The organism is Kitasatospora sp. NPDC052868, assembly GCF_044547105.1.
Lineage (GTDB): Bacteria > Actinomycetota > Actinomycetes > Streptomycetales > Streptomycetaceae > Kitasatospora.
Genome location: NZ_JBITZW010000006.1, coordinates 171633 through 229303, shown reverse-complemented (window position 1 = coordinate 229303; position 57671 = coordinate 171633). Strand labels below are relative to the sequence as shown.

Annotated in this window: 40 protein-coding genes and 1 pseudogene (2 of these 41 cut by a window edge); 16 read left to right on the top strand and 25 right to left on the bottom strand. The window is 73.2% G+C overall.

Annotated features, from left to right (window positions below):
- Together ACIGZJ_RS13270 and ACIGZJ_RS13265 are read right to left on the bottom strand one after the other, a co-directional pair.
- On the bottom strand, positions 1-841 hold the 5' portion of the coding sequence (locus tag ACIGZJ_RS13270; protein ID WP_396457284.1) for a glycosyltransferase family 2 protein. Its footprint begins 194 nt before the window's first position; 841 of the gene's 1035 nt are visible here — the first part of the coding sequence; its start codon is at positions 839-841; its stop codon lies beyond the left edge, outside the window.
- Positions 842-1055: 214 nt separating this feature from the next.
- A complete protein-coding gene (locus ACIGZJ_RS13265; protein ID WP_396457283.1) occupies positions 1056-4946 on the bottom strand; it encodes a ricin-type beta-trefoil lectin domain protein in 3891 nt (1296 codons plus the stop codon).
- A gap of 530 nt (positions 4947-5476) precedes the next feature.
- Here ACIGZJ_RS13265 and ACIGZJ_RS13260 point away from each other — a divergent pair.
- Complete coding sequence (locus ACIGZJ_RS13260; RefSeq protein WP_396457282.1) at positions 5477-13579, top strand: ricin-type beta-trefoil lectin domain protein; 8103 nt, start codon at positions 5477-5479, stop codon at positions 13577-13579.
- 91 nt (positions 13580-13670) lie between these two features.
- Positions 13671-14417, top strand: a complete 747-nt coding sequence (locus ACIGZJ_RS13255; RefSeq protein WP_396457281.1) for a hypothetical protein — start codon at positions 13671-13673, stop codon at positions 14415-14417.
- A 285-nt stretch (positions 14418-14702) separates the two neighbouring features.
- Here ACIGZJ_RS13255 and ACIGZJ_RS13250 read toward each other — a convergent pair whose 3' ends face one another.
- From ACIGZJ_RS13250 to ACIGZJ_RS13230, 5 genes are all read right to left on the bottom strand, one after another.
- Positions 14703-15056 carry a hypothetical protein gene (locus ACIGZJ_RS13250; protein WP_396457280.1) on the bottom strand — a complete coding sequence of 118 codons (354 nt, stop codon included), beginning with the start codon at positions 15054-15056 and terminating at the stop codon, positions 14703-14705.
- The gene (locus tag ACIGZJ_RS13245) at positions 15053-15523 is read right to left on the bottom strand and encodes a hypothetical protein (RefSeq protein ID WP_396457279.1); all 471 of its coding nucleotides are present in this window, start codon (positions 15521-15523) and stop codon (positions 15053-15055) included. The genes ACIGZJ_RS13250 and ACIGZJ_RS13245 overlap by 4 nt, the downstream gene beginning before the upstream one ends.
- A 279-nt stretch (positions 15524-15802) precedes the next feature.
- The gene (locus ACIGZJ_RS13240; protein WP_396457278.1) at positions 15803-16495 is read right to left on the bottom strand and encodes a transglycosylase SLT domain-containing protein; all 693 of its coding nucleotides are present in this window, start codon (positions 16493-16495) and stop codon (positions 15803-15805) included.
- Between the two features lie 566 nt (positions 16496-17061).
- Positions 17062-18039 (bottom strand): EI24 domain-containing protein, encoded by a 978-nt coding sequence (locus ACIGZJ_RS13235; RefSeq protein WP_396457277.1) that lies wholly within the window; start codon positions 18037-18039, stop codon positions 17062-17064.
- Between the two features lie 172 nt (positions 18040-18211).
- Entirely contained in the window at positions 18212-19702 is a 1491-nt protein-coding gene (locus tag ACIGZJ_RS13230; protein ID WP_396457276.1) for an amino acid permease, read from the bottom strand.
- 276 nt (positions 19703-19978) lie between these two features.
- On the opposite strand from ACIGZJ_RS13230, the gene ACIGZJ_RS13225 reads away from it, so the two are divergent.
- Positions 19979-21247, top strand: coding sequence for a metallophosphoesterase (locus ACIGZJ_RS13225; RefSeq protein ID WP_396457384.1), 1269 nt, complete (start codon positions 19979-19981; stop codon positions 21245-21247).
- Positions 21248-21348: 101 nt separating this feature from the next.
- Here the strand turns inward: ACIGZJ_RS13225 and ACIGZJ_RS13220 are convergent, their stop codons facing one another.
- Together ACIGZJ_RS13220 and ACIGZJ_RS13215 are read right to left on the bottom strand one after the other, a co-directional pair.
- Entirely contained in the window at positions 21349-23571 is a 2223-nt protein-coding gene (locus ACIGZJ_RS13220; RefSeq protein WP_396457275.1) for an MMPL family transporter, read from the bottom strand.
- 142 nt (positions 23572-23713) lie between these two features.
- Positions 23714-23938, bottom strand: a complete 225-nt coding sequence (locus ACIGZJ_RS13215; RefSeq protein ID WP_396457274.1) for a hypothetical protein — start codon at positions 23936-23938, stop codon at positions 23714-23716.
- A 129-nt stretch (positions 23939-24067) separates the two neighbouring features.
- On the opposite strand from ACIGZJ_RS13215, the gene ACIGZJ_RS13210 reads away from it, so the two are divergent.
- A complete protein-coding gene (locus tag ACIGZJ_RS13210; protein ID WP_396457273.1) occupies positions 24068-25105 on the top strand; it encodes a Ku protein in 1038 nt (345 codons plus the stop codon).
- Positions 25106-25149: 44 nt separating this feature from the next.
- Positions 25150-25431: a hypothetical protein gene (locus ACIGZJ_RS13205; RefSeq protein ID WP_392934550.1), complete on the top strand. Its 282-nt coding sequence runs from the start codon at positions 25150-25152 to the stop codon at positions 25429-25431.
- 42 nt (positions 25432-25473) lie between these two features.
- Here ACIGZJ_RS13205 and ACIGZJ_RS13200 read toward each other — a convergent pair whose 3' ends face one another.
- A complete protein-coding gene (locus tag ACIGZJ_RS13200; protein WP_396457272.1) occupies positions 25474-26880 on the bottom strand; it encodes an NADP-dependent succinic semialdehyde dehydrogenase in 1407 nt (468 codons plus the stop codon).
- A 121-nt stretch (positions 26881-27001) separates the two neighbouring features.
- Positions 27002-27283, bottom strand: coding sequence for a DUF6158 family protein (locus tag ACIGZJ_RS13195; RefSeq protein ID WP_392934554.1), 282 nt, complete (start codon positions 27281-27283; stop codon positions 27002-27004).
- A gap of 185 nt (positions 27284-27468) precedes the next feature.
- Between ACIGZJ_RS13195 and ACIGZJ_RS13190 the strand changes: the two genes are divergently transcribed.
- Positions 27469-28485 carry an adenosine deaminase gene (locus tag ACIGZJ_RS13190; protein ID WP_396457271.1) on the top strand — a complete coding sequence of 339 codons (1017 nt, stop codon included), beginning with the start codon at positions 27469-27471 and terminating at the stop codon, positions 28483-28485.
- Positions 28486-28560: 75 nt separating this feature from the next.
- On the opposite strand, the gene ACIGZJ_RS13185 is transcribed toward ACIGZJ_RS13190, so the two are convergent.
- From ACIGZJ_RS13185 to ACIGZJ_RS13170, 4 genes are all read right to left on the bottom strand, one after another.
- A complete protein-coding gene (locus ACIGZJ_RS13185; protein WP_396457270.1) occupies positions 28561-29163 on the bottom strand; it encodes a vitamin K epoxide reductase family protein in 603 nt (200 codons plus the stop codon).
- Positions 29160-29966: a DsbA family protein gene (locus ACIGZJ_RS13180; RefSeq protein ID WP_396457269.1), complete on the bottom strand. Its 807-nt coding sequence runs from the start codon at positions 29964-29966 to the stop codon at positions 29160-29162. The genes ACIGZJ_RS13185 and ACIGZJ_RS13180 overlap by 4 nt, the downstream gene beginning before the upstream one ends.
- A 74-nt stretch (positions 29967-30040) precedes the next feature.
- Positions 30041-30709 carry a hypothetical protein gene (locus ACIGZJ_RS13175; protein WP_396457268.1) on the bottom strand — a complete coding sequence of 223 codons (669 nt, stop codon included), beginning with the start codon at positions 30707-30709 and terminating at the stop codon, positions 30041-30043.
- A gap of 85 nt (positions 30710-30794) precedes the next feature.
- Positions 30795-31268 carry an SRPBCC family protein gene (locus ACIGZJ_RS13170; protein WP_396457267.1) on the bottom strand — a complete coding sequence of 158 codons (474 nt, stop codon included), beginning with the start codon at positions 31266-31268 and terminating at the stop codon, positions 30795-30797.
- Positions 31269-31431: 163 nt separating this feature from the next.
- Between ACIGZJ_RS13170 and ACIGZJ_RS13165 the strand changes: the two genes are divergently transcribed.
- On the top strand, positions 31432-32301 hold the full coding sequence (locus tag ACIGZJ_RS13165) for an Fpg/Nei family DNA glycosylase (RefSeq protein ID WP_396457266.1): 870 nt from the start codon (positions 31432-31434) through the stop codon (positions 32299-32301).
- Positions 32302-32358: 57 nt separating this feature from the next.
- Here the strand turns inward: ACIGZJ_RS13165 and ACIGZJ_RS13160 are convergent, their stop codons facing one another.
- Positions 32359-33213 carry an SAM-dependent methyltransferase gene (locus ACIGZJ_RS13160; protein WP_396457265.1) on the bottom strand — a complete coding sequence of 285 codons (855 nt, stop codon included), beginning with the start codon at positions 33211-33213 and terminating at the stop codon, positions 32359-32361.
- Positions 33214-33451: 238 nt separating this feature from the next.
- Between ACIGZJ_RS13160 and ACIGZJ_RS13155 the strand changes: the two genes are divergently transcribed.
- The 7 genes from ACIGZJ_RS13155 to ACIGZJ_RS13125 all read left to right on the top strand — a co-directional run bounded on the left by ACIGZJ_RS13155 (position 33452) and on the right by ACIGZJ_RS13125 (position 42882).
- A complete protein-coding gene (locus ACIGZJ_RS13155) occupies positions 33452-34294 on the top strand; it encodes a polysaccharide deacetylase family protein (protein ID WP_396457264.1) in 843 nt (280 codons plus the stop codon).
- Between the two features lie 191 nt (positions 34295-34485).
- Positions 34486-34821 carry a hypothetical protein gene (locus ACIGZJ_RS13150; protein ID WP_396457263.1) on the top strand — a complete coding sequence of 112 codons (336 nt, stop codon included), beginning with the start codon at positions 34486-34488 and terminating at the stop codon, positions 34819-34821.
- 205 nt (positions 34822-35026) lie between these two features.
- Entirely contained in the window at positions 35027-36736 is a 1710-nt protein-coding gene (locus tag ACIGZJ_RS13145) for a beta-N-acetylhexosaminidase (RefSeq protein ID WP_396457262.1), read from the top strand.
- Positions 36737-36900: 164 nt separating this feature from the next.
- Entirely contained in the window at positions 36901-37974 is a 1074-nt protein-coding gene (locus ACIGZJ_RS13140) for a class I SAM-dependent methyltransferase (RefSeq protein WP_396457261.1), read from the top strand.
- 90 nt (positions 37975-38064) lie between these two features.
- A complete protein-coding gene (locus tag ACIGZJ_RS13135) occupies positions 38065-40359 on the top strand; it encodes a BTAD domain-containing putative transcriptional regulator (protein WP_396457260.1) in 2295 nt (764 codons plus the stop codon).
- A complete protein-coding gene (locus tag ACIGZJ_RS13130; RefSeq protein WP_392934583.1) occupies positions 40356-41228 on the top strand; it encodes a sulfurtransferase in 873 nt (290 codons plus the stop codon). The genes ACIGZJ_RS13135 and ACIGZJ_RS13130 overlap by 4 nt, the downstream gene beginning before the upstream one ends.
- A 145-nt stretch (positions 41229-41373) precedes the next feature.
- Positions 41374-42882: a M1 family metallopeptidase gene (locus ACIGZJ_RS13125; protein ID WP_396457259.1), complete on the top strand. Its 1509-nt coding sequence runs from the start codon at positions 41374-41376 to the stop codon at positions 42880-42882.
- A 96-nt stretch (positions 42883-42978) separates the two neighbouring features.
- On the opposite strand, the gene ACIGZJ_RS13120 is transcribed toward ACIGZJ_RS13125, so the two are convergent.
- Positions 42979-44367, bottom strand: coding sequence for a condensation domain-containing protein (locus ACIGZJ_RS13120; protein ID WP_396457258.1), 1389 nt, complete (start codon positions 44365-44367; stop codon positions 42979-42981).
- 156 nt (positions 44368-44523) lie between these two features.
- The gene (locus tag ACIGZJ_RS13115; protein ID WP_396457257.1) at positions 44524-45456 is read right to left on the bottom strand and encodes an MBL fold metallo-hydrolase; all 933 of its coding nucleotides are present in this window, start codon (positions 45454-45456) and stop codon (positions 44524-44526) included.
- A gap of 283 nt (positions 45457-45739) precedes the next feature.
- Here ACIGZJ_RS13115 and ACIGZJ_RS13110 point away from each other — a divergent pair, with 283 nt between their 5' ends.
- Complete coding sequence (locus ACIGZJ_RS13110) at positions 45740-48520, top strand: M4 family metallopeptidase (protein WP_396457256.1); 2781 nt, start codon at positions 45740-45742, stop codon at positions 48518-48520.
- Positions 48521-48608: 88 nt separating this feature from the next.
- Here the strand turns inward: ACIGZJ_RS13110 and ACIGZJ_RS13105 are convergent, their stop codons facing one another.
- From ACIGZJ_RS13105 to ACIGZJ_RS13075, 7 genes and pseudogenes are all read right to left on the bottom strand, one after another.
- Positions 48609-49445: a class I SAM-dependent methyltransferase gene (locus ACIGZJ_RS13105; RefSeq protein WP_396457255.1), complete on the bottom strand. Its 837-nt coding sequence runs from the start codon at positions 49443-49445 to the stop codon at positions 48609-48611.
- Positions 49445-50164 (bottom strand): ABC transporter ATP-binding protein, encoded by a 720-nt coding sequence (locus tag ACIGZJ_RS13100; RefSeq protein ID WP_396457254.1) that lies wholly within the window; start codon positions 50162-50164, stop codon positions 49445-49447. Before ACIGZJ_RS13100 ends, ACIGZJ_RS13105 begins: the two co-directional genes overlap by 1 nt.
- Positions 50165-50169: 5 nt before the next feature.
- The gene (locus tag ACIGZJ_RS13095) at positions 50170-50913 is read right to left on the bottom strand and encodes an ABC transporter ATP-binding protein (protein ID WP_396457253.1); all 744 of its coding nucleotides are present in this window, start codon (positions 50911-50913) and stop codon (positions 50170-50172) included.
- Positions 50910-52801 (bottom strand): annotated as a pseudogene (locus tag ACIGZJ_RS13090) (branched-chain amino acid ABC transporter permease). The gene ACIGZJ_RS13095 and the pseudogene ACIGZJ_RS13090 overlap by 4 nt, the downstream one beginning before the upstream one ends.
- Positions 52802-52830: 29 nt before the next feature.
- Positions 52831-54042 carry an ABC transporter substrate-binding protein gene (locus ACIGZJ_RS13085; RefSeq protein WP_396457252.1) on the bottom strand — a complete coding sequence of 404 codons (1212 nt, stop codon included), beginning with the start codon at positions 54040-54042 and terminating at the stop codon, positions 52831-52833.
- A 44-nt stretch (positions 54043-54086) separates the two neighbouring features.
- Positions 54087-54500 (bottom strand): roadblock/LC7 domain-containing protein, encoded by a 414-nt coding sequence (locus tag ACIGZJ_RS13080; protein WP_396457251.1) that lies wholly within the window; start codon positions 54498-54500, stop codon positions 54087-54089.
- The gene (locus ACIGZJ_RS13075; protein WP_396457250.1) at positions 54497-56806 is read right to left on the bottom strand and encodes a nitrate- and nitrite sensing domain-containing protein; all 2310 of its coding nucleotides are present in this window, start codon (positions 56804-56806) and stop codon (positions 54497-54499) included. Before ACIGZJ_RS13075 ends, ACIGZJ_RS13080 begins: the two co-directional genes overlap by 4 nt.
- 634 nt (positions 56807-57440) lie before the next feature.
- Here ACIGZJ_RS13075 and ACIGZJ_RS13070 point away from each other — a divergent pair.
- Positions 57441-57671, top strand: partial view of a GNAT family N-acetyltransferase gene (locus tag ACIGZJ_RS13070; RefSeq protein ID WP_396457249.1) — the 5' end (the start) only. Its footprint extends 756 nt past the window's final position; the window shows 231 of its 987 coding nt (coding positions 1-231); its start codon is at positions 57441-57443; its stop codon lies beyond the right edge, outside the window.

The following is a 57671-nucleotide window of genomic DNA, read 5'->3' as shown; positions in this document are numbered from 1 at the left end:
GGCGCTCGGCGCGGGCCACGCACCCGGCGAGGTCGAAGACGAACAGGTAGTGCCGGATCATCCGGGTGAACAGGGCGTCGCGGGCGGCCGCCGAGCCGGGCCGCTCGGCGGCGAGCTCGTCCAGCAGGGCGAAGCTCCGCTCGTACTGGTCGAAGATGTCGAACCGGCTGCTGCCGGGCGAGCCGGCCGGGTGGACGGTCTCCCGGCGCCGCAGCTGGACGCAGGCGCGCGGCAGGACGGCGATCCGCCCGGCGGCCAGCAGTGACTCGTGGGCGAGCGGGATCTCCTCGTACCGGCCGTCGGGGAAGGCGAGCCCCGCGTCCTGCCAGAAGCCGCGGCGCAGCAGCTTGTCCCAGGCCAGCGCGGGGGCGCCGAACAGCTCGGGGTGGTCCAGCGGCCCGAACGCCTCCGGGCCGGCCTCGGCCAGCAGCGACTCCGCGCCGCCCGGCCAGTCGCGCCCGCCGTGCCGCCGGGTGTGCCCGAAGAGCAGGAGGTCCACCGGGCCGGTCCGGTCGAGCCGGTCGGCGAGCGACTGGAGGCCGTCCCGCGGGAGCAGGTGGTCGGCGTCCAGGAACAGCAGGTACTCGCCGCGGGCCCGGGCGGCGCCCGCGTTGCGGCTGACGCCGACGCCGACGGCCGCGTTGAGGTGCAGCACGCAGACCCGCGGGTGGCGGGCCGCGTAGGCGTCCAGGAGCTCGGCCGGGGTGTCGGGGGAGCGGTCCGCGACCACGATGACCTCGAAGTCGCGGAAGGACTGGGCGAGGAGGGAGTCCAGGCAGTCCGTCAGCTGTTTCTGCTGGTCGTAGGCGGGGAGTACGACGCTGATCAGGGGTGAGGGCATGAGGCCGGAGCGTAGGAGCGCCCGCTGGGGGTGGCAAAGCCCTGACGGTCTGTGATTGCGGTCAAGCCCGGCAAATCACCTCCGTGTACGCCATATCTTCACCCCGTGCACCAGTCGCGTGCACGTCAGACGGCCGGCGAGGGCGGGCGGGCCCGGGCGAGCCGCGGGCCCGCAGCACACGAAGCGCTGCGGGCCCGCGGGGGAGTGCGGTGGATCAGGCGGTGTTGACGGTGAGGTTCCAGAGCTGGTTCCGGTGGCCCTCCATGCAGTCCCAGATGCCGAGCGACCGGCCGTTGGCCGCGTCCCAGCCGGGGATCTCGAGGCAGCGGTTGGAGTTGGGGTTGTACAGGCTGCCGTCGCCGCGCAGGGTCCACTGCTGGCCCGGCTCGCCCAGGCAGTCCAGGATGGCGACGGACGCGCCGTTCCTGACCTCGTTGTCACGGACGCCGACGCAGTACTGGCCGGTGCGGAGCGTCCCGTCGGGGGCGAAGTTGAACTTCTGGCTCGCCCCGTTCCAGCAGCTGTAGAGCGCCAGGTCGTGTCCGAGCCACGGCCCGTAGTTGTCGAGGCACATGCCGCCATCGTAGGCGGAGCGGACGTGGTAGCCGGTGGGCCGGTTCGGCACACCGAGCGTGATCGGGGCGCCGAAGCGGGCCAGCCCGTTCTCGGCCGCCACACCCGGGACCTGGCTGAGCCGGCCGTCCGCGCCGGTGGCGTAGAGGTCGGGGAAGCCGTCGCCGTGGACGTCGCCCGGCGACTCCAGACCGGGGTACTCGGCACTGGTGAAGCCGGGGGTGAGCGCGGCCTGCGGGGTGAGCTGCTCGGCCGCGCCCGCGCCGTCCCACTTCTGGCTGACGTCGTCGGCGCAGTCCCAGATGATCAGCTGGTTGCCCGGGGTGTTCAGGCCCTCGGGGACGCCCAGGCAGCGCCCGGACACCGGGTTGCGCAGGGTGCCGGCGATGGTGCCGGCCTCCCACTTCTGGTTCCCGCCGCCGGTGCAGTCCCAGAGCACGACGTTGGAACCGTTCTCGGTTCCCTCGCCCTGGATGTCGAGGCACTTCCCGAGGACGTGCACCAGGCCGTCCGCGCCCAGCGTGAACTGCTGGTTGGGGCTGCCGGCGCCGCAGTTCCACAGGAAGGCCGTGGTGCCGTTCGAGGTCCAGCCGTGGTCGATGTCGGCGCACATGCCGACGCCGTCCGCGTTCTTGACGCCGGAGACCAGCGGGCGGTGGACCGGGGCGTGGAGGGTGCCGGTGGGCTTTCCCTCGGCGTCGAAGGCCAGCGGGTAGCTGAGGATCGCGCCGGTGACGTTGTCGCGGGCCCACAGGGTGGGGGTGCCGCCTACGGTACCGGGGGTGAGCAGGGTGACCTTGGACCAGTCGCCGTCACCGAGGGTGACGCCCGGTTCCAGGCGGCAGCCGCCGGTGTAGTTGCCGACGTAGAACCGCAGGAGGTTGTTCTCCACGGTGACCACGTTGGCCAGCTTGCGCGGGTTGCCGTAACTGCCGGGGGAGACCAGCTGGGTGACGTTGTTCCAGGTGCCGTCGATTCCGCTCGGGCAGGTGCCGGCCGCGCCGAGCGGCATGAAGTTCCCGAGGCTGAAGTGGCCCGGAGTGCCGGCGGGGACGGAGGAGGCGTCGTTGAGGTAGGCGTAGAGCTTGTGGGTGCCCTTGTTGTAGGCGATCAGGTCGTCGACGCTGCCCTCGGTGACGGAACCGCGGTGGGCGATGAGGTAGTTGTTCCAGCTGTCGTGCTCGGGGCTCTGGCTCTTGGCCGAGGACACGACGGGTGCGGCCGTGACGTCCGCGTTGCCGGGCAGCAGGGTGAGGTTGCCCTGGGAGTCGGGGGCCAGGAAGTCGGGCGTGCCGTCGTCGTTCACGTCACCCGGGGCGACCTTGTTGTCCGGGTTCCAGGGGGCGTAGAAGTCGTAGACCGCGGCCTCGGGCTGGGTGTTGCCCGCGCCGTCCACGGCCCGGACGTACAGCCGGTGGGTGCCCCACTGGTCGCGGGGGAGGTTGATCGGGATGTCCGCGACGGCGGTGCCGTCGGCGTCGGGGGCGGCCTCCTTGAAGTTGGCGCCGACCGGCGGGATGTTGTCGTCCAGCGAGTACTGGAAGCCGCGCACGCCGCTCTTGATGCACGAGCCGCGGGTGCAGCCGCCGGGGGTCGGGTCGTTGCTGCTGACCGAGATGCTGACGCCCTGGTCACCGGCGTGGGCGGTGGGCTTCAGGCCGCTGCCCAGCGGCGGGAAGGACTGCAGGGGGGTGAACTGCGCGAGGGACGGCGGGGTGAGGTCCACGTTGAAGTAGCAGTAGGCCGACCCGGGGCTGTCGAGCAGGCCGTCGGAGGCCCAGGCGTTCCAGCCGTACTGGTGGCCGTCGGAGACCCGGCCGCCGATGTTGGCCTGGCCCCAGCCCGAGGAGCCGATGGGTTCGCTGGCCCGCCAGGTGGCGTCGGAGGGGTTGCCGTGGCCGTCGTCGACCATGTTGTCCCAGGTGTGGAAACCGACCACCAGGTTGTTGCCGGACATCGGCGTCGAGGCATACGCGTTGAGCGTGATGTTCGAGGTGTCGCCCGCCAGGGTGGTCATGCCGATCCAGCCGGGCTCGCCTCCGCCGCAGGCCGTGCTACTCGGGTTCTGCGAGCCCGGGTTGGTGTACAACGCGTCGGGGGTGTTCGGGGCGATGTCGTACTTGGCCTGGATGTACGGGTTCTTGTTGAAGCGCATGAACCCGTAGTTGCCGGCGGAGCGGGACTCGTCGCCGAACAGGCCGAGCGTCCACTGCTGGATCCCGCCCTGGGCGACCTCCCGGATGGCACCGGTCACGGTGAAGTTCACCGGCTGCTGGTTGCAGTAGGCGCTCTTGGGCCGCTGGGTCTGGAGGTCCTGGTGGATCTGCGGCTGGTGGAGCCAGTCCGTTCCGGTGCCGATGGCGTCCTTCATCCACTTCAGGGTGACGGGCGCGGTGGCGTTGTTGCAGTCGTGGTTGGCGCCGTACGTCTCGTAGAAGTAGGCCGTGGCCTCGTCGATGTACATCCGGCTGTCCAGCGCCGAGGTGTTGAACTCGAAGTACGAGCGCTCCATGCCGAAGCAGTTGTCCTGGTACTGCTGGTAGCCGACGCCCTGCCCCTTGGGCTGCTCCTTGTCGAGCTGGGAGCCGGGCGAGGGGCAGCCCTCCATGACCTGGACGAAGTGGTTGGTGCCCATCGGCGCGGTGGGCGTGAACGTCGGGTCGATGTACAGGGGCCAGGCGGTGTCGTGGCCGGCGAGCAGCCCGGCGTCGGGGGTGAGCGTCAGCGCGCCGTCGTCGGCCTTCACACCGATCGGGCGGATCTTCGCGTTGTCCCCGGGACCGTCGGTGGAGGACAGCTGGGCACCGCCCGCGACGGGCTGTGCGGGCGCCTCGGCCTGCGCGGGCGCCTCGGCCGCGCCGGGGGCCGACTTGGCGGCGCGGCCCTCGGGCCTGCCCGCCGCGGGACCGGCGGTCGCCGAGTCCCACATCACCGGCGTCGGCGCGCTGAACACCGTGGTGCCGTCGGCCGCCCGGGCCGTCAGCGTGCCGGTCTGGTCGGCGGAGACGCTGAGGTCCTTCGCCGAGGTGGCCAGCCGCAGCGACGCGAGCTGCGGGTTGGCGGCGGCCTTGGCGTCCTTCACCACCAGGACCTCGCGCACCGCGCCCTGGTCGGTGACGTCGACCTGGAGGTCCACGCCCGGCAGCACCTCCGGGTACCGGGCGCCGGCCCCGTTCACGGTCGGCACGGGAAGCGCGACCGGGAAGGTGAGGGCCAGGCTGCGGCCGGCCTTGTCGGTCAGCGTGGCCAGCGGTCCGGTGCCGCCGCCGGAGAGCGCCACGCCCGACGGGGTGGCCTTGGGCGACCAGCTGCCGTCCTGGTTGCGGGCGAGGTCGGCGTCGACCGGCGTCCAGGCGTCGTTCTTCTTGACCCGGGCGGCCTGCAGATGGGTCGTCAGGGTCAGCTTGCCGTCCGGTTCGGCGACGGTCAGCGAGGACTCGGTGGTCAACTCGTCGACGGTGACGGGCTTTCCGGTGCTCTTGGCCTTGAGCCTGGCAGCCTGGACCGGGCCGCCCGGCGGCGGAGTCGGCAATGCCTCGGGCCGGGTGTTCTGCGCCGGTTTGACGGCGAATGGCCGGTCGTCGGCGAATGCCGGTCCGGCAGTTCCCAAAACAAGTCCACCAACAGCGGATATCAGTGCCAGACGGTGCGTCAGTCTACGTGTGCGGCTTTGCCGGACACGACGGGGTTCCCCCACGAATGGTCCCTTTCAGGGTGGTTCGACCGGCCCGGACCCGGTTGCGTGGCGAACGTCACACGGTGGGTCAGGAACCGGCCGCGGAGAGGCAGGTTCGAGCGGCTGAGCAGCGAAGGACCGGTATTGGGGCTCGCGCCGCACCGGTCGATCGCGGGCAGGCTATTGCGCGGTTCGTGCCCGTGACAATACGGTTCCGGCGACCACGCACGATCGCCCGGGAAATCACTGACTCCGAGGCGACGGGTATTCATAGGCTGTTATCAAACGGGGGGTTGACGGTGCGCGCGAGGCTGCGCTGGTTCGGTTCCGATCATCCGGAGCGCGGCTTTCGGCGAAGGGTGGTGACGGTCGCTGCCTTTACTGCGGTGCTGTCGCTCCTGGTGCCGATGGCGGGCGCCGAGGTCGTCGGCGGATACCACTACGACTACGACGAGAAGACCTGGCCCGCGGACCCGCTGCAGCAGCTGCCCAAGGTCCAGGGGCACAACGCGGACGGGACCGGCCGGGTCGAGGCCAAGCCTCAGGCGGGCGCGCGCGAGCTGACGGCCCGCAAGCCGAGCCCCGCGCAGTGGCCGGCCGAGGCCACCGCCACCGTCAACCTGGGCGGGACGGCCGCGAAGTCCGGGTCCGCGCCCGCCGGTAAGCCCGCGAGTGGGCAGGCCCCGGTGCGGGCCGGTGCCACACCTGTCCTGGTCGGCACCGCGGCGCCCGAGCAACTCGGCGCCCAGGCCCGCGACATCGTCGGCTCGGAGGCGCCGGTGAGCGCGCCGTCCTCGGTCGAGGTGAAGGTCGCCGACCGGGCCAAGGCCCAGTCGGCCGGCGTGGACGGCCTGCTCGTCGGGCTGTCGCGCGCGGACAGTCGTACCGAGGCCGGAAGCGTCGCGGTGTCCCTGGACTACGGCGCGATCGCCCAGGCCTACGGCGGCGGTTGGGCCTCCCGGCTGCGGCTGGTGGCCATGCCCTCCTGTGCCCTGACGACACCTCAGGTAGAGGCCTGCCGCCAGCAGGTGCCGGTGGAGTACCAGAACGACCCGGTCGGCCGGAAGCTGACCGGCACGGTCGCGATCCCGGCTGGGGGCGGATCGGGCGGCGCCGCCGCGGGTGCGAAGGCGTTCGCCGCCCCCGCGTCGGGCGTGCAGGCCGCGTCGTCGCTCGCGCTCGCGGCGGTGGCGGACGTCGGCGGCTCCCAGGGCTCCTACGGGGCCACCTCGCTCTCGGCCTCCGGAAGCTGGTCCCAGACGGCCTCGGGGGCCTTCACCTACAGCTACCCGGTGCCGCTGCCGCCCTCGCTGGCCGGTTCGGTGCCCTCGGTGGCGCTGAGCTACAACTCCCAGGCCATCGACGGCGAGACCTCGGCCCGCAACTCGCAGGCCTCGTGGATCGGTGACGGCTGGTCGTACAGCCCCGGCTTCATCGAGCGCTCCTACAAGGGCTGTGGAAACGCGGGCATCGACGGCTCCGCCGACCAGTGCTGGGCCGGCTGGAACGCCACGCTGTCGCTCGGCTCGCACTCGGGCGAGCTGATCCGCGACGCCAACGGCGTCTACCACCTGGAGTCGGACGACGGCACCAGGGTCGAGCGGCTGACCGGTGCCGTCAACGGCCTGTGGGAGGGCGAGTACTTCAAGGTCACCACGACCGACGGCACCGCCTACTACCTCGGCCTCAACCACGCGCCCGGCACCAGCTCCGACAACGCCACCAACAGCGCCTGGGCCGAGCCGGTCTACCACCCGAACAGCGGCGACCCGTGCTACACGGCGGCCAAGGGCAAGGCGTCGCAGTGCGACAAGCAGCCCGGCTACCGCTTCAACATCGACTTCGTGGTCGACCCACAGGGCAACCTGCAGCGCTACGACTGGGCGAACGAGACCAACTACTACAGCATGGGCTACGGCCAGGCGGCCAAGTCCGGCGGCTACGGCTCCCTGCAGCCGTACACCCGGGCCGGCCACCTGACGGGCATCTCCTACGGCTACCAGCTCTCCGACGCCACCGCGGGCCGGGAGCCCTCCTCCCGGGTCACCTTCGGCACCGCCGAGCGCTGCGTGGTCTCCGACGACCTCTGCAAGGCGTCGAACCTGAACACCTCGACGGCGGGCAGCTGGCAGGACACCCCCTACGACCTCAACTGCCAGGCGGGTTGGCCGACCAGCGGGACCGGGCCGAACGTCTGCAAGATCGCCTCGCCGACCTTCTGGTCCACCGTCCGGCTGAACCGGATCACCACCGAGATCCGCACCGCCGCCGGGTGGAAGAGCGTCGACCAGTACGACCTGAAGCACCTGTTCTCCGAGGCCGGTGCCACCATCGACCCCGTCACCGGCACCGAGGGCGACACCAGGAACGCCGGCTCCCTCCAGTCGGTGCTGTGGCTCTCCGAGATCAGCCACACCGGCCTGGACACCAGCGCCGGCGACCGCGAGCAGGCGGTCACCCTCGACCCGGTGAGCTTCAAGGGCATCGAGGTCGACAACCGCGTGGACGGCCTGACGCCCGCCGCGCCCCCGCTGTACCGGCCCCGGATCTCCGGCATCCAGACCGACACCGGCTCCTTCATCGCGGTCTCCTACCGCGACCAGGAGTGCTCCCGGAACAAGGGCACCATGCCGGCCTCGGCCGACACCAACACGATGGCCTGCTTCCCGGTGTACTGGACCACGCCCGGCGGCGGCGAGCCCATCGCGGACTGGTTCCACAAGACCCTGGTCGCCAAGGTCACCGTCTCCGACCTGACCAAGGCCGCCTCCCCCGCGCAGTCCACCTCGTACACCTACGGCGAGGAGGGCCTGGGCGCCGCCTGGCACCGCGACGACTCCGAGCTGACCGACGACCGGTTCCGCACCTGGAACGACTTCCGCGGCTACCGCACCGTCACCACCACCACCGGTGCTGCCCCGGACGCGATCACCCGGAGCACGTCCACCTACTTCCGGGGTATGAACGGGGACTACCTGGCCAACGGCACCACCAGGCGGCAGGTCTCCTGGAAGAACTCCGTCGACCAGGACGCGGTCGACGACAACCCCCTGCTGGCCGGCATGGCGCAGGAGACCACGACCTACACCAAGTCCGCGAACGGCACGGCCGTCGCGAAGGCCGTCCCCGACGTGCCGACCACCGTCGAGACGGCCTCGAAGGCCCGCACGGCCTGGGCCTCCAAGAAGACCACCCTCCCGCCCGACCCGCCCCGGACGCTGTCCACCCTGCCGCCCCTCACCGCGCAGCGGGTCAAGACGACAGGCAGCCGGGAACTGTCGCTGCTGTCCGACAGCCAGACCTGGCGGACGACCCGCACGAGCACGGACTACGACGACCTCGGGCGCCAGTCCAAGGTCCACGACAAGGGTGACGTCTCGGTGCCCGCCCAGGAGACCTGCACGACGGTCACCTACGCGGACCCGCCCACCGCCAACCCGATGATGCTGATCTACCCCAAGGAGAGCGTCAGCGTCGCCGGCCCGTGCGGCACGGCCGAGAGCGCCGACCGGACGATCGGCCACAAGCGGTACGTCTACGACGGCAACGGCGACGTCGCCAACCCGGGCGCGGTCGGCGTGCTCGGACAGAACGGCACCTCGCTGGGCCTGCTCACCGCCACCCAGTCCGTGAAGTCCTACGACGGCTCGGGCCAGCCGGTCTTCCAGACCCAGGGCGCGCAGAGCCACGACCAGTACGGCCGCGTCGTCCGCGACGTGGACGCCGCGGGAACCGTCACCACCACCGCCTACACCCCGGCCGCCGGCATCCTGGCCACCGAGCTGTCCTCGACCAACGCCCTGGGGTGGACGGGCAGGAGCGTCATCGCACCCGCCCGCGGCCTGGTCACCCGGGCCGTCGACGTCAACGGGCGGATCACCGACTCCGCCTACGACGCCCTCGGCCGCCGCACCAAGGTGTGGACGCCCGGACGCAACAAGGACGACGGCAAGAGCGCCGACCGGACCTTCGAGTACGCGGTGCACGGCAAGGGTGAGAAGCCGGACGTCTCCAGCATCACCACCAGGACGCTGCGCGAGAACGAGACCTACAGCACCTCGGTCGCGATCTACGACGGAATGCTGCAGGCCAGGCAGAACCAGTCCACGCCGGCCAACAACTCCGAGGGACGACTGGTCAGTTCGGTCCGGTACGACAGCCACGGCTGGCCGGTCATCACCATCCCCACCTGGTCGGACCCGACCACCGCCCCCGGCTCCACCCTGTTCGAGGAGACCGAGAACACCCTGCCGTCCGAGCAGGTCACGGTCTACGACGGGCTAGGCCGCCCGACCGCCCAGCAGCTGTACGCCAAGGCCAGCCTGCTGTGGCAGTCCACCACGGCCTACCCGGGCGCCGACCGGGTCGACTCCACCCCGCCGAACGGCGGGACGGCGACCACCACGTTCACCAACGCGCTCGGGCAGACGACCTCCTCGGTCGTGCACGGCGGCCCCGGCATCGGTGACGTCACCACCAGCTACAGCTACAAGCCCGGCGGCGAGGTGTCCGCCATCTCCGACACCGTCGGCAACACCTGGTCGTACGGCTACGACCTGCGGGGCAACCGGATCTCCCAGACCGACCCCGGCAGCGGCACCTCCACCGTCGCCTACGACGACCTCGGGCGCGTCGCGACCAGCACGGACGGCCGCGGCCGCTCGATCTCCTTCACCTACGACCTCCTCGGCCGGGTCACCGGGCGGTACGACGGCACGAGCACGGCCGACCCGGCCAAGCTCCTCGCCTCCTCCACCTACGACACCCTGGCCAAGGGCTACCCGACCTCGACCACCCGCTACGACGGCGGCGCCTCGGGCAACCAGTACGTGCAGAAGGTGAACGGCTACAACACCGCCTACCAGCCCACCGGCACCACCACGACCATCCCGGCGTCCGAGGGCAGGCTGGCGGGCGACTACACGTCCAGTGCCGCCTACACCCCCAACGTGGGCCTGCTGGCCTCCATCGGCTACAACGCCGACGGCGGCCTGCCCGCCGAGAGCCTCGGCTTCGGCTACAACGTCCAGGGCAAGCTGCTCCAGAGCGGCACGGCGAACACCCCGCTGCTCGACCTGGCCAGCTACAACCCCCGCGGCCAGCTGCTCCAGTCCACCTACGGCAAGGCCGGCGGCCTGCTGCGGACCAAGCAGACCTACGACGACGCCACCGGCCGACTGACCACCAACCGGGTCAGCCTCCAGACCGGCGACGCCAACCCGGTCTCCGCGAAGACCTACGGCTACGACGAGGCCGGCAACCTCACCAACGTCGCGGAGCTGCAGTCCTCCGGCAGCACCGACCAGGCCTTCGACGTCCAGTGCTACCGCTACGACGGGCTGAACCGCCTGGCCGAGGCCTGGACCGACACCTGGGGTGTCAGCAAGGAGACCGCAGGACAGCTCTCGCACTGCAACAACCCCAACCCCGGTCCGTCGGCCATCGGCGGCCCGGCCCCCTACTGGCAGAGCTGGCAGCACAACCTGCTCGGTGACCGCACCCAGCAGGTCAAGCACGACATCACCGGCGACACCTCACGCGACATCACCCAGACCATCACCTACCCCGGCGGCGGCCGCACCCCGGCGGCCAAGCCGAACAGCGCCACCACCGTCACCACCTCCAGCGGTCCGGCGACCAGCACGGTGACCTCCGCGGTGCCGAACGGCTCCACGTCCAACTGCCTGGACGTCAACGGTGCATGGACCGCCGACGGCACCGCCGTCCAGGTCTACACCTGCAACGGCTCCGGTGCGCAGAAGTGGACCAGGGGCGCCGACGGCACCCTGCGGGCCCTCGGCAAGTGCGCCGGCCCGGTCGGCAACTGGCCCGGCGCCGCGATCGAGCTGCGGACCTGCGACGGCGGCGACCTCCAGCAGTGGCAGGACGGCGCGAACGGCGCGCTGCTCAACACCGGTGCGAACCTCTGCCTCGACCTGCCGGCGTGGAACGCCACCCCGGGCACCCAGGTCGCGCTCTGGTACTGCAACGGCCAGGGCAACCAGCAGTGGCCGGTCAGCACCAACGCCCCCACCGGTCCGTCCTCCAACGCGACCCTGACCCCGCAGTACGACCAGGCCGGCAACACCACCTCCCGGGCGGGCACCAACAGCGGCACCATCGCCTCCGGCCTGGCGACCGGCACCACCCCGCTCTGCCTGGACGTCGACCACGCCTGGGACGCCGACGGCACGGGGATCTTCTCCTTCACCTGCAACGGCGGTACCGGGCAGCAGTGGACGGCCGGCACCGACGGCACGCTCAGGGCAGTCGGCAAGTGCCTGCGCCCGGTCGGCGGCTCCGGCGGCAGCAACACCCAGCTGGAACTGTGGACCTGTGACGGCAGCGCCGGCCAGGAGTGGCGCCCCGGCGCCGGTGGCACGCTGGTCAACCCGGCCTCGGGCCTGTGCATCGACATCCCCGGCGCCACCACCGAGCCCGTCACCCGGGTCATCCTGTGGACCTGCGCGCCGGGCAGCCCCAACCAGAAGTGGGACTCCGCCGAGGGCACCCCGGCCCCCGGCACCACCCAGTCCTTCACCTACAACGCCGAGGGCCTCACCGAGACCGTCACCACCCCCAGCGGTGGCGTCAACCGGACGGCGACCTACCTCTACGACGCCAACGGCGGCCTGCTGATCCATCGCGGCCCCGACAGCACCGTCCTCTACCTGTTCGGCGGCGAGGAGCAGCTGACCCTCGACCGGGCCACCGACACGGTCTCGGGTACGCGCTACTACAACAACCCCGACGGCACCGTCATCGTCCGCTCCAGCAGCGGAGCCCTGACCTACCAGCCGACCGACCTCCAGGGCACGTCCGGCCTGGAGATCGACGGCACCACCAAGGCCGTCACCCGGCGCGCCTTCGACCCCTACGGCAACCCGCGCGGCACCGTCCCGCAGTCCTGGGCCGACAACCACGGCTACCTGGGCAAGCCCGCCGACGCCACCAGCGGCCTCAACCTGCTGGGCGCCCGCAACTACGACCCCGCCCTCGGCCGCTTCCTCAGCGTCGACCCGGTCCTGATGGCCGGCGATCCAAACCAGATGGGCGGCTACGCCTACGGCAACAACAACCCGGTCAACCTGAGCGACCCGAACGGCCTCTGGCCCAGCTGCGGCTGGTGCAAGAAGGCGGGCAAGTTCGTCGCCGGCGCCGTCGACAGCGCCATCGGCTGGGCCGTGGAGAACAGCCCGTACGTGGCGATGAACAACGCCGCGAACGAGATGAGCAAGGAGGCCGGGGTCCCGCTCTTCGGGACCACCCACTACATCGAGCCGACCTCGCACCCCGTGGCGGACATCTTCGGGATCGCGCACGACGACCCGTACTACGTCGCGGGCGAGATCGTCGAGACCGTCGTCGAGATCGCGGTGGACGGAGTCGGACTCGTCAAGGCCGGCGTGAAGGGCGTCCGGCTGGCGACCAAGGCCATCAAGGACGCGGGCGGCATCCGCAAGGCCGCCGGCAAACTCCTGCCGAAGAGCAGCCCCAAGCCGTCCGGCCCGAAGGGCGGCTCCTCCGGGCCGAGCACTCCCCACCAGGAGCCCGCGGCCCCGAAGGTCCACCAGGCCGACCCCAAGGCGCCGGCCACCCCCAAGACCGACCCCTCCCCGCCGCACGGTACGACCTGCAGCTTCACGCCCGAGACCCCGGTCCTGATGGCCGACGGCAGCAGCAAGGCGATCGGCGACATCAAGACCGGCGACCTCGTCCAGGCCGCCGACCAGGAAACCGCCACCGAGCAGGGCGCCCGCGCCGTCACCGCCACGCTCGTCCACGAGGACAAGGAGCTGATCGACCTCACGGTCCGGACGGAGTCCGGCGCCGAGAGCACCGTCCACACCACCGCCGAGCACCCCTTCTGGGACGACACCACCCACACCTGGGTCCCCGCGGCCGACCTCACCGAGGGCCACACCCTCAAGACCACCACCGGCACCCCCGTCCGCATCACCGCCGTGCGCCCCTTCTCCGGCGCCCAGCAGATGTACAACCTGACGGTCGCCCAGCTCCACACCTACTATGTGCTGGCCGGCACCACCCCGGTCCTGGTCCACAACGAGTGCCCTGATCCCCATGTGTGGGAGCCGTACCGCGAGGGCGTCGACCACTCATACCAGGCGGACCTTCCTGCGGGCGAAGGGCTTGCGAAGGGGGCCCCGCTCACCGAGGGCACCTACACCTTCATCGTCCGCCGGGATGGTTCCCTGCGCGCATTGGACGACGAGACGCTGGCGGACTTCGGTGCAGGGCACGCCTCCCTGGGTGACCATCAAGGAGTGATCATGGCAGGAACGTTCGAAGTGGACGTCGAAGGCGTGATCTCCCGTATCATCAACTTCTCCGGCCACTACCGTCCCGACAAGAACATGCCGGGTCCCACGCTGCTGGAAATCAGTCAGAGGGCGTTCCGGCGGCACGGCTGGGACTTCAGCGAGAGTGTCTGGGAGTACTACAAGGGGCCCACTCGGCGCTTGTTCTGAGGGTGGATTCCGCTGGGGCGGCCTCTGCGGAGGCCGCCCCAGCAAGTTTCAGACGGCCGAACGGCTCTGTCTTCCGATGTGGCGGTGGCAAATGGACATTCCCGATCTCCCAGACCGTGACGGGCTCCTGGATCGACTCATCCGGAGCCCGGTCACGGGTCTCCGACAGGACGACGACCGCCCAGCGGGTCAGCCGGAGACTCCCCTCGGGGGGCAGCCTCCAACGAAGGAATTCCTCGGTCAGCTGGCGGATCGGACCGGGCTGCGCTGTGACGACCTCCTCCTCGTCGCCGGTCTCCCTCTCGGGGGTGAGGCATTGAGCTTCGACGAGAGGTCGGGACGTGAGCTCCCGAGGCTGGTACAGAGTGCGCTTGCCCTGCCCGCGGTCCACCGGCAGCGACTGCGCGACCATGCCCGGTCCCTCTCGGGGGTGCCGCGGACGTACTCCCCCAGGAAGGAGCGCGCCTATGAGCAGTACCCTCCCGGAGCCGGTTCCCTCCTCGTGCGGATGCTCGCCCTCCGTAATCTGAGGTTGGTGTCCGCAGCCAAGGTCATGGCTTACATGTCCGGTGTCTACGTGGCGGGTGCGACCATCGGATCCGTGGGGCATGGAACGAGGCAGCTCGATGCCGAGCTTCTCACCGGCTTTGCCGCTGTACTCGGAGTGCCGTTCGGAACCCTTGAGGCGCTGACGGGAATTCACCGCCCGCCGGGTTCGCTCCGTGAGCTTCCGCCGGAGGTGGCGGACACGGCTGCGCTTCTGTGGGATGTCCGGCATTTGGGGGTGGAGCAGGTGCTTGAGGTGGTGGCGCTGGCAAAATCGGTTGGCCTCGACTGAGGCAGAGCGGACACAGCCGGGTGTGCAGGTCCATCGCCGCACCGTGAGCAGCTCGTCGAGGTGGTCGCCAGGGGTGCCGGGCAAGGCTGTGTGCCGTGGTCGACCAGGTCGACCACGGCACAGATCCCTTTGGGCTTAGGCAGCCCGATTGTCGGCTTAGTACCAGTGGTGGCCCGGCCAGGACGCCGGCCACAGCCCGCTCCACCACCCTCAACCGCACCCATCCCACCCCTTGAGCGGCAGTGGTGGTGGGACGTCGCCTGGGGCGGGTACGCGGGGAGAAGCTCAGTCCGTGGCCTTGGGGTGGCCGGTGCCCGCGTAGGTGATCCAGGCTGTTCGGGTGGTGTCGTCCAGCAGGTACCAGATGCGTCCGCCGCCGGTGACCTCGTACTGCCAGCGTTCAAGTTCCCGGCCCTTGAAGGTGCTGGTGCCGAGCTTGCCCTTGAGGCGGTGCTGGCGGTCTGGGTTGTCGGCGGCGCGGGGAGTGGCACGGATCCTCTCGAAGGCGCGGCGCAGGTTGCCCGCTGCCTGGCGGCCGAGCTGTTCCCAGCCGTCGGCGGCCTCGGTGTTGGCGAATCGGAGGTCGTACTCGTCGCCGACGGGTGGCGGCGCGGCCCGGTCTCCGCGCTTCGGGCTCACTCCGCCTCGGGCATGGGGACTGGTCCGAGGTCGCCGTCAGGCTCGCGGGTGAGGATGGCGTGCAGGGCGGGGTCTGCGTAGATCTCGGCGCTGTGTCGCCACTGGGTGAGCAGGAGGGCGATCGGGGCGAGGTTGTCCAGGGCCACCGCGCCGCGAGCCGTGTCCACCAGCTCGGATAGCAGGGTTTCGATGTCCTCGGAGGGCAGGAAGGTGCTCCATGGCAGGGCCTCAGGCAGAGCCTGTCGCAGGGCCGCGACGTTCTCGGTTCGCACGAGCCCTGCAAGCAGGCGCGAGGTGAAGTCGACGACTGATGCGTCCCGCTCCATCTGGTCGACGCGCATCAGGGCGAGGTCTGCGGCGTCGCGTCGCCGTAGCCGCAGCGCGCGGACGGCGTCCAGTCTGCGTGTGGTCGCGGCGGGATGGTGAAGTAGCTCGCTGAAAGGCACGTCCTCGTAGGCCGCAGTCATGACATCCACAGTAGCTCGGATGTTGGTTCCATGGGTAGGTAGGTGATTGCCGACGGCAGCAGGGTCGGAAAACAAGGCGCCTCTGCGGACGTCGGCGGATCGGTGGTCGCCGCTCACCTGCGACTGAACGGCGTCGAGGCTGCCCGCACGACATGTGCGGGCAGCCTCGGGCGTTTGTTGCAGTCCTCCGGGTGTCAGCTGCGCCCCTGCAGTAGGTCGGAGAGCCGGCGCAGGGTGCCGGGTGGGCTTCCGTTCAGCGGGACACGCCGGGGGTTCGGCTTAGTACCAGTGGTGGCTCTGCCAGAAGGCCCAGGCGCCGCAAGGGCTGCCGTAGCGGGAGTTCATGTAGTCGAGGCCCCACTTGATCTGGGTGGCGGGGTTGGTGCGCCAGTCGGAGCCGGCGGAGGCCATCTTGGTGCCGGGGAGGGCCTGGACCAGGCCGTAGGCGCCGGAGGAGGCGTTGACGGCGAGGGGGTTCCAGCTGCTCTCGTGGGACACGATGTTGCTGAAGCACTGCAGCTGGCCGGCCGGGACGATCTGGGCGGCGATCTCGCGCGGGCTGCCCGAGTAGGTGGGCTTGGCGTTAAGGGCGGGGCGCTGCTGCGAGCGGGAGGCGGCGGCCTCGGCGTCGGCCTTCGCCTTGGCGTCCGCCTGGGCCTTCGCCTCGGCCTCGGCCTGCGCCTGGGCGGCGGCCTGGGCCTGAGCGGCGGCAGCGGCGGCGTCCGCCTCGGCCTGCGCCTGCGCCTGCGCGGCGACGGCAGCGGCCGCGGCAGCAGCCGCGGCGTCCGGCTGGGCCTGCTCCGCCGCTGCGACCGGCTGACCGTCCACGGAGACGCCGGCCGCCGGGGCGGCGGCCGGGGCGACGGCGTCGGCGCTCTGCGGGATGGCGAGGGCGGCGGTGGCCGCGCCGGCCACCACGAGGGTGGTGATGCCGGTGATCAGGGAGTTGCGGCGGGCATGGCTGAGCTGCATGGAGCGGACGATCCTTTTCCGTCGGGGCCGTGCCGGGGGACGCGGGGCGTCCGGAGCACGGGCTCGGGGGAGCAGGCCCGCAGTGCCGTCGGTGACGGCCATGCACCCCGGCCGGTGAGGGCGGGGCGGGCGGGATGCGCGGTGGACGGGCCGGTCCGCGCTGCCTGGCGACTGGACATTCTTTGCAGAGCCCGGAGCGGGCGGCAAAGGTGCCCGCTACTACCGCCGGTAGTGGCCACGGCGGCGTGAACGCCGAAGCGCCCGGCCTAGGCCGGGCGCTTTGTGGTGATTTGACCGATTTGAGCGATCCTCGACCGGATCCGGCCCGCCGCCGTCGATCGGGAGGCGGAAACGCGGTGGTGGCCTGCGGTGTTCGGGGCCGGTGGGCCGCACCCCGACGGGCCGGGCCCGGGTGGGTCGCTCCCCGCCGCCCGCCGGGAGGCGGGCCCCGGCGAGCCGACAACTATCGAGGGCAGTAGTAGCCGAATCCCCTGTGGGCGGCCTCACAGCCGCCGCCGCCCGTGGTCGACGCAGCGTGACCGGACGATCACGGCGGTGCGGGTGGGTCAGCCGCGCCGGTACGGATTCTGCTCGGCCGGGGCCTGCGGCTGGGCGTAGGGATTGCCGTCGTAAGGGTTGGCGGCGTACGGGTGCGCGGTCTGCGGCCCGCCCGCGTACGGGTTGCCGGGGGCCGGCTGCTGCCCGTAGGCGCTGCCGTAGGAGGCCACCTCCGGCACCGGCGGCTGCCCACCGTCGTCCGGCCCCCCGTCCGGCTCCCCGTCGTGCTCCTGCGCCGCCTCCCCGTCCTCGACCGGCACCAGGTCGCGCGCCAGCAGGGTCGCCCCGGCCACCGCGCCGGGCATGGCCAGGACGGTCACGAACGGGATCAGGAACCCCAGGATCAGCGGCACGCCGAAGCCCAGCGCCAGCCCCAGCCGGGCGCGCAGCAGCCGGATCCGCTCGCGCTGCGGCACCCCGCGCCGCTGGAGGCCGACCGCGGTCAGCTCGACCGAGAGGAAGAACCCGGACACCAGGAACCCGGCCACCGGCACCAGGGTCTGCCCGACCACCGGGATGAACCCGCAGGCGAACAGCAGGATGCCGAAGCCGAGGACCCGGACCAGGACGTACAGGCTGTCCCGCGCCGAGATCCACAGCTCCCGCCAGAGCGGGACGTCCGGCGGGGTGGGCGCGCCGCCCTCGGTCTCGTCGACCTTCTCGCAGAGCGACTCGTAGAACGGCTGGCCGACCAGCAGGGTGACCGCGGTGAAGGTGATCACCGAGATCAGCAGTCCGCCGCCGAAGACGATCGCGGCGAGCGCGGTGCGCAGCATGCCCTGCCAGGGGGAGCCCCAGTCGTCCGCGAAGGGCGTGACCCACTCGGCGAGGTCCTCCGACCAGCCGCCGAGGAACACCAGCGCGACCACGTACCCCGCCAGGGTGATCAGCGCGGGCAGCATCCCGAACGCCCACCAGCGGCCGTGCCGCCCCACCCATTTCTGGCCCTTGGCCAGATACCCCATCCCCGCCACAAGATCTCGCATAGGGGGAAAGGGTAGGGGCTGCCGGTCGGCAGGTCATATCCGTCCCGTCATGATCCGGTACCGAAGCCGGACCGCCCGACCGCCCGACCGGCGGCCGGGGAAACGACACCGGGCCCGGGAGCCTCCGCAACGGCTCCCGGGCCCGGCGTCCGTGGACGGCGGTGCCGGCGGCTCAGGCAGCCGCCTCCGCCGCCCGGCGTCGGCGGCCCACCACGGCCGCCGCCGTCAGGACGATCGCCGCGGCGACCAGCGACAGGTACATCTGCTGGCGCCCGTCGGCGTCGGTGAACATGTACGCCATCACGAAGCCGATCATGCCGATCGCCGTCCAGGTCAGGTACGGGTACAGCCACATCCGCACGGTCAGGCGCTCCGGCTGCTCACGCTCGATGATCTTGCGCATCCGCAGCTGGGAGAAGCAGATCACGAGCCAGACGAACAGCGCCACCGCGCCCGAGGAGTTGAGCAGGAAGGAGAAGACGGTGTTGGGCGAGGTGTAGTTGAAGAACACCGCCACGAAGCCGAAGACCACCGAGGAGAGGATCGCGACCCGTGGCACGCCGCGCTTGGTCACGGTGGCGAAGGCCTTGGGGGCGTCGCCGCGCTGGCCGAGCGAGAAGGCCATCCGGGAGGCGGTGTACATGCCGGAGTTGAGGCAGGAGAGCACGGCCGTCAGCACGATCACGTCCATCACCTGGCCGGCGCCGGGGATCCCGACGTGCTCCAGCACCGCCACGTACGGGCTGCCCTTGACGGCGGCGGAGTCCCACGGCAGCAGGGTCACGACCAGCAGGATCGAGCCCAGGTAGAAGATCCCGATGCGCCAGATCACGCTGTTGGTGGCCTTGCTCACGGCCTTCTCCGGGTCCTCGGACTCGCCGGCGGCCAGGGTGACGATCTCGCTGCCCATGAAGGCGAAGACGACGGTCAGCATGCCGGTGAACACCGCGCCCACCCCGTGCGGCAGGAAGCCGCCGTGGTCGAGGAGGTTCTCCGTGCCGACCGCGTGGGTGCCGGGGAGCAGGCCGAAGGCGGCCAGGATGCCGATCACCAGGAAGGCGGCGATCGCCACCACCTTGATGCCCGCGAACCAGAACTCGAACTCGCCGTAGGAGGCGACCGAGAACAGGTTGGTCGCGGTGAGCACGGCCATCACGATCAGGGCGAACGCCCACTGCGGCACGCCGGGCATCCAGTTGTTGAGGATCTTCGCGCCGGCGGTGGCCTCCACCGCGAGCACCACGACCCAGAAGAACCAGTACAGCCAGCCGATGGAGAACCCGGCCCAGCGGCCGAGCGCCCGGTCCGCGTACGCGGAGAACGAGCCGCTCTGCGGGTCGGCCGCGGCCATCTCGCCGAGCATCCGCATGACCAGCACGACCAGCACGCCGGCCAGCGTGTAGGACAGCAGGATGCCGGGCCCGGTGGACGCGATGCCCGCGCCGGAGCCGACGAACAGGCCCGCGCCGATCACGCCGCCGATGGCGATCATCGACAGGTGCCGGTTCTTGAGCCCGGGCTTGAGGTGGGCGTCGCCGCCCTGGCCGTGCTGCCCGGAGCTGCCGCTCGGGCCGACCGTGCCGGTGGTGCCGGTCGCGCCGTGCTGCCGAGAGACGGCGTCGGACGGCGGCGATCCGGCCGAGGTGGTGGTTTCCGCACTCATGGAGGGTGTGCCCTGTGCCTTTCCAGCGCGGCTTGCCCTCGGCTCGTACGCCGGAGGGTGGGGGACGGACCCGCGCAATGCGGTGCAACTTAACTTCTACCTACGAGTATCGGAACAAGGCCTCGGAAACTGTCCGCTCAGCGGACACAAAAGGCCTGGTCAGAGCGGGTGCAGCGGGATCCCGGAAAGCTCAAATCTGATGCAGTGTCAGGCTCTTTCGCGGGCCCGGGGGCCGTCGTCGGAGTGGGTCGGGATGCCGTACATACTGTCCGCGTGATGATCGTCCTCGTGGTGCTCGGCGTGCTCGCCGTCCTGGCCGTTCTGGCCCTCGCGCACTGGTACCTCTGGCGGCGCCTGGTGCGCGACGTCTCCGTGCCGGGCGGGTGGTGGCGGCGGACCGGGACGGTGCTCGCCGTCCTCCTGCCGCTGCTCGCGGTCGGGGCCCTGGTCGGCGGGCGCTCGCTGCCGCTGGCCGTCGAGCGCTGGCTGGCCTGGCCGGGGTACCTGTGGCTGGCGGTGCTGCTCTACCTGCTGCTCGCCCTGGCGATCGGCGAGGCCGTCCGCCCGCTGCTGCTCCGGCTGCCGCGCCGGACGGGCACCCCGCGCCCCGAGCAGCCCCAGCAGTCCGAGGAGCCCACGCCCGAGCACCCCGAGCACCCCGAGCACCCCGAGCAGCCCGAAAAGCCCGAGCACCCCAAGAGCGCCGCCGCCGCCCCCTCCCCGGAGCGCCGCCTGTTCGTGGCCCGGACGGTGGCGATCGGCGCGTCCGGGGTGGCGGCCGCGGTGGTCGGCAACGGCGCCTACGGCGTGCTGCGCGGTCCCCGGCTCAAGCAGGTCACCGTGCCGCTGGCCACCCTGCCCGCGCGGGCGCACGGCTACCGGATCGCCGTCGTCAGCGACATCCACCTCGGACCGATCCTCGGCCGCGCGCACACCCAGCGGATCGTCGACACCATCAACGGCGCGCAGCCCGACCTGATCACCATCGTGGGCGACCTGGTCGACGGGTCGGTCCCCGACCTCGGCCGCGCGGCCGAGCCCCTGGCACAGCTGCGGGCCCGCGACGGCGCGTACTTCGTCACCGGCAACCACGAGTACTTCTCGGGCGCCGCGCCCTGGGTCGACTTCGTCCGCGAGCTGGGCGTCCACCCGCTGCAGAACGCCCGCGTCGAGCTCGCCGGCTTCGACCTGGCCGGCGTCAACGACCTCGCCGGGCGGACGGAGGGCGACGGCCCGGACTTCGCCAAGGCGCTCGGCGACCGCGACCGCTCCCGGACCTCCGTGCTGCTCTCGCACCAGCCGGTGACCGTCCACGACGCCGTCCGGCACGGCGTCGACCTCCAGCTCTCCGGGCACACCCACGGCGGCCAGCTCTGGCCCGGCAGCTACCTGGCCGAGCTCGCCAACCCCACCGTGGCCGGCCTGGAGCGGTACGGCGACACCCAGCTGTACGTCACCCGGGGCGCCGGGGCCTGGGGCCCGCCGGTGCGGGTCGGGGCGCCGTCCGACATCACCATCGTCACGCTGGCCTCGCTCAGGGCCTGAGGGTTCCGGCGGGCCCCGGGCGGCGCCGACCGTTCCCGGGGCACAAGGAAGCCGGGCGCGGGGGTCCGCGCCCGGCTGCCAGGCTCCGCCGCCCGCCGGGGTCAGGGCGTCTCGCCCTCGCCCTCGGTGTCGATGTGCGGCAGGATCCGGTCCAGGAAGCGCGGCGTCCACCAGGCCCTCGGGCCGAGCAGGGTCATCACCGCCGGCACCATCAGCAGTCGGACGATCGTGGCGTCGATCAGGACGCTGACGGCCAGCCCGAGGCCCATCATCTTGATCACGATGTTGTCGCTGACGATGAACGCGGCGAAGACGCTCACCATGATCAGCGCGGCGCAGGTGATCACCCGGGCCGTGATCTCCAGGGCGTGTGCGACGCTGCCCCGGCTGTCGCCGGTGCGCAGCCACGCCTCGTGGACCCGGGAGAGCAGGAAGATCTCGTAGTCCATGCTCAGCCCGAAGACGATCGCGAACATCATCATCGGGACGTAGCTCTCGATCGGCACGGTGCCCGAGACGCCGAGCGCCGGCCCGCCCCAGCCCCACTGGAAGACCGCCACCACGACCCCGTACGAGGCCGCGATGGAGAGCAGGTTGAGCACGGCCGCCTTGACCGCGATCAGCAGGCCCCGGAAGACGGCCAGGATGATCAGGAAGGCCAGTCCGACCACGACCGCGATGATCAGCGGCAGCCGGCTGGACACGATGTCGAGGAAGTCCACCTGGGCGGCGGTCGTCCCGGTGACGTACGTCCGGGCGCCCGTCCCGCTGACGGCCTGGGGCAGAACGGTGTCCGTGAGGCGGTTCACCAACTGCGTGGTGCTCTTGTCCTGGGGCCTGTCCACCGGGATGACGGTGTTGAACAGGACGGCCCCGTCCTGGCTGGTCTGCAGCGGGGTGGCGCTGGCGGCGCCTGGCACGGTGGCGAGGGCCTGCTGCACGGAGCTCAGCAGGGCGGGCCGGGCGTCCGCCGCCACCGCGCTCTGGTCGACCACCACCGTCAGCGGGCCGTTGGAGCCCGGCCCGAAGCCCTCGGACATCAGGTCGAAGGCCCGCCGGTCGGTGAAGGTGGTCGGGTCGGCGCCGTCGTCGATGTGGCCGAGCTGGATGGAGAACAGCGGAATCGCCAGGATGCCGACCGCGACCACGCCGCCGGCGAGGAACCACCAGGGCCGGCGCTCGACCCGCTGCGCGTAGCGGTGCCAGGTGCCGGTGATCTCCTCGCCCGGCGCGGCCCCGGTCTCGGCGACCGGCTTGCGGACGGTGAACCGGTCCATGCGGCGGCCGATCAGGCCCATCATGGCGGGCAGCAGGGTGAGTGCGCCGAGCACCGCCGACACCACGGTGACCCCGGCCGCCAGCCCCAGTTTGGCGATGAAGGTGACCCCGGAGACGGATAGGCCGGTCAGCGCGATGATCACGGTGCAGCCGGAGACGAGGACGGCCCGCCCGCTGGTGGCGACGGCCTGGCCGGCGGATCTCACCGGGTCCACGCCGTCCATGAGGTTCTGCCGGTGCCGGGTGAGCAGGAACAGCGCGTAGTCGATGCCGACGCCGATCCCGATCATGGTGGCGAGGGTCGGGGCGACGGTGGCGAAGGTGGTCGCCGCGGCCAGCAGCCCGAGCACCCCCAGCCCGACGATGGCCGCCACCAGGGCGGTCACCAGGGGCAGGCCGGCCGCGATGGCGCTGCCGAAGCCGATCAGCAGCACCACGATCGCCACGGCGAAGCCGATCGCCTCACTCGTCCGGTCGTCGGCGGTCGGCCGTGCCAGCTCGCCCAGCGGCCCGCCGTACTCGACCTCCACCCCGGCGTTGCGCAGTGGGGCGACGGCGTCGTCCACGCCGGTGAGGTACTCGTCGCCCAGGGTGGTCGGGTTGGTGTCGAAGCGGACGGTGATGTAGCCGGTGAGCCCGTCCGTGGCCAGCGGTCCGCCGGGCGGGGCGGGCTGGCCGGGCGGGGGCAGCGGGCTCTGCACGCTCTGGACGTGGGGCAGCGCCTGCAGCGAGGTGATCGCCTGGCCGACCTCGCCCGCGAAATCGGTGAGCGGTTGGGCGTCGTGCAGCACCACCTGGGAGCTGGTGCCGGCGAGGGCGGGCTCGTGCGCCTGGAGCACGTCCTTGCCCTCGGCGGACTGCGTGCCGGGCAGCGAGAAGTCGTCGGAGTAGTCACCGCCCACGGACCGGTTGGCCACCTGGATGCAGGCGAGCGCGACCAGCCAGAGGGCGATCACGACCAGGAAGTGGCGTGCGCACCACTCGCCGAGCGAGCGCAGTGCGCCGGGCCCGGCCGGGGTGGTGGGCGCAGGGGGGGACGGTGGCATGGCTCTCCCGGGGCGTGGAGTTGACGGGCAGTCACCGGCGCGGGCGAAATGATCGAAACCCGATGCTAGGTGGTGAAATGCCCCGATCCGCAGGGACACGGCGCCCCTGGGCCGTTCGGGGCGGCCCGCACACGGCCGGGCCCTAAAGGGCTCGCACGTCCAGCAGCACGATCCGGGACCCGTCCGCGGGCCGCCCGGTCAGCCGGGCGGCCAGGATCCGCGGGATGTCGCTCTCCTGCGAGTACCCGGGCACCAGCGTGACCTCGTCGCGCCGGACGCCGGCCTCGCCGGCCACGGCGTAGGTGACGCGGTAGGCCGTCCACGCGGGCGGGGGCGCGCAGTCGCGCCGGGGGTCGGATCCGGACACCGCCGCCACCTCCTCGTTCGCTCCGCATTCTCCTCCCGGAGCGGCCCGGGCGGGATCGTGTGGCCGATCGGGGTGAATCCGGGCAGAGTGGGAAATCTCCGGTAGGGGACCTCCGGGAAGGGCGACCCCATGCAGACCACCTGGAAGGGGACGATCAGCTTCGGGCTGGTCAGCATCCCCGTCCACCTGTACTCCGCGACCCAGGAACACGACGTCCCGCTGCACCAGGTGCACGCCAAGGACGGCGGCCGGGTGCGGATGAAGCGGTACTGCGAGCAGGAGGAGAAGGAGGTCCCGTACGCGGAGATCGCCAAGGGTTACGAGTCGCCCGACGGCCGGACGGTCACCCTGAGCGACCAGGACCTCGCCGACCTGCCGCTGCCCAGCAAGAAGATCATCGACGTGCTGGCCTTCGTGGACGCCTCCGAGATCGATCCGCTGATGTTCTCCAAGGCCTACTACGTCGGCGTGGCGGACAAGGCCGCCGCCAAGCCGTACGCGCTGCTGCGGGACGCGCTCACGGCGTCCGGGCAGATCGCCGTCACCAAGATCGCGCTGCGGACCAGGGAGTCCCCGGCCGTGCTGCGGGTGCACGACGGCACGCTGGTCCTGCAGACCTGCATCTGGCCCGACGAGGTCCGCCCGGCGGCCGGCATCGCGCCCGAGGAGGAGGTCGTCGTCCGGCCGCAGGAGCTGAAGATGGCGCGGTCGCTGATGGACACCCTCTCCGAGGACTTCGACCTCGCCCAGCTCCACGACGACTACCAGCAGGCGCTGCAGCAGGTCATCGAGGCCCGGCTGCAGGGCGTCGAGGTGCCGCACGAGGAGGAGGCGGGCGAGGCGCCGGACAACGTCATCGACCTGATGGAGGCGCTGCGCAGCAGCCTCAAGGAGGCCAAGGGCGGCCGCCGCCGCTCCACCGGGCCCCGGCCCGGCCCCGACGCCGACGCCGAGGCAGAGGAGGCCGAGGGGGCGGCGGAGGACTCCGAGCAGCCGGCCCCCCGCAGGCGCGCCCCCGCCAAGAAGACCACCGCGGCCAAGACCGCCGCAAAGAAGACCGCCACCGCCAAGCAGAGCGGCGCGGCCAAGACCGCCACCGAGAAGAAGAGCACCGCTCGGAAGACCACCACCGCCAAGAAGTCGGCCGCTCACCGCACCGCCTCGTGAGCGGCGGCGGCCCGCCACCCCTCGGAAGCCTGGAGGCGATCCCGATGGACCTGCTGACCTACAAGGCGCTCGACACCGGCCCCGACGCGCCGGAACACCCCGGCTGGGCGCACCGCGCCTGGCACGGCCTGCTGAGCCTGGGCCCGACCACCGTGCTGTTCCTGCTGGCGCTCTCGCTCGGCCTGGGCATGGCCGCCGCCCAGATCGACCTGCTGCCGGTGCTGGTGGTGTTCAGCATCGTGTGGGCCGTGACCCTGGTGGCCCTGATCGGGGTGATCGCCCGCTGGGTGACGCCGGGCCGGGGCCGGCACCGCGTGGCGGCCTGACCGGCCGGCCCCCGCCCCGACCCCTCCCCGGGCGGGGGCCGCTCAGGACGGCCCGAGCCACACCGTGGTGATGTTGCAGAACTCCCGGATGCCGTGCCCGGACAGCTCCCGCCCGAACCCGGAGCGCTTGACGCCGCCGAACGGCAGCGCCGGGTGCGAGGCCGTCATGCCGTTGAAGAACACCCCGCCCGCCTGGATGTCCCGGACGAAGCGCTCCTGCTCGGCCCGGTCGGTCGTCCAGACGTTGGAGCTGAGCCCGAACGGCGTGTTGTTGGCGAGCGCCACCGCCTCGTCCAGGTCCGCCGCCGGGTACACGGTGGCGACCGGGCCGAAGGTCTCCTCCAGGTGGATCCGCATCGCCGGGGTGATGCCGGTCAGCACGGTCGGCTGGTAGAACCACCCGGCGGCGAGGTGCTCCGGGAGCCCGTCCGGCCGGCCGCCGCCGCACTCCACCCGGGCGCCGTGCGCCCGCGCGTCCTCGACCAGCTCCGCCAGCTCGTCCCGGCCCTGGCTGCTGGCGAGCGGACCGACCTCCGTCGCCTCGTCCATCGGGTCGCCGACCCGCAGCGCGCCCATCGCCTCGGTGAAGGCGGCGGTGAACCGCTCGTACACGTCGGCGTGCACGATGAAGCGCTTGGCGGCGATACAGGACTGGCCGTTGTTCTGCGCCCGGGCCCGGACGGCGGTGCGGACGGCCGCGTCCAGGTCGGCGCTGGGCAGGACGACGAAGGGGTCGCTGCCGCCCAGCTCCAGGACGGCCTTCTTCACCTCGTCCGCCGCGGCCGAGGCGACCGCCCGCCCGGCCGGCTCGCTGCCGGTGAGCGTCACCGCGGCCACCCGCGGGTCGCGGACCACCGCCTCGACGGCGCCCGAGCCGATCAGCAGGGTCTGGAAGCACCCGGCCGGGAACCCGGCCCGGAGGAACAGCTCCTCCAGCGCCACCGCCGTGCGCGGCACGTTCGACGCGTGCTTCAGCAGCCCCACGTTGCCCGCCATCAGCGCGGGCGCGGCGAACCGGACCACCTGCCAGAACGGGAAGTTCCACGGCATCACGGCGAGGACGACGCCCATCGGCCGGTACCGGACGTAGGCGCCGACGGCGCCGGAGTCGGCGACGTCGGCCGGGTCCGGGTGCTCGTCCGCGAGCAGGGCCTCGGCGTTGTCCGCGTACCAGCGCATCGCCTTCGCGCACTTGGCGGCCTCGGCGCGGGCGGCGGCCAGCGGCTTGCCCATCTCCTCGGTCATCGTGCGGGCGACGGCCTCCAGATCCCCGTCCAGCAGGTCGGCCGCCCGGTGCAGCAGCGCCGCCCGGTGCGCGAAGGAGGTGGTGCGGTACGCGTGGAAGGCGGCCTCGGCGCGGGCCAGCCGCTCTTCGATTCCGGCGGCGTCCAGCGGCTCGAAGGTCTGCAGGGTCTCGCCGGTCGCGGGATTGATGCTGGCGATGGGCATCGGGGCTCCCAGAGGTGGTCGGGATCGGGGGTTCTTCGCTCGCTACCCACCCTCCCCGACAACCCGCCCCCGGGCACGCCGAAGCCGCCCGGCGTGTCCCGCCGGGCGGCCCCGCCGCGCCCTACTCGGGCAGCGACTCGACCCTGGCCGCCGCCTCCCGGGCCCGGGCGCCCGCCCGCGTCCGGGCGGCCGTGATCTGCCGGTTCGGGAACCGGTGCACGTACTCCGCCTCCAGCTGCCCGGTCCGCAGGGTGTGCCGCTTCAACGCGTCCTCCGAGCCGTACAGGAACGTCTCGTGCCGCGTCCGGTGCAGCTGCTCCAGCTCGTGCAGCAGGACGTCGTTGCCCAGGGCGTGCGGGGAGATGCCCTCGGGCCTGCTGTGCGGAGCGTCGGGGTGCCGCATGTCCGTTACCTCCTCGGCGGAAGCCCCCCGCATCCCGGTGCCCCCCGTGCGCTGCGATACACCCATGCTCGCCGCCCCGGGCCGCCCGCGCCACCGACCGGGGCCTGCCGCTCCACAAGGTCGATCAGGTCATAGGATGATTTATCGACCTTCCTCCTCTGCCCCCGGAACCGAGAAGACCCCCCATGCCGCTGCCCAAGGCCGAACTCCACCTCCACATCGAAGGCACCCTCGAACCCGAGCTCGCCTTCGCCCTCGCCGACCGGAACGGGATCACCCTCCCGTACGCCGACACCGAGGAGCTGCGCCGCGCCTACTCCTTCAGCGACCTCCAGTCCTTCCTGGACCTGTACTACGCGCTGATGGCCGTGCTGCGCACCGAGGCGGACTTCGCGGACCTCGCCGACGCCTACCTCGCGCGGGCGGCCGAGCAGGGGGTGCGGCACGCCGAGATCTTCTTCGACCCGCAGGCGCACACCGCGCGCGGGGTGCCGCTGGGCACGGTGGTGGACGGCCTCACCCGGGCCCTCGCGCGCAGCGAGGAGCGGTACGGGATCAGCACCCGGCTGATCATGTGCTTCCTGCGGGACGAGTCGGCCGAGTCCGCCCTGGAGACCTTCGAGGCCGCCCGCCCGTACTTCGACCGGATCGCGGGCATCGGCCTCGACTCGGCGGAGGTCGGCAACCCGCCCGCGAAGTTCCGCGAGGTGTACCGGCGGGCCGCGGCCGCCGGCCTGCGGCGGGTCGCCCACGCGGGCGAGGAGGGACCGGCCGGCTACATCACCGAGGCGCTGGACGTCCTCGGCGTCGAGCGCATCGACCACGGCCTGCGCTGCCTGGAGGACGAGCAGCTCGTCGCCCGGCTGGTCCGCGAGCAGATCCCGCTCACCCTCTGCCCGCTCTCCAACGTGCGGCTGCGCTGCATCGACACCCTCGCCGACCACCCGCTGCGCACCATGCTGGACGCCGGGCTGCTGGTCACCGTCAACTCCGACGACCCCGCCTACTTCGGCGGCTACGTGGAGGACAACTTCCAAGCGGTGCGGCAGGCTCTGGAGCTGGACGAGCCGACGCTGCGGCTGCTCGCCGCCAACTCCTTCCGGGCGGCCTTCCTGGACGAGCCCCGCCGCGCGCGGCTGCTCGCGGAGGTCGCCGCCCACGAGTTCGAGCCCGCCCGCGAGTTCGAGCCCGCCCGCGGCTGACGCCTGACCCCTCCCCTCTCCGCCGGAGCCGTCGGGCCCGGGGGAGAGGGGAGGGGGAGGACGGTCAGAGCAGGGTCAGAGCAGGGTGCGCCAGTAGTACCAGAACCGGTTGAGGATCAGCAGCGCGACCACCGCGTACCAGAGCGCCGGCACCACCCAGTGGTAGCGCACGACCTCCCGGACCACCGGGCGCAGCGAGCGCGGGGTCGGGATGACCCCGGTGCGCAGGTTGTGCAGGGTGGTGTACCAGAACAGCGGGATCATCGCCGCCCACACCACCATGCAGTACGGGCAGAGCGCACCGATCCGGTACAGCGCCTGGTACATCAGCCAGCTCACGAAGCCGATGCCGAAGAGCGTCCCGGCCTGGAGGCCGAGCCAGAACCAGCGGCGGTAGGCGGCCCCGGCCAGCAGCCCGGCGCCGATGGCCAGGACGACGGCGAAGCCGATCAGGCCGAGCAGCGAGTTGGGGAAGCCGAAGGCCTCGGCCTGGTCGCTGCGCATGATCGAACCGCAGCTGATGATCGGGTTGATGTTGCAGTTGGGGACGTAGGACGGGTCCTGGAGGAGCTTGATCTTGTCCAGGGTGAGGACGATCGAGGCGAACAGCCCGAGGCCGCCGGTGACCAGCAGCAGGACGGCGAACCGGCGCGGGGGCGCGTAGACGGGGGCCGTCACCCGGTCACCTGCTTGACCATGGCGGTGAACCGGTCCGGGGCGACGGGCGCGCCGTTGCTGAAGACCTCCAGCTTGGTGCCGTCCAGCTTGACGGTCGGGGTGCCGGTGACGCCGCTCTTGTCGAAGGCCTTGTCCACCTGGTTCGCCCACGGCGCGTAGGTGCCGTCCTGCACGGCCTTGACGAAGGCGTCGGTTTTCAGGCCCGGGACCTGCCCGGCGAGCTCCAGCAGGCGGCCGGTGTCGGCGAAGCCGTCGTTGCGCTCGTCCGGCTGGTTGGCGTACAGCACGTCGTGGAACTGCTTGAACTTGTCGACGCCCTCGTTCAGCGCGGCACCCGCCGCGGCCAGCGCGGTGCGCGAGCCCTTGCCGCCGAGGCCCTTGTCCAGGAACGTCGCCAGGTGGTACTCGATCTTGTACGTGCCGTCGTCGGCCAGCTGCTGGATGGTCTTGCCGTTGGTGGTCTCCAGCTGCTCGCAGTACGGGCAGCGGAAGTCCTCGTAGATCTCCAGGGTGTGCGGGGCGTCGGCCTTGCCGTAGGTGATCACGGTGCCGTCCGCGCCGCCCGCGTTGGCGGGGACGACCAGCGGGCCGTTCGCCGCGGCGTCGCCGGATCCGGAGGAGCCGCCGGCGGCGATGGCCACACCCGCCGCGAGGGCGAGCACGGCGGCGGAGGCGGCGCCCACGATCGTCCGGCGGCGGATCTTCGCGGAGCGCTCGGCGCGTGCGCGCTCCTCGCGCAGCCGCTCGGTGGCGGCGCGGCGGGCGGCGTTCCTGCCGTTACGGGGGGAGGAGGGGTTGCTCATGGTGGGTGTCGTCCTGTGCTCTCGGTGCGGAAACGGTGCGGGCGCGAGGGCCGGCCGAGAGGGAATGCGGGATCTCAGCAGGCCGGGGCGGGCACCGGCGGACCGCGCCGGACGGCAGGGCGGAGCATGACGCCCTCGGCGGGCACCCGCTCACGGCTGGCGCGCGGGAACGGCACCCGGGCGACCGGGCGGGCCGGGACGGGCGCGGCGAGCAGCAGCAGCCAGCGCGCGGCGGCGGGCAGGAAGTGCCGGCCGAACTCGCGCAGCGTGCGGACGGTCCGCGCGAGCCCGGTCAGGGCGGCGTCGGCGCGGCGCAGCCAGAAGGCGCCGGCCAGGGCGATCGCGCAGTGCAGGGCCAGGAGCAGCAGCGGCCCGCCGGACTGCGGAAGGCCGTGGCCCAGCAGGAAGCCGCCGAGCGAGCCGCCGCCGCAGAGCAGCGGCTCGAAGCCGCGGGCGGCGCCGGGCGGCCACGAGGGGCAGGTGGTCTGCGCCAGGTCGAACAGGGCCGCGAGGCCGAGCTCCAGCGGCAGGAAGACCGCCGCGATCCGCCCGTACCCGCGCTCGCCGCCCGCCAGCGCGAACGCCACCGCGAAGACGGCGCCGCCGGCCAGGGCCAGCGTGCCGACCGGCAGGGGCCGGCCGGTGACCAGCACCTGGCCCAGCCCGGCGAGCAGTACGACCAGCGCGGCGAATACCGCCGCGCGGAGCGTCCTGGTGGCCGGGCCGGCCTGGCTGTCGTTCATGGCATCCGAGTCTGCCACAGTTGAAACCCGAACCATCGGGTCGAAGGCCCGTTGTGAAGATCCTCACGATGGCCCTGACCAGCGCTTATGTGGTCCCTACCGATGGCTCGGCGGTCTCCGCCGGCGCCTCGACCCGGGCCTCCACCAGACCCCGGAAGAGCTCCAGGTCGGCCCGGACCGCCCGCTCGATCGCCCCGGCCAGGGCGAAGCCGCGCGGACCGCCGAAGGCCTCGTGCACCGCCTCCGGGTCGTACTCCAGCCGGATCTGCAGCCGGGTGTGCGCCTGGTCCAGCGCCCGCAGTGCAAAGGCGCCGCTGAGCCGGAGGTCGTCGCCCGTGCGCCAGGACATCACCCGGCCCCGGCCGCGGTCGGTGATCTCGGTCTCCACGTCCTGCTCGGCCCCGTCGATCTCCACCCCGAGGTGCGCCAGGTTGCGGCCGTGCGGGTAGGCGCTGCGCACGCCGCCGACGAACTGCGGGTAGTCGTGGACGCGGTGCAGCTGCTCCCAGGCGGCCAGCACGGGGGCGTCGATGTCGATCTGTTCCTCAAGCGTGCTCATGGCGGGTCGGAGCCTCCTCGTCGCGTCCGAACACCCTCCAGCCTGCGCCCCTCGGTCGGTGGCGGGCAAAGGCAGACGGGGTCGGAGGCGCGGAGCCGGAGGTGTGGGGAGAGGGGGAGCGGGCCGACGGGCGGACGGCGGGGGGCTGCGCCAGACTGGGCCCATGCCGGAGCTGCCCGAGGTCGAGGCCCTCAGCGCCTTCCTGTCCGAGCGGCTGACCGGGCGGGTGATCGCCAGGGTCCAGCCGGTGGCGATCAGTGCGCTCAAGACCTACGACCCGCCGGTGACGGCGTTGGAGGGCCTGACGGTCGGCCCCGTCACCCGGCACGGCAAGTTCCTGGACATCGGGGCCGGCGGCCTGCACCTGGTGATCCATCTGGCCCGGGCCGGCTGGCTGCGGTGGAAGGAGCAGCTGCCCGCCGAGCCCCCGCGGCCGGGCGGGCGGAACCCGCTCGCCCTGCGGGTGCACCTGGACGGCGAGGCCGGGGACGGCTTCGACCTCACCGAGGCGGGTACCAAGAAAGGCCTCGCGGTGTACGTGGTGCGGGATCCGGCCGAGGTGCCCGGTGTCGCCCGGCTCGGCCCGGACCCGCTGGACCCGGACTTCACCCTGGCGGATTTCACCGCCCTGCTGCACGGCGAGCGGCGCCGGCTGAAGGGCGTCCTGCGGGACCAGGGCGTGCTGGCGGGTGTCGGCAACGCCTACTCGGACGAGGTGCTGCACGCGGCGCGGATGTCGCCCTACAAGGTGGCGTCGAGCCTGACGGACGAGGAGACGGCCCGGCTGTTCGAGGCGCTGGGCGGCACCCTCCGGGAGGCGGTCGAGCGCTCGCGCGGCCTGGCGGCGGGGGAGCTGAAGGCCGAGAAGAAGAGCGGCCTGCGGGTGCACGGCCGGACCGGGCAGCCGTGCCCGGTCTGCGGTGACACCGTGCGGGAGGTGTCGTTCGCGGACTCCTCGCTGCAGTACTGCCCGACCTGCCAGACCGGGGGCCGGCCGCTGGCGGACCGCAGGATGTCGCGGCTGCTGAAGTAGCGGGCGCTTCGTGGACGGGCCGGAGCCGGGGGCGCCTCCCCCCGGCTCCGGTGGCGGTTACTTCTTGCGGGCGACCGCGCCCCAGTAGTAGGCGGCGGTCGGGTCGGCGGGCGCCTCGCCGTCCGGGCGCCAGGCCATCACGGGGGAGACGCCCGGCTCGATCAGCTCCCAGCCGTCGAAGAACCGGGTGACCTCGTCGCGGCTGCGCGGCACCAGCGTCATCCCGCCCTGGCGGGCGGCCTGCGAGACCTTCTCGACACCCTCCGGGTCGAAGTCCTGGGTGGGGTGGGTGAGCGCGATGCAGCTGCCGGACGGCAGCGCGTCGCGCAGCTCGGCGACCTTGGCCCAGGGGTCGTCCTGGTCGGCGATCAGCATCAGGACGGCGATCAGCAGCAGGCCGACCGGCTGGTCGAGGTCCAGGGTGGCGGTCAGCGCCGGGTCGGCGAACAGCTCGGCGGGCTTGCCCAGGTCGGCGTGGATGTAGGTGGTGTGGCTGCCCGGGGTGCTCACCATCAGGGCGCGGGCGTGGGCCAGCACGATCGGGTCGTTGTCCACGTAGACCACGCGGGTGCCGGGGCTGACGGCCTCGGCGATCTCGTGGGTGTTGGGCGAGGTGGGGATGCCGGTGCCGAGGTCGAGGAACTGGCGGATGCCGTGCTCCTGGGCCAGGTAGCGGACGGCACGGCCCTGGAAGGCGCGGTTCTCCTTGGCCATCGCCTTGATGCTGGGGATCGCCTGCTCGATGGCCTGCCCCATGGCGCGGTCGGGCGGGAAGTTGGTCTTTCCGCCCAGCCAGTAGTCGTACACGCGTGCGGAGTGGGGAGCGCTGGTGTCGACACCGAAACGTTCCCAGTCGCTCTGCTCGGCGGGGTCGTTCCCGGGCTGGTCGGAGAAGTCCTGACTTGACGTCATGGCCACGTCCTCTAAAGACAGATCATCACACTGGTTGTCACGCTGGAGGGGTCAGCGTAGCGGTCCAGTCCACTTGTGGTCGATCGGTGCGGGGGCGGCGGCGCGACTGGGCCGTCGGAGTGGTGATCAGGGCCGTCGGTGTGGCCGGCGGGACGCCGCGGGCAAGGCGGGGGATGCATTGAAAATGCTGTCTGATCGTCAGATTACTTCGCGCAGATTGCTGCTGGTTGCGGCTGGAATGTCGCTGCTGGGAGCCGCTGGTTGCCGCAACCCCCTGGGGAGCGGCGGTGGTGACGGCGAGGCCGCGCCGGAGGCGCCGCAGGGCGCCCCGACCGGGTCCGAACCGGCCGCCTCCCCGGGCGGTGCACCCGCCGCCGCACCCTCCGCCACCTCCCCACCGACCTCCGCCGCCTCTCCCGCGTCCACCGCTGCGCCCTCGGCCGCCCCTTCGTCCGCGCCCTCGGCGGTCCGGGCGGTGACCGCGGCCGAGAGCAAGCCGGTGTACGAACTGGACGCCGCACGGAGGGTGGTGGCCCTCACCATCGACGACGGCCCGGATCCGAAGCACACGCCGATCGTGCTGGCGCTGCTCCAGCAGTACGGGATCAGGGCGACCTTCTTCCTGATCGGCGAGAACGCGGCCGAGCACCCCGCGCTGGTCCGCGAGATCGCCGACCGGGGCCACCACATCGCCAACCACACCTGGACCCACCCCGACCTGCGGGAGCTGTCCGAGGGGAAGGTCCGCGACGAGCTGGAGCGCACCTCCGACCTGCTCCACCGGGCGACCGGGCGGGCGCCGACCTGGTTCCGGGCGCCCGGCGGGGACTGGGGCTCGACCTCGCTCAAGGTGGCCGCCTCGCTGGGGATGCGGCCGATGGCCTGGTCGGTGGACCCTCGGGACTGGGCCCGGCCGGGGACGACGGTGATCACCGACCGGGTGCTCAAGGACGTCCGACCGGGTGCGATCGTGCTCAACCACGACGGCGGCGGGGACCGTTCGCAGACGGTGGCGGCCCTGAAGACGTACCTGCCGGTGCTGATCGACTCGGGCTACCGCTTCACGGCGCCGCCGACGTGACGGGCGCGCGCCCGGTCGCCGAGGGGTGCCGTTATGTTCGGGTCGACTGCCGGTCGGTAGCGGTTATTCGGACCAAACCACCCGAAAGGATGGTTTGGGAGAACCGTTTCTGCTGATTTTGGGCCTCTAGGGTGATCTCGCATCAATTCCCCAGGTACCACCGGGTACCGCCCTGAAAGGGCTCATCCGCCATGCGTCTCCGCAACGCCGTGCTCGCCGCCGCCAGCGCGCTCGCCCTCGCCCTCGCCGTTCCCGCCTCGGCCACCGCCGTGGGCGGCGAGTTCCGCTACAAGTACCGGAACTTCCTGGGGGAACAGCTCGGTGCGCTCTTCGACCCGGCCGGCCGTGCCTGCGTCAACCTGCCGGAGGCCGGCCGGAACGAACCGGCGTACGCGCCGAACAACCGCACCAACTCCACGGCCACCGTCTTCCCCGAGTTCGACTGTGAGGGGGACACCTACTACGTCCTGCGGCCGGGCGGGCGTGCCGGGGACCGGCTGCTGGTCCGCTCGGTGGTGTTCTCCTAAGCCTGGGGGTGCGAAGGCCTGGGGTGGGTGCCGCCGTGCCGGGTCGAGTGGCGGACGCGCTGCCCGAGGGCGGCGCGTCCGCCAATTCGCTCCGGGCGCGGGACAATTCGAAGATTGGTTGAGACCATTTCGGTGAAACGGCCGTGGACGACGGCCGACGGCGTGCAGCAGGGCACCTGCGTGCACCACGACACCGGGGGCGGCCTTGCCGATTCGACCAGCCGGGCGCTCCGCCCGCACCAGCAGACTGCTGATCATCGCCGTCGTCCTGGTTCTGGCGGCGGGGTTCGGTCTGCACCGCGCGCTCGGCGGCGGTGAGGAGGACGGCGGCCATCCCAGGTTCGTGGACCGGACCGGACCGCGCACCGGCGCCCGGATCATCCCCGCACCGCTCTCCGCGACCGCCGGCACCGGGCCCTCCTTCGAGCTCTCCGCGCAGACCGCCGTCCGCATCGGCGCCACCGGTACGGCGGAGCAGCGCGCGGAGATCCGCCGGACCGCCGAGCAGCTCGCCGAGGCGCTTCGCCGGCCGACCGGCTTTCCGATCGCCGTGACGGACGCCGTGACCAGTGCCGAGCCGGGCGCCGAGCCCGGCGGGCCGGCCGGCGGCATCGTGCTCGCCCTCGACCCCGCGCTGCCCGAGGAGACCGGCCCCGAGGGCTACCGGCTGACCGCCGGCGGCGCGACCGCCAGGATCACCGCCCGCACCCCGGCCGGCCTCTACCGCGGCACCCAGACACTGCGCCAACTGCTCCCCCCGCAGATCGAGAGCCGCACCCCCGTGGCCGCACCGGTCAGCTGGCAGGCCGCCGCCGTCGACATCACCGACCGGCCCCGCTACGCCTACCGGGGCGCCATGCTCGACGTCGCCCGGCACTTCTTCACCGCGGACGAGGTCAAGGGCTTCATCGACCGGCTGGCCCTCTACAAGGTCAACCACCTGCACCTGCACCTGAGCGACGACCAGGGCTGGCGGATCGCCGTCCCCGGGCGGCCGGAGCTCACCTCGGTCGGCGCGACCAGCGAGGTGGGCGGCACCCCGGGCGGCTTCTACACCGAGGCCGACTACCGGGAGATCGTCCGCTACGCGCAGGAGCACTACCTCACCGTCGTCCCCGAGCTCGACCTGCCCGGGCACAGCAACGCCATCCTCGCCGCCTACCCCGAGCTGGACTGCAACGACAGCGCCCGGCCCTGGCCCTACACCGGGATCGAGGTCGGCTTCAGCCTGCTCTGCGCGAAGGACGAGCGGACGTACGCCCTCACCGCGGACGTGATCAACGAGGTCGCCCGGCTCACCCCCGGCCCCTACCTGCACCTCGGCGGCGACGAGGTGCGCAAGCTGGCGCCCGAGGACTACCGCGCGTTCGTCCGCCGGGTGAGCGCGCAGGTGGTCGCGGCCGGGAAGATCCCGGTCGGCTGGAATCAGACCGCGTCGGCCGCCGGCCCGGGCGGGGTCGGGCTGCTGCAGTACTGGGACGGCAAGGGCACCCGCGACCAGGACCTGAAGGACGCGGTCGGGCGCGGCGCACAGGTGATCATGTCCCCGGCGGGCCGGACCTACCTCGACATGAAGTACGAGGCCTCCTACCCCCTCGGCCTGAGCTGGGCCGGGACGGTGGACGTCTGGTCCACCTACTCCTGGGATCCGGACACCCTGGTGGCGCTGTCGCCCGGCGCGGTGCTCGGGGTCGAGGCGCCGCTGTGGACGGAGACCCTGAGCACCCCGGCCGAGCTGGACAGGATGCTGCTGCCCCGGCTGCCCGCGATCGCCGAACTCGGCTGGTCCGACCGGTCCGCCCACGACTGGCCGCGGTTCCGGCAGCGGCTCGCCGAGGAGGGCGCCCGCTGGGAGGCGGCCGGCTTCGGGTACGAGAAGCGCTCGGAGGTGCCCTGGCCGGGCCCGGGGCACTGAGCGGGACCCATTCCTCGCCCACGCCTCCCTCCACGTCGACCGGCGGCCGACCCGTGGGGCGCGGCGTAGCGTGGCTGGGGGAGGGCTTTCACGGACGCCGGGCCGGGGCCGCGGGGGGAGGCCGGTTCCGGGCCCCGCGTGATCCCGGTGACGGAGGAGGAGCGATGTCCGTACGGGAACCGGATCCGGTGAGGCAGGAGGCCTTCGCGGGTCGCATGGTGCAGGTGTTAAACGACGCCTGCCTGGGATTCATGGTCAGCGTCGGCCACCAGACCAACCTCTTCGACACCATGGCCGGTCTCGACGCCTCGACCAGCGCGGAGATCGCCGAGGCCTGCGGGCTGGACGAGCGCTACGTCCGGGAGTGGCTGGGCGCCATGGTGGTCGGCGGGATCGTCGACTACGACCCCGGGCAGCGCACCTACACGCTGCCGCCCGAGCACGCCGCCTCGCTGGTCCGGGCCGCCGGGCCGGGCAACATGGCTGGGCTGATGCAGTACCTCGCGCTGATGGGCGAGGTCGAGCAGCAGGTGGTGGAGTCCTTCCGGCAGGGCGGCGGCGTGCCCTACACGGCGTACCCGCGCTTCCAGGCCCTCCAGGCGGAGGAGTCCGCGCGGGTCTACGACCTGGCCCTGGTGGACGGGGTCGTCCCGCTCGTCCCCGGACTGGCCGACCGGCTGCGGGCCGGGATCGACGTCCTCGACGTCGGCACCGGGCAGGGCCACGCGGTGAACGTGCTGGCCCGGGCGTTCCCGGCGAGCCGGTTCACCGGCCTCGACATCGCCGAGAACGGCATCGCCGCCGCCCGCGCCGAGGCCGCCGCACTCGGCCTGGCCAACGCCGACTTCGCCGTCGCCGACTCGGCCGAGCTGGCCGGCAGCTACGACCTGGTGACCGCCTTCGACGTGATCCACGACCTGGCCCGCCCGGCCCGCACACTGGCCGCCGTCGCCGGCGCGCTGCGCCCCGACGGCGTCTTCCTGATGGGCGACATCGCCGCCAGCAGCCTGCTGGAGGAGAACGTCGAGCACCCGTTCGGCCCGGCGCTGTACACCATCTCGACCTTCTACTGCATGACCGTCTCGCTGGGCGAGGGCGGCGAGGGCCTCGGGACGGTGTGGGGCGAGCAGACCGCGCGGCGGATGCTCGCCGAGGCCGGGTTCGGCCCGGTGGCGGTCGAACGGGTGGAGGGCGACGACCTGAACCTGTACTACGTGGTGCGGTCGGCCGGCGGGTAGCCGACGTCGAGCGCGGGCAGGATTCGCCGACGGGTCGCCCCGGGCGTAGGTTCGAGGTGTTCGAGGTGTCCGCACGGAAGGCACCGGCGCATGCTCGAACTGCGGATCGGACTTCTCGGCGGTTTCCGGGTCCGGGTCGGCCCGCAGGAGGTCGCCGACGGCGACTGGCACCTGCGGAAGTCCCGGGACCTGGTCAAACTGCTCGCCCTCGTGCCCGGCCACCGGCTGCACCGCGACCGGGCCGTCGCCGCGCTCTGGCCCGAACTGCCGCCGCCGGCCGGCGCCGACCGGCTGCACCAGGCGCTCGACCAGGCCCGTCGCACCCTCGACGCCCGCTCCTCGACCACCCAGCGCTTCCTGGCACCCGGTGACACCCCCGCGCTGCGCCCGGAGCACGTCCGGGTGGACGTCGAGGAGTTCGAGCGGGCCGCCCTGCACGCCCGCCGCAGCCGCGACCCCGCCGCGTACGAGCGGGCCGTCGCCCGCTACCGCGGCGACCTGCTGCCCGAGGACCGCTACGAGGAGTGGGCGGCCGGGCGGGAGCAGGCCCTGCACGCCGAGTACCTGGCGCTGCTGGTCGAACTCGGCGGGCTGCGCGAGGCCCGCGCGGACCTGGACGGCGCCGCCGCCGTGCTGCGCCGGGCCGTGGCGGCCGACCCGCTGCACGAGGAGGCCTCGCTCGCCCTGATGCGGGTGCACGCGCTGGCCGGGCGCCGGTACGAGGTGCTGCGCGAGTACGACCGGCTGTCCGCCGCGCTGGAGCGCGAACCGGACGGCGGCGGGCCCGGACCGGCCGCGCAACGGCTGTGGGATCAGGTCCGCACCGGCCGGGAGGTCCGGGCCGAGCGGGCCGGCGAGCTCTGGGAGCGGGTCGGCGACCTGCGGATGCGCTCCGGCGACACCGCCGGGGCCGTCGCCGCGTACGGCTGCGCCCTGGTGCCGGCCGTGGTCGACCTGCCCGCCTCGCCGGGGCTGGCCACCCCGGCCGCCGTGGCCGCGGCGGCGCGCGGCGGCGTCGTGCTGCGGGCGGCGCGTCTGCACCGCAAGGCGGCCGCCGCCCGACTGGCGGGCGGCGACGGCGGCGCCGCCGAACCGCATCTGAGCGCGGCCGAGAGCGTGCTCGCCGGGAGCGGCGGCCACCCGGCCGAGACCGGTCGGCTGCTCGGGGTGCGGGCCGCCTGGCTCGCCGCCACCGGCCGTGACGCGCCGGCCCGGCGCGCCGCCGAGGCCGGGCTGGCCGTCGCCGAGGAGCACGGCACCCCCGAGGACCTGGCGGCGGCCGACGAGGCGCTGGCCCGGGTGCACCACGTCCAGGGCACCTGGCGCGAGGGCCTGCACCGTGACATCGAGCGGCTCGGCCCTGCCGGGGACGCCCGGACGGACCGGATCTTCGAACTGCACGGCTGCCTCGGCCAGTACCAGTCGGCCGGGGACGGGCCGGGCGACGAGGCGGCGGAGGACTACGCCCGGCGGACGCTGGACCTGGCGATCGCCCGGGGCGCCCGCCGGGCCGAGGCCTTCGCCTGGTGCCTGCTCGGGGAGTCGCTGCTGCTGCACGGCCGCTGGGACGAGGCACCGGGCTGCCTGGAGCACAGCGCCCGGCTGCACGAGGAACTGGGCGGCCCCGGAGGCGCGCTGCCCTGGCAGCGGCTCGCGGAGTACGCCGCCGGGCGCGGCGACAGCGCGGCCGCGGCCGACTTCCTGCGGCGGGGCGCGGCCGCCGCCGCCACCGCACCGCCCGGGCCGCACACCTTCGGCCGGCAGTACGCCACGGCGGCCTTCGACGCGCTCGAGCGCGGGGAGCCGGGCGAGGCGGTCCGGGCCGTGCGCGCAGCCGCGGCGGCCGCGGCCCGCTACGGCGAGTGCCCGAGCTGCACGGCGCTGCTGTACCCGGTGGCGGCGGAGGCCTGCGCCGCCGTCGGCGACGCCGGGGGCGCGGCCGAGCACGCGGCGGCGGCGCGGGCCCTGGCCGGGCGGTTCGAGAGCCCGGCGTGGCGGGCGACGGCGCAGTCGGCGCTCGGCTCGCTGGCGGCGGTGAAGGGCGACCGGGTGGGTGCCCGGGCCGGGCACCTGGCCGCCGCCCGGCTGTACGAGCGGGCCCGGCAGCCGTACTGGGCGGCCCGGGAGAAGGTGCGGGCGGTGACCGGCGGCCCGCGGGGCGAAGGCGGCCCGGGTGCGGGCCCGGCCTCCGACGAGGTGCTGTGCGGGGAGGCGGCGGCGGTGTTCGAGGCGCTGGGCGCCCGACGGGCCCTGGAGCGGCTGCGTGCGGCTCCGGTCGGCGCGGGCGGGAGGCCGGGAGGCCGGGAGGCGGGGGTGGGTGCGTCGCAGCGGATCCGGGGGACCGGCGCTTCAGGTGAGTGGGAACGAGAGGAGAGACGACCATGACCGGCAACGGCTACGCACACCCCGAGTCGCTGGTCCGCACCGAGTGGCTGGCCCGGCACCTGGACGACGGCACGATCCGCGTCGTCGAGGTCGACGAGGACACAACCGCGTACGAGCAGGACCACATCCCCGGCGCCGTCGGCTGGAACTGGACCACCGACCTGCACAGCCCGGTGGGCCGCGACTACGTCGACCGCGAGGGCGTGCAGCAACTGCTGCGCTCGGCCGGCGTGGAGGAGGACACCTCGGTGGTGCTCTACGGCGGCAACGACAACTGGTTCGCCGCGTACGCCTACTGGCTGCTGCGGCTGCGCGGCTTCGCGCAGGTGCGGCTGCTGGACGGCGGCCGCAAGAAGTGGGAGCTGGAGCAGCGCGAGCGCACCCGGGAGGTGATGGACTACCAGCACACCGGCTACCGGCTGCCCGGACCGGAGCACCCCGAACTGCGGGCGCTGCGCGACGAGGTGCTGGCCAAGGCGGAGGTGTTCGCCAAGCCGGGCTCGGACGCGGTGCTGGTGGACGTCCGCTCGCCCGCCGAGTACCGCGGCGAGGCGCTGGCCCCGCCGCATCTGCCACAGGAGCAGGCGCAGGTGCCCGGGCACATCCCCGGCGCGGTGAACATCCCCTGGGCGCAGGCGGCGAACGAGGACGGCACCTTCCGCTCGGCGCAGGAGCTGCGCGCCCTGTACGGCGGGCAGGGGGTGGAGCCGGAGCGCGAGGTGATCGCGTACTGCCGGATCGGCGAGCGCTCGGCGCACACCTGGTTCGCGCTGACCGAGCTGCTGGGATACCCGCACGTCAAGAACTACGACGGATCGTGGACCGAGTACGGCTCGCTGGTCCGGGCGCCGGTGGCGGTGGGGGCTTAGGGCGGGGTTCGGGGTTGCCGTGAGTTTCTTCGCATGAACATTTCATAACAGAGGCGTGGAGCAGGGCCCAACGGGACAGGGATCGAGCCGGATCACCCCGGTGATCGGAACCATCCCACTGTCCCAGTGACCCTGGAGGACCACCGTGCGCAAGAGGCTGATCGTCTCTGCCGCCAGCGCTGTCGCCCTGCTCCTGGCCGTTCCCGCGTCCGCCGCCCAGACCGGGCCAGGTGCGGCCGGCGCCGGGGACGCGTACTACCCGACCTACGGCAACGGCGGGTACGACGTCTCGCACTACGACATCCGGTTGAAGTACCAGCCCGCCACCGACGAGTTGGAGGGCACCACCACCATCCTGGCCACCGCCACCCAGAACCTGTCCCGGTTCAACCTCGACTTCGCGCTCGACGTCAAGCAGGTGCTGGTCAACGGACGGGTGGCCCGGTTCGCCGCCACCGGGGAGCAGGAGCTGGAGATCACCCCCGACCGGCCGCTCGCCAAGGGCGCCCAGGCGACCGTCGTCGTCCGCTACGCCGGGATCCCGTCCAAGGTGAAGCGCTACGGCTTCACCGCGTGGCTGCGCTCGCCCGACGGAGGCGTGGCGGCCGGGGAGCCCGAGTCCGCCTGGTGGTGGTTCCCCAGCAACGACCACCCGACCGACAAGGCGACCTTCGACGTCTCGGTCCTGGTGCCCGACGGCTCCCAGGTGATCAGCAACGGCGTCCTCACCGGCCAGACCTCCCAGGCCGGTTGGACCAGGTTCAGCTGGCGCGAGAACAAGCCGCAGGCCACCTACCTGGCCACGCTCGCCGTCGGCAGGTTCGACATCAGCACCGACACCACCCCGAGCGGCCTGCCCGTCTACAACGCCTACAGCAAGGACCTCGGCGAGAACGCGGACGCGGCCCGGGCCAGCGTCGAGCGCACCGGCGAACTGGTCGACTGGCTGAGCGGCTACTTCGGCGAGTACCCGTTCAGCTCGGTCGGCGGCTACGTGCCGAACGTCACCGCCGGCTACGGCCTGGAGACCCAGACCCGGATCTTCTACGGCCCGCGGCAGTTCGCGCGCGGCGCCAACACCTCGGTCGTCGTCCACGAGTTGGCCCACCAGTGGTACGGCGACAGCGTCTCCGTCCAGCGCTGGAGCGACATCTGGCTCAACGAGGGCTTCGCGCGCTACGCGCAGTTCCTCTGGTCGGAGCACGAGAACGAGGGTACGGCGCAGGAGATCGCCGACTACGTGTACGCCTCCCACCCGGCCGACGACCCGTTCTGGACCGTCAAGCCGGGTGACCCGGGCGCCGACAACCAGTTCTCCGGCGCCGTCTACGACCGGGGTGCGGTCGCCATCCAGGCGCTGCGCAACACCGTGGGCGAGGACGCGTTCTTCCGGATCCTGAAGGGCTGGCCGGCCGAGCGGAAGTACGGCAACGCGACCATCCAGCAGTTCCAGGCGTACGCCGAGCGGGTCTCCGGGCGCCAGCTCGGGGACCTCTTCACCACCTGGCTGTTCACCGCGGGCAAGCCGGCGCTCAACTCGGCCGGTGTGCCGGGGGTGGCGGCCGCGTCGGTTGCCAAGGCCCCGGCGCAGCCGCAGGAGCCGAAGTCGTGGAAGGCGATCCAGCAGACCAACACCGTGCACGAGGCCCACTGACGGCTCACCGGCGGTGCGGTCGACCGTCCGTGCCCGGCCCGCAGCAGCGGGCCGGGCACGTGGCTCAGGCGTGGCTCAGGCGTGGCGTGGGCCGTGTCAGGCGTGGCCGAGCGCGTGGGCCTCGGTCAGGACCAACTCCTCGACGCCGTACAGGAAGCGCTCGATGTCCGGGCGGGGGAGCACCGCCGGGTCGGCGGTCATCGAGAGCCGGAGCGCGACGGGCGTCTGGAGGGCGTCCAGGGCGTAGCTGAGCCCGGGGCGGGGCTCGAAGTCGACCGGCCAGGTCAGTGTGGTCCTGGCCCGGGTCCGTGTCAGCGGCTCCCCGGCGGGCGGGAGTTCGGCCTCCGCGTCCTCGGGCCGCGGCGGCGGGGCCAGCTCCCGGGTGTCGTTGACGATGCAGGAGCGGTCGGCGAGCGGGACCTGCTCGGTGGTGAGCTTCTCGATGTCCTCGTCCAACAGCTGCTTGTCGAAGTACGCGTGGCGGTAGGCGGCGATCGTGGACGCGTGGGTGCGGCGGACCAGGGCGGCGAAGTCCTCGCCGGCGTCGGGCAGATGGAGGACGGCGTCGCCCGCGACCACGTTCACCGCATGGGTGAGGCCGGGCAGGAAGCGGTTGTTGACGATGACCTGGAGCACCGCGTCCGGGTGGCCGGACAGCCGGGAGGTCATCGCCCCGATCGCGGCCAGCAGGACGGAGGCGGAGCTGGCCCGGTGGCCGGCCGCCACCAGGTCGACGGCGCGGAGCAGGGCTGGAGAGGTCAACTCGGCGTTGGGGAAGCGCCGCTCGGGATCGGCTCCGGCCGGCAGCGGGAAGAGCCGGGGCGGGCCGAGGCGCAGCTTGCGCAGGGCGTGCTGCCGGGCGTTGGAGTCGCGTCGGCGGCCGCGCTCGGAGGTCTGGAAGTCGGCCTCCTCCAGGGGCTGTTGGCTGGGCCGCAGCTCCCTGATCCGCTCCGGTGAGGTGCCCAGGACGAGTTCGGTGAGGTCCATCACGAGCCGGCTCATGCCGGTGCCGTCGACGGCGGTGTGGGACAGCACCAGGGTCATGTGCCGTACCAGGCCTGCGGATTCCACCAGGCCGATGCGGATCGGCCACTCCTCGGCGCAGTCGAAGGGCAGCGCCGCCAGTTCGTCGTGCAGGGCGCGGCCGGTCTCGTCCGCCTCCTGCGGACTACCGTCGCACGGCCGGGAGTGCACGGGCAGCCGCCCGGCGGGGTCGACGGTCTGCCGCAGCACGCCGTCCTCGTCCAGGTGCAGCCGGGTGTGCAGGGAGTCGTGCAGGTGGAGCAGGTGTCCGAGGGCGTCCAGTACCGCGGGCAGCGGGACGCCCTGCTCCAGCGGGGTGGCCACCGTGATGTTGTAGCGCGGCGCGTCGGCCGGCGCGAGCCTGCTCACCGCGGTCCAGATGGCCCGCTGACCCCAGGTGGCCGGTCCGGTGCCGGACCGGCCGGACGAGAAGGTGATCTCCAGCTGCTGACTCGTGGTCACCGTATGGGTCTCCGATGTGCGGTTCCGGGCCGGGTGCCTGGCCCTGGCGGTTGGACGGTACGCGGTGCCGGGTGGAACGAGTGTGGCGTACCGTCCCGCCCGCGTCGAGAGTGGGCGGCCCGGGGTCTCGGTATGTGGCCGGTCCGACCGGACAGGCTAGGCCCGGCAGGTCGGCGGCCGGCCGTGGAACCGGGCCATCTCGGCGAACAGCGCGCCGACGTCGAGCGGGTCGCCGGGCGCGGCCCCGCGCAGCTCGGCGTAGGCGCGATGCAGGTTGGGGACCAGTCGTTCGGCGTCGACGAGCCGGGCGAACCCGCCGAGCCGGCAGTCGCGGGCGGCCTGGAGCGGGGTGAGTCCGGCGGCCAGCCCGTCCCGCGCCACCTCCTGGATCCACCGCAGATAGCGTTCCGTCTCGTCGAACACCTCGGGGCCGCCCACCGGGCCGTGCCCGGTGACCACCGTCCGGGCGCCGAGGGAGCGCAGCCGGCCGATCACCGCGATCGACGCGGAGACGGAGCCCATCGCGCAGAACGGCGTGACCCCCGACATCACGATGTCCCCGGTGAACAGCACGCGCTGTCCGGGCAGCCAGACCACCGTGTCGTCGGTGGTGTGCGCGGGGCCCGGGTGGATCAACTCGACGACGGTGTCGCCGACATGGAGCGTCAGGCCGTCGCGGTAGGTCAGGGTGGGAAGGGAGGGCTGGAGGTCGCCCCAGCACACCTCCGGCCACAGGGTGGTCAGGTGCAGTCCGGCTGCGGCCATTTCGCTCCGGGTGCGCTCGTGGCCGATCACCAGGGCCTCGGGGAAGACGAAGTTGCCGTACACGTGGTCGCCGTGGAAGTGGGTGTTGACCAGGTAGTCCGGCATCGTCGGGGAGACCGTCCGGACGGCCTCCCGCAGGCGGCGGGCCCGGGCCTCGGTCGCCGCGGTGTCGATCAGGGCCGTCCGGCCTCCCGAGACGATGACGCCCGCGTTGTTGAGGCACCATCCGCCGTCCGGTTGGACGTAGGCGAAGACCCCGTCGGCCACCTCCTCCAGTCGGCCGTCGGTGCGGGGTTCGGTGGCTGCCTGTTCGGGTGTGGTCACGGGATCTCTCCTGGGAGGTCCGGAGGGCTCGGGCGGGGTTGCTCGGGCGGGGTGGTTCGGGCCGGTCCCACCATCGCGGCCGGGCCTCGAGTACCGCTCGAAGGCCGGGTCGGGGCATTCCGCTCGCCGCCATATGCAGGTAGTCGACATATCTCGACTGAAGGCATATGGTCGGCATGTGGCGGCCCGTCAACTGCAGCAGTCGGCAGGCCCCGTGCCCGCCGTGCCGGCCTACGCCCTGCGGGCCACCACCACCGATCCCGCACTCCATGGGAGGACCGAAGTGAACCACCGTTCCCGCACGCCCAGGGCGCTCGGCGTCGGCATAACCGCCGCCCTGAGCCTGGTCCTGGCGGCGTCGCCCGCCCTGGCCGGACCGACCGCCGACCCCGACCCCGTACCCGGCCTGGTGGCCGGCGAGGGCACCGCCACCCCGCAGCTGGTCACCGGCCTCGACGAGGCGGCCCCCGGGAGCCCGGCCGACGCCGCCCGGGCGTATCTCGCGGCCCACTCGGACCGGTACCGGATCGACCCCGGGCAGCTGACCGAGATCGGCACCGAGCGCGCGGCCGACGGCCGGACCACGGTGAGGTTCGAGCAGCGCCACGGCGGCCTCCAGGTGTTCGGCGCGCAGTACCTGGTCCACCTCGTCGGCGAGGGGGCCGACCAGCGGGTCGAGTCGGTCGGCGGCAAGTACTTCACCGGCCTCACCGCGCCGACCACCGCCGCCGTCCCGGCCCCGATCCTGCGCGAGCGGGCGCTCGACGCCCTCAAGGACCCGCGCGCCCGGGCCGGGGCCGCCGTCGAGGACCGCGGCCTGGTCGTGCTGCCCGGCGGCGCCGGCCGGCTGGCCCAGCACTTCACCCTGACCGCCGCCGACCCGGACGGCGGCGGCCGGCTGGTCCGCGAGGTCTACGTGGACGCCACCGTCGGCGTGGTCGCCCTCGCCCACGACGCCCGCGCCCCCTACCCGATGGGCGGCGCCGGCGGGGCCGGTGCCAAGGCCGGTGCGAAGGCAGGGGCCAAGGCCGCAGCCGGCTCCGCCGCTCGCGACGGTGCCGCCGCCGGTGCCCCCGCCGGCGTCGAGCCCGCCGTCGGCACCGCCCCGGACGCCTTCGGCCGCTCGGTCAAGGTGAACATCGGCCGCCTCCCGGACGGCAGCTACCAGCTCACCGACCTCACCCGGTCCGCCGCCATCAGCACCTACGACGCGGCCGGCCGGGACTCCGAGGACTTCAAGGGCACCATCCCCGCCGACAGCGCCCCGGCGCACTCCGCGGGCCCGGACTTCCCCGCGTCCACCGGTACCAGCGGCGCCACCAACGCCCACCTCAACGCCGGTACCGTGTACGACTTCTACCGCAACCGGCTGGGCCGGGAGGGCCTGGACGGCAAGGGCGGCCCGATCACCTCCGTGGTGAACGTGACCTTCGGCGGCCAGCAGATCCCGAACGCGTACTGGGACGGCTCGAAGATGGTCTACGGCGGCGGCGGGCCCACCTACCAGCCGTTCGCCGTGGCGCTCGACGTGGCCGGGCACGAGATGACCCACGGCGTCATCAGCAACTCCGCCGCCCTCGCCTACGTCGGCCAGTCCGGTGCGATGAACGAGGCGATCGCCGACTACTTCGGCAACGCCATCGAGGTGACCGCCCGCGGCCAGTCGATGAACGACCCGAAGGCCGCGCTGCTCGGCGAGAGCCTGTGCCGCACCGGCACCCCCGAGGAGTGCGCGGGGCGTCGGCTGGACGACCGCCGCAGCACCGTGACCGACTACATCGGCGCGGGGCTCGACGTCGACAACGGCGGGGTGCACCTCAACTCCACCATCTTCGGCGGGGCGTTGTGGGACATCCGGCGCACCCTGGACCCGCTCACCGCCGACCGGCTGATCTACCGCGCGCTCACCGGCTACCTCACCCCGCTGGACGACTTCGTCGACGGCCGCAACGCGGTGTTCGCCGCCGGCCGGACGCTCAACCTGAACCGGGCCCAACTCCGCGCGGTGGAGAAGGCGTTCGACGCCCACGGGATCCGGGCCGGCTGGCAGAGCCGGGTCGGCCTGGACAGCCGCCCGCTGCTGCGCGACATCTCCACCACGATGGCCACCCCGGCCGCCGCCAACGGCCACTGGGTGATGATGTCCAACACCGAAACCCTCAGCAAGACCGCGCTGTTCACCGGCTCCACCAACGGCTCCGGCACCCCCACCCGGCTCAGCCCGGAGGACGGCCGCTACCACGGCTGGGCCGCCACCGACGGCACGTCCGCCGCATGGGTGGCCGTCGGCCCGGACGCCCAGGGCGTGTTCGGGATGGAACTGCTGACCGGCCCGCTGACCGGCGGCTCGATCCGCAGCCTGTACCGCTCCGCGAACCAGCAGCCCGGCGACCTCAGGGTGTCCGGCAACGAGCTGGTCTTCCGGACGACCGACTACGCCACGGACCAGACCACGATCCACCTCTACCGCGACGGCATCCAGGCGGCGGAGATCCCGCTGCCCCAGGGCCACTCCGCGGCGGGCCTCGCCTTCAAGGACGGCGTCATCGCCTGGTCCGAGCAGTGGGCGGTCGGGGACGACTACTCCTTCGCGCCGACCGTCTACTCGATCGCCGCGGGCAAGGTCGTCGCCCAGTACCCGGGTACCGACGGGGCCGGGGGCACCGACCCCCAGCTCGCCGGCGGGCGGCTGTTGTGGAAGGTGACGTCCGCCGACCCGTCCAAGAAGAGCTCGATCCGTTCCGGCGCGCTGGACGGCTCCGGTGTGACCGAGGTGCTGTCCGCCGACTCGCCCGTCGCCGCCCGGGGCCTCTCCTTCACCGCCTCCGACCAGGCCGTCACCGTCGAGCAGCCGGGCAGCAAGCCCGCCGGCGGCTGGACCAACGCCGCGCTGCCCAAGCTCTGGCAGCTCCCGATCACCGGCGGCACCCCCCAGCGGCTCTCCTGCAACCGGGGCAGCCAGGCCTTCGCCGCTGCCGACCAGGGCACCCGCGTCGTCTGGCTGGACGCCACCGCGGGCCGCACCGACCTGGTGGTCCGCGACCGTCCGGCCGGCTCCTGCTGATCCCGCCGACCCACGGTCACGGCCCGGCCGGCCACCGCACCCCGCGGTGGCCGGCCGCGGCCGTTGCGGTGCCCGGCGGGGAGCCGGCTCACTCCGGTCGGCGGGCCGAGGTGGAGACCAGGGTGTAGGAGAGCGCCTCGAAGCCGGGCCGGCGGACCAGTGCGCGGAACCGCTCCAACTCCTCGGGCAGCAGGCCGGCGGCGAGCAGCGGCTCCTGGAGCTGGCGCGAGTTGATGTCGTGGAGCCGGGCGCCGCCGTCGTGGGTCCAGCTCTCGGCGTGGACGGCGGTGTGGACCTCGGTCAGGCCGAGTCCGGTCATCGCCCCGTGGACCTGGCGCCCCCAGTCCAGGTCGGCGCCCCGGTCGCCCAGCACGGCGAGGACGGTGTCGACGACCCGGGTGAAGAGCTCGCGTTCGGCCGGGTCGACCGGGCTGAGGACGGAGAGCGGGCTGCGGTCGAACTCCTCGACCAGCAGCACGCCGCCGGGCCGCAGCGCGCCGGCCAGGGTGGCGAGCACGTCGCGGCGTTCGGGCAGGTGGAGCAGGAGCAGGCGGGCGTGGATCAGGTCGAAGGGCCCGCCGGGCGGGGGCTCGTGCCGGACGTCGTGCCGCCGGACGAGCACCTCCGCGGCCGGGCCGGTCGAACCGGCCGAGCCCGCCGGGCCGGTGGCCCCGGCGGATCCGGTCAGCCGGGTCGGGTCGAGGTCGGTGGCCGTCACGGAGCCGCCGGGGCCGGCCAGGGCGGCGAGCATCCGGGCGACCGACCCGGCACCCGCCCCGACCTCCCAGCAGCGGGCGCCCGCCGGGACCTTGAGCCGCTCCAGGTGGGCGGCGGTGACCGGGTCGAGGGCGGACTCCAGGACCTGGAGCTGGTCCACGGCCTCGTCGGCGCGGTTGTCGAAGGCGTAGTGCGCGTCGGTTGGCATCAGAGCGACTCCTGCGGTGCTTGGCGGGGTGGGGTGAGGGCGGCGAGCACAAGGGCGTGGTCCCGGCGGGCGGCGGCGCCGTCCAGGGCGGTGGTGATCCGTCCGGCGCCGAGCACGGTGATCCGGTCCGCGATGGGGAGCACCAGGGCCGGCCGCGGCGCGGCGAGCAGGACGGCCAGTCCGTCGTCGGCCAACCGGCGTGCCAGGTCCAGGACATCGGCCGCCACGGCGGGGGCCAGGCCCTCGGTGGGTTCGTCCAGCAGGAGGACGCGGGGGCCGGTGAGCAGGGTGCGGGCGATGGCGAGCATCTGCTGCTCGCCGCCGGAGAGGCGGTCGGCGCGCTGGTTGAGCCGCTCGCCGAGCCGGGGGAGCAGGTCGAGGACCCGGTCGGGCGACCAGGCGGTCGGCCGCCGCCGGTGGGCCACCCTGAGGTGCTCGGCCACCGTCAGGGAGGCGAAGACCCGGCGCCCCTGCGGGACCAGGCCGATGCCGGCCCGGGCGCGGCGGTGGGCCGGGAGGCGGGTGACGTCGGTGCCGGCCAGCGAGATCTGGCCCGAGGCCACCGGGAGCAGACCGGCCAGCGCGTGCAGCAGGGTGGTCTTCCCCGCGCCGTTGGGCCCGAGGACGGCGTGCACCGAGCACCTCCCGGCCGTCAGATCGATGCCGTGCAGCACGGTGCCGCCGTTGTAGCCGGCCCGCAGGGAGTGTGTTTCGAGCATCCGCCTCACCCGGACCGGATGTCGAGGTAGGCCTCCCGGACGGCGGGGTCGGCGCTGATCTGCTCCGGGGTGCCGTCGGCGATCGAGCGGCCCTCGTGCAGCACGGTGACCCGGTCGGCCAAGGCGTTGACGAAGGCCAGGTCGTGCTCGATCAGCAGCATGGCGACCTCGGCGGGGACCTGCCGCAGGACCGTCACCAGCCGGTCGGTGTCCTCCTCGGTGAGGCCGGCGGCCGGTTCGTCCAGCAGCAGGACCCGGGGCCGGGCGGCGAGTGCGGCCGCGATCTCCACCAGTCGCTGCCGCCCGTGCGGGAGCCGGCCGGCGGGGTGGTCGGCCGACTGCGCGAGGCCGACCCGGTCGAGCAGGTCGTGGCAGCGGCGCCCGAGCTCCCGGTAGCGGCGGGGGCGCCAGAGCCCGCGCAGTTCGGTGTGGCGCCAGGCGGCCAGGGCGACGTTGTCCAGGGCGCTCAGGCTGCCGAGCACGGCCGGCTGCTGGAAGGTGCGGGCGATGCCGAGGCGGGAGCGCCGGGCCGGTCCGGCGCCGGTGATGTCCCGCCGGTCGAGCGTGATCCGGCCGGCCGACGGCGCGACCGTGCCGGCCAGCAGGCCGAGCACGGTGGACTTGCCGGCGCCGTTGGGCCCGATCACGGCGTGGCGGGTCCCGGGTTCGATCGCCAGGTCGAGCCGGTCGACGGCGACCAGGCCGCCGTAGCGGCGGGTCACCTCGCAGAGGGCGAGCAGGGCGGTCACGGGCCGGCCTCGGGGGTGGTGGCGGCGGGCGCGGGCCGGGCGGGCGGCACCGGGGGCGAGCCGTGCATCAGCCGGGGGAGGCGGATCCCGGCGAACCCGCGGGGCAGCAGGTACACGGCGGCGATGAACAGGGCACCGAGCAGCAGCGGGCCGTGCCCCGGCCAGTGCGCGGCGAGCTGGTCCCGGGTGACGAGCACCAGGGCGGTGCCGGCGAGCGCGCCCAGCGGTGACGTCACACCGCCGAGGACGGCGGCGAGCAGGCACAGCGAGGAGGTGGTGAAGCCGACGTCGGCGGGGGAGACGTAGCGCTGCGCGGTCACCAGCAGATGGCCGCCCACCCCCGCCAGGGCGGCGGCCCCGACATGGGCGCCGAGGAGCACCAGGGTGACGGGGTGGCCGCCGGCCCGCATCCGCGCCTCGTGGTCGCGGCACCCGGCGAGCAGCAGCCCGAGCGGCGAGCGCAGCACCAGGACCGTCGCCGTGACCGCGCAGGCGGCGACGGCGACCACGTACCGGTAGACGGCCGGGTCCTCGGTCAGCGGCGCGGCGCCCCAGAACGCGCGGACCGGCGCGATGCCGGCCAATCCGTCGGTGCCGCCGGTGACCGAGCTCCAGCGGGCCGCGGCGGTGGCGGTCAGCTCTCCGAGCGCCAGCGTGATCATCAGGACCGTCACGCCCCGGGCCCGGGCCACGACCGGCCCGGTCAGCAGGGCGAACAAGGCGGCGGCCAGGGCCGCGGCGGCGACCTGCACCGGACCGGTGTCGACGCCTGCGCGGCCCAGCAGGGCGGTGGTGTAGGCGCCGACCGCGTACGGCGCGGCCTGGCCGAGCGTGGGCAGCCCGGCCCGGCCGGTGAGGACGGTGATGCCGACGGCGACCAGGCCGAGCGCGGGTACCGGGGTGAGCAGGACGAGCGTCGACTCGTCGACCAGGGCCGGCAGGGCGAACAGCGCGAGCGCGGTCGACACCGGGGCCCAGAAGGCCGGGTGCGCGGCCGGCCACCGTCGCCCGCGCGCGGTCATCCGCGGGCTCCCCGGGCGCCGCGGCCGCGCAGGACGAGCGCGGCGGCCATCGCCGCGAACAGGAGGTAGGGGGCGGCGTCCGGTGCCAGGTCGACGCCGAGGGTCTGCACCTCGCCCACGGCCACCGCCGCCACCAGGGCCCCGAGGACCGAGCCCAGGCCGCCCAGCACCACCACGATCAGCGAGAGCAGCAGGACGGTGTCGGCCGTGCGCGGGCCCGGGCCGATGATGGGGGCGCCCAGGACGCCGGCGAGGCCTGCCAGGGCCCCGGCGCCCGCCAGTACGGCGGCGTGCACCAGCCGGGGGTCGGTGCCCAGCCCCGCGACCATCTCGGCGTCGTCCACCGTGGCGCGCAGCAGCGCGCCGGCCCTGGTGCGGCGCAGCAGCAGCTGCCCGGCCGCCGCCAGCAGCGCCGCCACCAGGATGAACGCCAGTCGGTAGACCGGGTAGCGGTGCCCCCCGAGGTCGGCGCTGCCGTCGAGGACCGCCGGCAGCACGACCGGGAGCTCGTCGGGCCCGGCGACGGTGCTGAGCAGATCGCCGCCGACCAGCGCCACGCCGAAGGTGAGCAGCGCCTGGGCGAGGTGGCCGCGTCGGCGGAGCGGCGCGGTGAGCGCGGCGAGCAGGCCGCCCCCGGCGCCGGCCGCCGCGGTGCCGACGGCCAGGGCGAGCAGCAGCCCGCCCCACGAGCCGTCCGACAGCGTGGCGGCCGTGTACGCGCCGACGGCGTAGAGGGTGCCGTGGGCGAGGTTGAGGACGTCGCCCGTCCCGAACGCCAGCGTCAGCCCGGCCGCCGCCACGTACAGCAGCAGGCCGTACGCCACGCCGTCGACCGCGGGCACCAGATGTGCGTCGATCAGGCCCATCGGCGGCCCTTCCCCGTCCCCGACCCCGCTCAGCTTCCGATGGTGGCGAGGTCCTGGACCATCTGGTTGGACAGGGCGCGGCCGTCGCTCTTGACCTCGCGCAGGTACCACTTCTGCACCGGCGAGTGGGTGTTGCTGCCGAACTGCCAGGTGCCGCGGGGGCTGTCGATCTGGCCGAGGCCGGCGATGGCGGTGTTCAGCGTGTCCGAGTCGAGCTTGGCGCCGGCCGCGCCGATCGCCTTGTCGAGCACGGAGGCGGCGTCGTAGGAGGCCATCGCGTAGGTGGTGGGCGGGGACTGGTACTTGGACTGCCAGGCCGAGACGAAGGCCCGGTTGGCCGCGTTGTCGAGGTCCGGGGCGTAGTTGAGCACCGAGCGGATCCCCTTGGCGGCGTCCCCCTGGGCGGTCAGCACGCCGCCCTCGGTGAGGAACCCGGCGGCGTACAGCGGGGTGCCGGCCAGGTCGGACTGGGCGTACTGCTTGACGAAGTCGACCGCTGCGCTGCCGGCGTAGAAGCAGTACACCGCCTTGGCCTTGGAGTTCTTGATCTTGTTGAGGTAGGGGGTGAAGTCGGTGGTGCCGGGGAACGGCGTGAAGGTCGCCTTGCCGCCGGCGAGCTGCCCGCCGGCCTTGGTGAACGCGTCGGTGAACCCGCGCAGTTCGTCCCAGCCGCCCTGGTAGTCGGGCCCGATCGCGTAGACCGGGCCGTCGACGGTGTCGTGCACGTACTGGGCGATCGCCGCCCCCGGCTCGTCCGACATGAAGCTGGTGCTCCACTGCCGGCCGACCTCCTTGACGGCGGGGCGGCCGTTGGAGCTCACCAGGGGGATCCCGGCCTCGGTGAGCAGCGGGGAGATCGCGGCGACCGAGCCCGCGCCGACCACACCGGTGACGGCGAGGACCTTGTCCTGCTTGACCAGCTTGGTGGCGGCGGGGAGTGCGGTCGGCGCGCCGTCGCCCTCGTCGGCGACCACCAGGTCGACCGGGTGGCCGCCGAGCCTGCCGCCGTGGGTGTCCAGGTAGAGCTGGAAGCCGTCCCGCAGGTCGGTGCCGACGGACTTGTACGTCCCGGAGAGCGACGCCAGCAGCCCGATCCTCACCGTGCCCGCACCGCCGTCGGCCGCGTCGCCGCTGCGGCCGCCGTGGCCGCTGGTGCAGCCGGTGGCGAGGAGCAGGGCGGCGAGGAGGGCGCACCCGCGGGCGGTGCCCCCGGTCGGGCGGCGGCCGAGGATCGGTGACATGTGTGCTCCCGGAGTTGGGGTGGCGGACCGGTGTCGAGGGTCGGTCAGGAGGGCGTGTCGAGCAGCTTGGGGCGGGCCGTGGGGGTGAGCTGCGGGCCGACCTGGTTGATCAGCTCGGCCATCTCGAAGGAGACCTGGCCGATGTCGCAGGTCTTCGAGGCCAGCACCAGCAGCGAGGCGCCGGTGCTGACCGCCATCGAGAAGAGGAAGCCGCCCTGCAGTTCGGTCAGGTTGCTGATCACCGGCTCGGCCTTCAGCAGCCGTCCGGCGCCGGCCAGCAGGCTGACCAAGCCGGAGGCGATCGCGGCGAGCTGGTCGGCGTGCTCGGTGTCGACCTCCCTGGTGGCCGCGATCAGCAGTCCGTCGGCGGACACCGCCACCGCGTGGGTGATCTCCGGGACCCGGGCCGCGAAGTCGTTCAGCAGCCAGTCGAGATCGTGGGTCGAGGGGGAGGTCATGCGTCTTCCTTCTGGTTCGGGGTGGAGAGGAGGGGCTTGGGGGCGCCGCGCCCGGCGCGGCTGGCGCCGATGCCCCGGGCGTAGGCGGCCATCGAGGCCGAGACCTGCCCGGGGTCGCGGTGTGCCAGCCCGTGCGAGGGGTGGGCCGGCTCGGGGGCGTCGGGGGTGCCCGGCGTGCCGGGGGCCGGCGGGTGGGTCTCGGCCTCGGCGGCCGGGCCCGCCGGACGCCTGCGCCGGGGCAGGCCGCTTCCGGTGGTGCCGGCGTCGGTCGGGGGTGCCGGTGCCGGTGCCGGTGCGGGCGTGATGGCGGGCAGCAGCTCGGCGTCATCCGTTGCGGTTGCGGTTGCGGGTGCCGAGGTCGCAGCCGGGGGCAGGGCCGGGGCCGGGACCGGCGTCGGGTCGGCGGCCTTGGCCAGGCCGAACACCGAGTCCGGAAGGGTGACCTCGGCGATGGTGCCGCCGCCCGGGCGCGGGCGCAGCTCGACCCGGATGTCGTACCAGGAGGCCAGGTGCCCGACCACGGTCAGCCCCATCGCGCGGACGGCGGCGATCTCGACCGGCGGCGGTGCGGCGAGCTTCTCGTTGGCCGGTGCCCAGCGGTCCTCGCCCAGGCCGATGCCCTCGTCGCAGACCTGGATCACCAGCCGGTCGGTCAGCAGCCGGGCCTCGGCCGTCACCCTGGTCTCGGGCTTGGAGAAGGCGGTGGCGTTGTCGAGCAGTTCGGCGACGAGGTGGACCAGGTGGTCCACCGCCCGTCCCTCGATCAGGACGCCCTGGTCGGTCGTTCCGACGTCGACCCGGGTGTAGCGCTCGATCTGGGCGGCCGCCGCCCGCAGGACGTCCTCGACCGGGGCGCTCCCCGACCGCACCCGGGCCGTCGCCTCGCCACCGAGGACGAGCAGGCTGTGGTTGTTGCGACGCATCCGGTTGGCCAGGTGGTCGAGCTCGAAGAGCCGGGCCAGCCGTTCGGGGTCGGGCTCGTCGCGCTCGGCCGCGTCGAGCGCCCGGACGAGTGCGCCGGTCAGCCGCTCGGCCCGGCGGGCCAGGCCGACGAAGACGGTGCCCATCCGGTCGCGCATGGCCGCCTGCTCGGCGGCGATCCGCACGGCCTCCCGGCTGACGGTGTTGAAGGCGGCGCCGACCGCGGCGATCTCGTCCCGGCCGCGGACCTCGACGGCGTCGCCCGCCGCGGCGGCGAACTCCTCCGGTGTCGCCCCGCCGAGCGCGCCGCCCGTCGACAGCGCGGCGACGGCCGCGGGCAGGCGCTCGTGGGCGACCGCGTGCGCGGCGTTGCGCAGCCGGCGCAGCTCCCGGATCATCGGCCGGCCCAGCCGGAGGGTGAGCACGATCACCGCGATCACCGCCAGCAGCACCGCCAGCCCCTCGCTCAGGGCCAGCCTGCGCTGCGTGTTGCGGAAGTCGGTGACGCTGGCCAGCGTCGAGGCGTTGACCTTCTGCTCGACGCGCTGGAGCCGGTCGGTCCGCTCGTCCGTCACCGTCGTCCAGCTCGCGTCCACCGGGAGCGGCTGGCCCGTCGCGGTACGGGCGACGGCGTCCTCCAGCCGACCCGCGGCGATGATGCCGGGACCGGTCAGCGAGCGGTCCAGCCAGGTCTGCCACTCCGGGGTGGCCGCCCGCTGGAACTCCAGGACGGCCTCGGTGTATCCGGTGCGGGTGGCGGTGATCGCCTGCTGTGCGGCCGGGGTGAGGACGCCGGAGGCCCGCGAGGTCAGGACCGCGACCTCCTGCTGGCTCACCGACTCCTGGGCGCGGGCCAGGGCCACTCCGCTGTTGATCCGGTCCGCGAGGTCGGCCCCGGCGCGCCCGGCCTCGGCGACGTCGCCCCGGTAGGCCAACAGGTCGGCGATGAGGATCCGGTAGCGGAAGGTGGTCGCGGACAGGGCGGTGCTCGGGCCCGACTCGACCTGCTTGCGGAGCGCGGGCAGCGCCGCGAGGTCGTCGTCCACCTGGCGGAGGCGTCCCACGGTGTTGCCCCGGCCCGCGTGCATGCGGCCCCGCAGCTCGCGGTACTCCGCGATGCTCGCGTCGGTCGCCTGGAGCTGCCGGAGGTAGGCGTTGGTCCGGTCGGGGTTGGCCTCGCCGGTCAACAGCGCCGCGGCGCAGGTGCGTTCCCGCTGCAGCTGGCGGGTCAGGTCGCCGACCTGGGCGCTGATGGCCACCATCGAGCGCAGCTGCGCGGCGCCGAAGACCTGTCCGGCGGTGATGCGCAGCGCAAGCGCCGCGAAGGCCACCACCGCGAGCAGCGGCACCGTGGCGAGGATGGCGAGTTTGCGGGTGATCCTCACCGGGCCGGTCCTCCGGCCGTCGGCAGAGGGTTGGTCGGGCCTTGCTGGTGAGCAGTCATGGCGCGCCTTGCGTGGTGATCGGAGGGGGCGGGCAGGGGAACGAGGGTGCGTCAGCCGCTGGGCGGTCCTCCATTGGGCGCGTACCTGACACGATGCTGCGCCGATCATAGTGGCGTCAGTCGATCACGTCTTCGAAACCTGCGGAAGCCTAGCCAACTGATGGAGCGTTAGGAAGTTGCCTGGGTAATCCCCTTGTCCGGACCGGTCGGGGCCGCCCGTTCCGGCCCTCGTACGCCCGGCGCCGTGCCCGCGGCTCCGTGCTCCCGGCTCCGTTCCCCCGTAGGGCGCCGTCACGCATCCCCGGCAGGCCGGTGACCGGCCACATTACGTCGGGATGACTGATGCCGGTCGGGGGCCGTCCGGCCTACCGTCAATGACGGCGCTGCGGCGGGGCCGGCCTGGCCGGGCGGCTGCTCGGGGAGATCGACGAACCGGTCATCAAGCGCTACCCGGTCGGCCTCGGCTCCGGCCTCCCGCTGTTCCGCGCGGCCTTCCTCCCGGTGGCCCTCACGCCGACCGACTCCCGCGTCATCGACACCGGCGCGACCCTCACCACCTATGCAACGCACCAGAGATGAGCACACAGATGCTGTTCCGTTCCATCACCGACACCGATACCGACCTCGACCGCGTCACCGCCGTGACGGTCGACGAACCCATCGGCTGGATCCCCGCCGACCGCTACCTCGAAGAACTGGCCGAGGGCATGTACCGGCCGGAGTGGACCTGGATCGCCGAGGACGGCGACCGGATCGTGGCCCGCGCCCTGTGGTGGGGCCAGGCGTCCAGCGAGCACCCGGTCGCA

Excerpts from the sequence above, each read along its gene's own strand:
- ACIGZJ_RS13255 (WP_396457281.1), top strand. The coding sequence starts at position 13,671 with ATGGACATTCCCGATCTCCCAGACCGTGACGGGCTCCTGGATCGACTC.
- ACIGZJ_RS13245 (WP_396457279.1), bottom strand. The coding sequence starts at position 15,523 with ATGACTGCGGCCTACGAGGACGTGCCTTTCAGCGAGCTACTTCACCAT.
- ACIGZJ_RS13240 (WP_396457278.1), bottom strand. The coding sequence starts at position 16,495 with ATGCAGCTCAGCCATGCCCGCCGCAACTCCCTGATCACCGGCATCACC.
- ACIGZJ_RS13235 (WP_396457277.1), bottom strand. The coding sequence starts at position 18,039 with ATGCGAGATCTTGTGGCGGGGATGGGGTATCTGGCCAAGGGCCAGAAA.
- ACIGZJ_RS13230 (WP_396457276.1), bottom strand. The coding sequence starts at position 19,702 with ATGAGTGCGGAAACCACCACCTCGGCCGGATCGCCGCCGTCCGACGCC.
- ACIGZJ_RS13225 (WP_396457384.1), top strand. The coding sequence starts at position 19,979 with ATGATCGTCCTCGTGGTGCTCGGCGTGCTCGCCGTCCTGGCCGTTCTG.
- ACIGZJ_RS13220 (WP_396457275.1), bottom strand. The coding sequence starts at position 23,571 with ATGCCACCGTCCCCCCCTGCGCCCACCACCCCGGCCGGGCCCGGCGCA.
- ACIGZJ_RS13210 (WP_396457273.1), top strand. The coding sequence starts at position 24,068 with ATGCAGACCACCTGGAAGGGGACGATCAGCTTCGGGCTGGTCAGCATC.
- ACIGZJ_RS13205 (WP_392934550.1), top strand. The coding sequence starts at position 25,150 with ATGGACCTGCTGACCTACAAGGCGCTCGACACCGGCCCCGACGCGCCG.
- ACIGZJ_RS13200 (WP_396457272.1), bottom strand. The coding sequence starts at position 26,880 with ATGCCCATCGCCAGCATCAATCCCGCGACCGGCGAGACCCTGCAGACC.
- ACIGZJ_RS13195 (WP_392934554.1), bottom strand. The coding sequence starts at position 27,283 with ATGCGGCACCCCGACGCTCCGCACAGCAGGCCCGAGGGCATCTCCCCG.
- ACIGZJ_RS13190 (WP_396457271.1), top strand. The coding sequence starts at position 27,469 with ATGCCGCTGCCCAAGGCCGAACTCCACCTCCACATCGAAGGCACCCTC.
- ACIGZJ_RS13180 (WP_396457269.1), bottom strand. The coding sequence starts at position 29,966 with ATGAGCAACCCCTCCTCCCCCCGTAACGGCAGGAACGCCGCCCGCCGC.
- ACIGZJ_RS13175 (WP_396457268.1), bottom strand. The coding sequence starts at position 30,709 with ATGAACGACAGCCAGGCCGGCCCGGCCACCAGGACGCTCCGCGCGGCG.
- ACIGZJ_RS13170 (WP_396457267.1), bottom strand. The coding sequence starts at position 31,268 with ATGAGCACGCTTGAGGAACAGATCGACATCGACGCCCCCGTGCTGGCC.
- ACIGZJ_RS13165 (WP_396457266.1), top strand. The coding sequence starts at position 31,432 with ATGCCGGAGCTGCCCGAGGTCGAGGCCCTCAGCGCCTTCCTGTCCGAG.
- ACIGZJ_RS13160 (WP_396457265.1), bottom strand. The coding sequence starts at position 33,213 with ATGACGTCAAGTCAGGACTTCTCCGACCAGCCCGGGAACGACCCCGCC.
- ACIGZJ_RS13155 (WP_396457264.1), top strand. The coding sequence starts at position 33,452 with ATGTCGCTGCTGGGAGCCGCTGGTTGCCGCAACCCCCTGGGGAGCGGC.
- ACIGZJ_RS13150 (WP_396457263.1), top strand. The coding sequence starts at position 34,486 with ATGCGTCTCCGCAACGCCGTGCTCGCCGCCGCCAGCGCGCTCGCCCTC.
- ACIGZJ_RS13140 (WP_396457261.1), top strand. The coding sequence starts at position 36,901 with ATGTCCGTACGGGAACCGGATCCGGTGAGGCAGGAGGCCTTCGCGGGT.
- ACIGZJ_RS13135 (WP_396457260.1), top strand. The coding sequence starts at position 38,065 with ATGCTCGAACTGCGGATCGGACTTCTCGGCGGTTTCCGGGTCCGGGTC.
- ACIGZJ_RS13130 (WP_392934583.1), top strand. The coding sequence starts at position 40,356 with ATGACCGGCAACGGCTACGCACACCCCGAGTCGCTGGTCCGCACCGAG.
- ACIGZJ_RS13105 (WP_396457255.1), bottom strand. The coding sequence starts at position 49,445 with ATGCCAACCGACGCGCACTACGCCTTCGACAACCGCGCCGACGAGGCC.
- ACIGZJ_RS13100 (WP_396457254.1), bottom strand. The coding sequence starts at position 50,164 with ATGCTCGAAACACACTCCCTGCGGGCCGGCTACAACGGCGGCACCGTG.
- ACIGZJ_RS13085 (WP_396457252.1), bottom strand. The coding sequence starts at position 54,042 with ATGTCACCGATCCTCGGCCGCCGCCCGACCGGGGGCACCGCCCGCGGG.
- ACIGZJ_RS13080 (WP_396457251.1), bottom strand. The coding sequence starts at position 54,500 with ATGACCTCCCCCTCGACCCACGATCTCGACTGGCTGCTGAACGACTTC.